Annotated in this window: 48 protein-coding genes and 1 tRNA gene (1 of these 49 only partly in view); 25 read left to right on the forward strand and 24 right to left on the reverse strand. The window is 73.6% G+C overall.

Annotated features, from left to right (window positions below):
* Positions 1-58: 58 nt before the first annotated feature.
* From ACFVGS_RS30110 to ACFVGS_RS30140, 7 genes are all read right to left on the reverse strand, one after another.
* Positions 59-865 (reverse strand): HpcH/HpaI aldolase/citrate lyase family protein, encoded by an 807-nt coding sequence (locus tag ACFVGS_RS30110; protein ID WP_384418992.1) that lies wholly within the window; start codon positions 863-865, stop codon positions 59-61.
* Positions 862-2,094 (reverse strand): CaiB/BaiF CoA transferase family protein, encoded by a 1,233-nt coding sequence (locus tag ACFVGS_RS30115; protein WP_384418989.1) that lies wholly within the window; start codon positions 2,092-2,094, stop codon positions 862-864. The genes ACFVGS_RS30110 and ACFVGS_RS30115 overlap by 4 nt, the downstream gene beginning before the upstream one ends.
* Positions 2,091-2,984, reverse strand: a complete 894-nt coding sequence (gene rbsK / locus ACFVGS_RS30120) for a ribokinase (protein ID WP_384418986.1) — start codon at positions 2,982-2,984, stop codon at positions 2,091-2,093. The genes ACFVGS_RS30115 and rbsK overlap by 4 nt, the downstream gene beginning before the upstream one ends.
* Entirely contained in the window at positions 2,981-4,393 is a 1,413-nt protein-coding gene (locus ACFVGS_RS30125) for an ADP-ribosylglycohydrolase family protein (protein WP_385694830.1), read from the reverse strand. Before ACFVGS_RS30125 ends, rbsK begins: the two co-directional genes overlap by 4 nt.
* Positions 4,390-5,607, reverse strand: coding sequence for an ADP-ribosylglycohydrolase family protein (locus tag ACFVGS_RS30130; protein WP_384418981.1), 1,218 nt, complete (start codon positions 5,605-5,607; stop codon positions 4,390-4,392). The genes ACFVGS_RS30125 and ACFVGS_RS30130 overlap by 4 nt, the downstream gene beginning before the upstream one ends.
* Positions 5,522-6,769 (reverse strand): ADP-ribosylglycohydrolase family protein, encoded by a 1,248-nt coding sequence (locus tag ACFVGS_RS30135; RefSeq protein ID WP_385694921.1) that lies wholly within the window; start codon positions 6,767-6,769, stop codon positions 5,522-5,524. Before ACFVGS_RS30135 ends, ACFVGS_RS30130 begins: the two co-directional genes overlap by 86 nt.
* Positions 6,770-7,134: 365 nt before the next feature.
* Positions 7,135-8,142, reverse strand: coding sequence for an ADP-ribosylglycohydrolase family protein (locus tag ACFVGS_RS30140; protein ID WP_384418978.1), 1,008 nt, complete (start codon positions 8,140-8,142; stop codon positions 7,135-7,137).
* 341 nt (positions 8,143-8,483) lie between these two features.
* On the opposite strand from ACFVGS_RS30140, the gene ACFVGS_RS30145 reads away from it, so the two are divergent.
* The 3 genes from ACFVGS_RS30145 (at position 8,484) to ACFVGS_RS30155 (ending at position 15,766) form a co-directional block, all read left to right on the forward strand.
* Entirely contained in the window at positions 8,484-9,212 is a 729-nt protein-coding gene (locus tag ACFVGS_RS30145) for a VIT1/CCC1 transporter family protein (RefSeq protein ID WP_385694833.1), read from the forward strand.
* Between the two features lie 523 nt (positions 9,213-9,735).
* Entirely contained in the window at positions 9,736-14,313 is a 4,578-nt protein-coding gene (gene gltB, locus ACFVGS_RS30150; protein WP_385694836.1) for a glutamate synthase large subunit, read from the forward strand.
* Complete coding sequence (locus ACFVGS_RS30155; RefSeq protein WP_385694838.1) at positions 14,306-15,766, forward strand: glutamate synthase subunit beta; 1,461 nt, start codon at positions 14,306-14,308, stop codon at positions 15,764-15,766. Before gltB ends, ACFVGS_RS30155 begins: the two co-directional genes overlap by 8 nt.
* 16 nt (positions 15,767-15,782) lie before the next feature.
* Here ACFVGS_RS30155 and ACFVGS_RS30160 read toward each other — a convergent pair whose 3' ends face one another.
* The 3 genes from ACFVGS_RS30160 to ACFVGS_RS30170 are packed head-to-tail and all read right to left on the reverse strand — an operon-like array spanning position 15,783 to position 18,597.
* On the reverse strand, positions 15,783-16,745 hold the full coding sequence (locus ACFVGS_RS30160; RefSeq protein WP_385694841.1) for an alpha/beta hydrolase: 963 nt from the start codon (positions 16,743-16,745) through the stop codon (positions 15,783-15,785).
* Positions 16,742-17,473 (reverse strand): SDR family NAD(P)-dependent oxidoreductase, encoded by a 732-nt coding sequence (locus ACFVGS_RS30165; RefSeq protein ID WP_385694844.1) that lies wholly within the window; start codon positions 17,471-17,473, stop codon positions 16,742-16,744. Before ACFVGS_RS30165 ends, ACFVGS_RS30160 begins: the two co-directional genes overlap by 4 nt.
* Entirely contained in the window at positions 17,470-18,597 is a 1,128-nt protein-coding gene (locus ACFVGS_RS30170; protein ID WP_385694846.1) for an LLM class flavin-dependent oxidoreductase, read from the reverse strand. The genes ACFVGS_RS30165 and ACFVGS_RS30170 overlap by 4 nt, the downstream gene beginning before the upstream one ends.
* Before the next feature lie 116 nt (positions 18,598-18,713).
* On the opposite strand from ACFVGS_RS30170, the gene ACFVGS_RS30175 reads away from it, so the two are divergent.
* The 4 genes from ACFVGS_RS30175 to ACFVGS_RS30190 all read left to right on the forward strand — a co-directional run bounded on the left by ACFVGS_RS30175 (position 18,714) and on the right by ACFVGS_RS30190 (position 21,152).
* Complete coding sequence (locus tag ACFVGS_RS30175) at positions 18,714-19,340, forward strand: PadR family transcriptional regulator (protein WP_385694849.1); 627 nt, start codon at positions 18,714-18,716, stop codon at positions 19,338-19,340.
* Positions 19,331-20,047, forward strand: a complete 717-nt coding sequence (locus ACFVGS_RS30180) for a VWA domain-containing protein (RefSeq protein WP_384418954.1) — start codon at positions 19,331-19,333, stop codon at positions 20,045-20,047. The genes ACFVGS_RS30175 and ACFVGS_RS30180 overlap by 10 nt, the downstream gene beginning before the upstream one ends.
* A gap of 111 nt (positions 20,048-20,158) precedes the next feature.
* Positions 20,159-20,551, forward strand: coding sequence for a VOC family protein (locus ACFVGS_RS30185; protein ID WP_385694852.1), 393 nt, complete (start codon positions 20,159-20,161; stop codon positions 20,549-20,551).
* Positions 20,552-20,618: 67 nt separating this feature from the next.
* On the forward strand, positions 20,619-21,152 hold the full coding sequence (locus ACFVGS_RS30190) for a pyridoxamine 5'-phosphate oxidase family protein (RefSeq protein WP_385694854.1): 534 nt from the start codon (positions 20,619-20,621) through the stop codon (positions 21,150-21,152).
* Here the strand turns inward: ACFVGS_RS30190 and ACFVGS_RS30195 are convergent.
* Entirely contained in the window at positions 21,143-22,189 is a 1,047-nt protein-coding gene (locus tag ACFVGS_RS30195; protein ID WP_385694857.1) for an acyl-CoA dehydrogenase family protein, read from the reverse strand. The genes ACFVGS_RS30190 and ACFVGS_RS30195 overlap by 10 nt on opposite strands.
* A complete protein-coding gene (locus tag ACFVGS_RS30200; RefSeq protein WP_385694860.1) occupies positions 22,189-23,397 on the reverse strand; it encodes an acyl-CoA dehydrogenase family protein in 1,209 nt (402 codons plus the stop codon). Before ACFVGS_RS30200 ends, ACFVGS_RS30195 begins: the two co-directional genes overlap by 1 nt.
* Before the next feature lie 113 nt (positions 23,398-23,510).
* Between ACFVGS_RS30200 and ACFVGS_RS30205 the strand changes: the two genes are divergently transcribed.
* Genes ACFVGS_RS30205 through ACFVGS_RS30220 form a run of 4 tightly spaced genes read left to right on the forward strand, consistent with a single transcriptional unit; the run spans position 23,511 to position 27,270 of the window.
* Positions 23,511-24,680 (forward strand): acyl-CoA dehydrogenase family protein, encoded by a 1,170-nt coding sequence (locus tag ACFVGS_RS30205; protein WP_385694862.1) that lies wholly within the window; start codon positions 23,511-23,513, stop codon positions 24,678-24,680.
* A complete protein-coding gene (locus tag ACFVGS_RS30210; RefSeq protein WP_385694865.1) occupies positions 24,677-25,462 on the forward strand; it encodes an SDR family oxidoreductase in 786 nt (261 codons plus the stop codon). The genes ACFVGS_RS30205 and ACFVGS_RS30210 overlap by 4 nt, the downstream gene beginning before the upstream one ends.
* Positions 25,463-25,477: 15 nt before the next feature.
* Positions 25,478-26,095: a TetR/AcrR family transcriptional regulator gene (locus ACFVGS_RS30215; protein WP_384418935.1), complete on the forward strand. Its 618-nt coding sequence runs from the start codon at positions 25,478-25,480 to the stop codon at positions 26,093-26,095.
* 17 nt (positions 26,096-26,112) lie between these two features.
* Complete coding sequence (locus ACFVGS_RS30220; RefSeq protein WP_385694868.1) at positions 26,113-27,270, forward strand: acetyl-CoA C-acetyltransferase; 1,158 nt, start codon at positions 26,113-26,115, stop codon at positions 27,268-27,270.
* Positions 27,271-27,355: 85 nt separating this feature from the next.
* Here ACFVGS_RS30220 and ACFVGS_RS30225 read toward each other — a convergent pair whose 3' ends face one another.
* From ACFVGS_RS30225 to ACFVGS_RS30245, 5 genes are read right to left on the reverse strand one after another with little or no spacing between them, the layout of a single operon-like run.
* A complete protein-coding gene (locus tag ACFVGS_RS30225) occupies positions 27,356-28,261 on the reverse strand; it encodes a tyrosine-protein phosphatase (protein ID WP_385694871.1) in 906 nt (301 codons plus the stop codon).
* A gap of 11 nt (positions 28,262-28,272) precedes the next feature.
* Complete coding sequence (locus ACFVGS_RS30230; RefSeq protein WP_384418998.1) at positions 28,273-29,319, reverse strand: NAD(P)H-dependent flavin oxidoreductase; 1,047 nt, start codon at positions 29,317-29,319, stop codon at positions 28,273-28,275.
* Positions 29,320-29,330: 11 nt separating this feature from the next.
* Positions 29,331-30,044, reverse strand: coding sequence for a CoA-transferase subunit beta (locus ACFVGS_RS30235; RefSeq protein ID WP_384418927.1), 714 nt, complete (start codon positions 30,042-30,044; stop codon positions 29,331-29,333).
* Positions 30,041-30,889 carry a CoA transferase subunit A gene (locus tag ACFVGS_RS30240; RefSeq protein WP_384418924.1) on the reverse strand — a complete coding sequence of 283 codons (849 nt, stop codon included), beginning with the start codon at positions 30,887-30,889 and terminating at the stop codon, positions 30,041-30,043. Before ACFVGS_RS30240 ends, ACFVGS_RS30235 begins: the two co-directional genes overlap by 4 nt.
* The gene (locus ACFVGS_RS30245; protein WP_385694875.1) at positions 30,886-31,638 is read right to left on the reverse strand and encodes an enoyl-CoA hydratase family protein; all 753 of its coding nucleotides are present in this window, start codon (positions 31,636-31,638) and stop codon (positions 30,886-30,888) included. Before ACFVGS_RS30245 ends, ACFVGS_RS30240 begins: the two co-directional genes overlap by 4 nt.
* A gap of 63 nt (positions 31,639-31,701) precedes the next feature.
* Here ACFVGS_RS30245 and ACFVGS_RS30250 point away from each other — a divergent pair, with 63 nt between their 5' ends.
* The 4 genes from ACFVGS_RS30250 to ACFVGS_RS30265 all read left to right on the forward strand — a co-directional run bounded on the left by ACFVGS_RS30250 (position 31,702) and on the right by ACFVGS_RS30265 (position 35,887).
* The gene (locus tag ACFVGS_RS30250) at positions 31,702-32,484 is read left to right on the forward strand and encodes an SDR family oxidoreductase (protein WP_384418918.1); all 783 of its coding nucleotides are present in this window, start codon (positions 31,702-31,704) and stop codon (positions 32,482-32,484) included.
* Positions 32,471-33,346 carry an SDR family oxidoreductase gene (locus ACFVGS_RS30255; protein WP_385694878.1) on the forward strand — a complete coding sequence of 292 codons (876 nt, stop codon included), beginning with the start codon at positions 32,471-32,473 and terminating at the stop codon, positions 33,344-33,346. The genes ACFVGS_RS30250 and ACFVGS_RS30255 overlap by 14 nt, the downstream gene beginning before the upstream one ends.
* A gap of 30 nt (positions 33,347-33,376) precedes the next feature.
* Positions 33,377-33,943, forward strand: a complete 567-nt coding sequence (locus ACFVGS_RS30260) for a GNAT family N-acetyltransferase (protein WP_384418913.1) — start codon at positions 33,377-33,379, stop codon at positions 33,941-33,943.
* 162 nt (positions 33,944-34,105) lie between these two features.
* Positions 34,106-35,887, forward strand: coding sequence for a serine/threonine-protein kinase (locus tag ACFVGS_RS30265; RefSeq protein ID WP_385694881.1), 1,782 nt, complete (start codon positions 34,106-34,108; stop codon positions 35,885-35,887).
* A gap of 54 nt (positions 35,888-35,941) precedes the next feature.
* Here the strand turns inward: ACFVGS_RS30265 and ACFVGS_RS30270 are convergent, their stop codons facing one another.
* A complete protein-coding gene (locus ACFVGS_RS30270) occupies positions 35,942-37,528 on the reverse strand; it encodes an ankyrin repeat domain-containing protein (RefSeq protein ID WP_385694884.1) in 1,587 nt (528 codons plus the stop codon).
* 66 nt (positions 37,529-37,594) lie between these two features.
* A complete protein-coding gene (locus tag ACFVGS_RS30275) occupies positions 37,595-38,434 on the reverse strand; it encodes a hypothetical protein (RefSeq protein ID WP_385694887.1) in 840 nt (279 codons plus the stop codon).
* Between the two features lie 221 nt (positions 38,435-38,655).
* On the opposite strand from ACFVGS_RS30275, the gene ACFVGS_RS30280 reads away from it, so the two are divergent.
* Positions 38,656-39,441 (forward strand): S1 family peptidase, encoded by a 786-nt coding sequence (locus ACFVGS_RS30280; RefSeq protein ID WP_384418902.1) that lies wholly within the window; start codon positions 38,656-38,658, stop codon positions 39,439-39,441.
* 188 nt (positions 39,442-39,629) lie between these two features.
* On the opposite strand, the gene ACFVGS_RS30285 is transcribed toward ACFVGS_RS30280, so the two are convergent.
* Positions 39,630-41,378: a beta-galactosidase family protein gene (locus ACFVGS_RS30285; protein ID WP_384418900.1), complete on the reverse strand. Its 1,749-nt coding sequence runs from the start codon at positions 41,376-41,378 to the stop codon at positions 39,630-39,632.
* 95 nt (positions 41,379-41,473) lie between these two features.
* On the opposite strand from ACFVGS_RS30285, the gene ACFVGS_RS30290 reads away from it, so the two are divergent.
* From ACFVGS_RS30290 to pepN, 4 genes are all read left to right on the forward strand, one after another.
* On the forward strand, positions 41,474-42,361 hold the full coding sequence (locus tag ACFVGS_RS30290) for a helix-turn-helix domain-containing protein (protein ID WP_384418897.1): 888 nt from the start codon (positions 41,474-41,476) through the stop codon (positions 42,359-42,361).
* Between the two features lie 11 nt (positions 42,362-42,372).
* Positions 42,373-42,807 (forward strand): chorismate mutase, encoded by a 435-nt coding sequence (locus ACFVGS_RS30295; RefSeq protein ID WP_384418894.1) that lies wholly within the window; start codon positions 42,373-42,375, stop codon positions 42,805-42,807.
* The gene (locus ACFVGS_RS30300; RefSeq protein WP_385694891.1) at positions 42,807-43,802 is read left to right on the forward strand and encodes an asparaginase; all 996 of its coding nucleotides are present in this window, start codon (positions 42,807-42,809) and stop codon (positions 43,800-43,802) included. Before ACFVGS_RS30295 ends, ACFVGS_RS30300 begins: the two co-directional genes overlap by 1 nt.
* Before the next feature lie 147 nt (positions 43,803-43,949).
* A complete protein-coding gene (gene pepN, locus ACFVGS_RS30305; RefSeq protein ID WP_385694894.1) occupies positions 43,950-46,433 on the forward strand; it encodes an aminopeptidase N in 2,484 nt (827 codons plus the stop codon).
* 223 nt (positions 46,434-46,656) lie between these two features.
* On the opposite strand, the gene ACFVGS_RS30310 is transcribed toward pepN, so the two are convergent.
* Positions 46,657-47,544 carry a LysR family transcriptional regulator gene (locus tag ACFVGS_RS30310; protein WP_385694897.1) on the reverse strand — a complete coding sequence of 296 codons (888 nt, stop codon included), beginning with the start codon at positions 47,542-47,544 and terminating at the stop codon, positions 46,657-46,659.
* A 236-nt stretch (positions 47,545-47,780) separates the two neighbouring features.
* On the opposite strand from ACFVGS_RS30310, the gene ACFVGS_RS30315 reads away from it, so the two are divergent.
* Positions 47,781-49,157, forward strand: a complete 1,377-nt coding sequence (locus ACFVGS_RS30315) for a pyridoxal phosphate-dependent decarboxylase family protein (protein WP_385694899.1) — start codon at positions 47,781-47,783, stop codon at positions 49,155-49,157.
* Complete coding sequence (locus ACFVGS_RS30320; protein ID WP_384418881.1) at positions 49,154-50,566, forward strand: lysine N(6)-hydroxylase/L-ornithine N(5)-oxygenase family protein; 1,413 nt, start codon at positions 49,154-49,156, stop codon at positions 50,564-50,566. Before ACFVGS_RS30315 ends, ACFVGS_RS30320 begins: the two co-directional genes overlap by 4 nt.
* Before the next feature lie 30 nt (positions 50,567-50,596).
* On the opposite strand, the gene ACFVGS_RS30325 is transcribed toward ACFVGS_RS30320, so the two are convergent.
* Positions 50,597-52,393 (reverse strand): bifunctional metallophosphatase/5'-nucleotidase, encoded by a 1,797-nt coding sequence (locus ACFVGS_RS30325; protein WP_385694902.1) that lies wholly within the window; start codon positions 52,391-52,393, stop codon positions 50,597-50,599.
* A 125-nt stretch (positions 52,394-52,518) separates the two neighbouring features.
* Between ACFVGS_RS30325 and ACFVGS_RS30330 the strand changes: the two genes are divergently transcribed.
* Both ACFVGS_RS30330 and pyk read left to right on the forward strand, forming a co-directional pair.
* On the forward strand, positions 52,519-53,193 hold the full coding sequence (locus ACFVGS_RS30330) for an SIMPL domain-containing protein (RefSeq protein ID WP_385694904.1): 675 nt from the start codon (positions 52,519-52,521) through the stop codon (positions 53,191-53,193).
* Between the two features lie 146 nt (positions 53,194-53,339).
* Complete coding sequence (pyk, locus tag ACFVGS_RS30335) at positions 53,340-54,770, forward strand: pyruvate kinase (protein ID WP_385694907.1); 1,431 nt, start codon at positions 53,340-53,342, stop codon at positions 54,768-54,770.
* A gap of 3 nt (positions 54,771-54,773) precedes the next feature.
* Here pyk and ACFVGS_RS30340 read toward each other — a convergent pair whose 3' ends face one another.
* On the reverse strand, positions 54,774-55,556 hold the full coding sequence (locus tag ACFVGS_RS30340; protein ID WP_385694910.1) for a transcriptional regulator: 783 nt from the start codon (positions 55,554-55,556) through the stop codon (positions 54,774-54,776).
* Positions 55,557-55,666: 110 nt separating this feature from the next.
* Positions 55,667-55,739: transfer RNA gene (locus ACFVGS_RS30345), tRNA-Leu, on the reverse strand.
* 99 nt (positions 55,740-55,838) lie between these two features.
* On the opposite strand from ACFVGS_RS30345, the gene ACFVGS_RS30350 reads away from it, so the two are divergent.
* Positions 55,839-56,262 carry the 5' portion of an ANTAR domain-containing response regulator gene (locus tag ACFVGS_RS30350; protein ID WP_385694913.1) on the forward strand. The gene runs 245 nt beyond the window's last position, so 424 of the gene's 669 nt are visible here — the first part of the coding sequence; it begins with the start codon at positions 55,839-55,841; its stop codon lies beyond the right edge, outside the window.

Raw genomic sequence — 56,262 nt, forward strand, 5'->3', positions numbered from 1 at the left:
CGGGACCGACAGGTCCCGGCGGCCCTCCGCCGTTTCCGCCTTCGGACGGCCCTGCTGCCTAGGCCCGGCGGGCCGCCAGGGCCAGGACGCGGCGGGCGCCGGTGACGACGGCCGCGTCGACGAAGCGGCCGTCGGGCAGCGCGAGGGCGCCGTCCTGGACCTCCGCCGCCTTGACGACCTCCTCGGCGGCGGCGATCTCGTCGGAGGTGGGCAGATAGGCCCGCTCGATCACCGGGAGCTGGCGGGGATGGATCGCGGCCCGGCCGAGGAATCCCGTCGCCCGGCCCCGCGCGCAGCTTGCGGCGAGGGCGTCGAGGTCGCGGACGTCGGGGTGGACGGACTGGGCGGGCGGCGGCAGGCCGGCGGCCCGGGCGGCGACCACGATCCGGCTGCGCGGCCAGTCGAGCCCCCGGTCCTCGCGTACGCCCAGGTCGGCGGCGAGATCGGTCTCGCCGAGCGCGATGCCGTGGACCGAGGGGTGGGCGGAGGCGATGGCGTAGGCGTGCTCCACCGCGAGGGCGTTCTCCAGGAGCGGGTAGAGCGGGAGGCCCGCGGAGAGCTCGGCGATCCGGGCGATGTCAGTGGCGTGTGTCACCTTGGGAACACGGAGAGCGACGAGTCCGGGGAGGGAGACCAGGGATGGGATGTCGCGGAGTGCGTGGACGCGGACGTGGACCGGTACGGGCTGGGGATCGGCGAGCAGCTCGCGGGTGGCCGCCAGGGCGTAGGCCCTGCGGTCCGGGGCCACCGCGTCCTCCAGGTCGACGATGACGACGTCGGCGCCGGAGGCCAGGGCCTTGTGGACCACGTCGGGGCGGTCACCCGGGGCGTAGAGCCAGGTGAGGGGAGGGGCGCCCGGGTTCATACGGCTCCTTCGGCGCGGAGGGTGTCGATCTCTTCGGGGCCGAGGCCGAGCTCCGCGAGGATTTCGGCGGTGTCGGCGCCGTGCGGCCGGCCGGCCCAGCGGATGGCGCCCGGGGTGTCGGAGAGCCGGAAGAGCACGTTCTGCATCCGGATCGGGCCGAGCTCCGGGTCCGGGACCTCCGTGACGGTGCCGAGGGCCCGGAACTGGGGGTCGTCGAGGACGTCGCGGACGTCGTACACGGGGGCGATCGCGGCCTCCGCCTTCTCGAACGCGGCCAGGGCCTCGTCGCGGGTATGACGGGCGATCCACGAGCCGACCGCCCCGTCGAGGACCTCCGCGTGCGCGGCGCGGCCGGTGCCGGTGGCGAACCAGGGCTCGTCGATCAGCTCCGGGCGGCCGACGAGGCGCAGCACGCGTTCGGCGATCGACTGGGCGGAGGTGGAGACGGCGACCCAGGAGCCGTCGGCGGTCCGGTAGGTGTTGCGGGGGGCGTTGTTGCGGGAGCGGTTGCCGGTGCGCGGCTGGACGTAGCCGAGCTGGTCGTACCAGAGGGGGTGGGGTCCGATGACGGAGAGCATCGGTTCGATGATGGCCATGTCGACGACCTGGCCGTGGCCGGTGGTGTGCCTCGCGGCGAGCGCGGTCATCACGGCGTACGCGGTGGCGAGGGCGGCGATCGAGTCGGCGAGTCCGAAGGGCGGCAGGGTCGGGGGTCCGTCGGGTTCGCCGGTGATGGCGGCGAAGCCGCTCATCGCCTCGGCGAGGGTGCCGAACCCCGGCCGGTGGGCGTACGGGCCGAACTGGCCGAAGCCGGTGACCCGGGCGAGCACGAGCCGCGGGTTGACCGTGGACAGCTCCTCCCAGCCGAGACCCCAGCGTTCGAGGGTGCCGGGGCGGAAGTTCTCCACGACCACGTCGGCGCCGGCGGCGAGCCGGAGCAGGGTGTCGCGCCCGCCGGGCGCGGACAGGTCGAGCGTCATCGTCCGCTTGTTGCGGCCGAGGACCTTCCACCACAGGCCGACGCCGTCCTTGGCGGGGCCGTGGCCGCGGGAGGGATCGGGCTTGCGCGGGTGCTCGATCTTGACCACGTCGGCGCCGAAGTCGCCGAGCAGGGTCGCGGCGAGCGGCCCGGCGAAGAGGGTGGCGAGGTCGAGGACGCGCAGTCCGTCGAGCGGCCGGGCGGGGCCGACGCGGCCGGCGGCGGGAGCCGGGGGGTGCGGGTGGCTCATGCGAGGGCCGCCTCGATCGCGACGCGGTACGGCATCGAGGTGGACGCGCCCGCGTGCTGGACGGAGAGCGCCGCGGCCGCCGCCGCCCAGGTGAGGGCCTCCGGCATGGGCCGGCCCTCGGTGAGGGCCACGGCCAGGACGCCCACGAAGGTGTCGCCGGCGGCGGTGGTGTCCACGGCACGGACGCTGGGCGCGGGGACGGTCAGCGGTTCGGCGCCGCGTGCGGCGTAGAGGCAGCCGGCGGAGCCGAGCGTGACCACCACCTCGGGCACCTGCTCAAGGAGGGCCTGCGCGGCGGCCTGCGGGTCGGTGCGGCCGGTGAGGGCGACGGCCTCGTGCTCGTTCGGCACCAACAGGTCGGTGGCGGCGAGGAGTTCCGGAGGGAGGGCGCGGACGGGGGAGGGCGTGAGGACGGTGCGGACACCGCGCTCACGGGCGGCGCGGGCGCCCTCGACGACGACGGAGAGGGGGAGTTCGAGCTGGAGGAGCAGGGCGTCGGCGGTGCCGATCAGCGCCTCGTCGCCGTGGTCGAGGGAGGTGACGGTGCCGTTGGCGCCGGGGACGACGACGATCGCGTTGCCCCCCTCGTCGTCGACGACGATGTGCGCGGTGCCGGACGGGCCTTCGACGGTGCGCAGCAGGTCGGTGTCGACACCGCTGTGCTCCAGGGCGGCCCGCATCCGCACGCCGAAGTCGTCGGCGCCGACCGCGCCGATCATCGAGACCTCGGCGCCGGCGCGGGCGGCGGCGACGGCCTGGTTGGCGCCCTTGCCGCCGGGCACGGTGAGGAACTCGCGGCCGGTGACGGTCTCGCCGCGGGCGGGGGCCTTGGCCACGTAGGCCACGAGGTCCATGTTCGTGCTGCCGAGCACGACGATGCTGCTGGTCATGGGCGTACTGCCTCCGAGTGCGTCAGTGCGGCCAGGGTGTCGAAGCCGATGCCGTCGAAGGACGGCACCGAGGTCGAGAGGCGGTTCTTGAGGGGGGAGGTCCAGGATTCGGGAAGGCGGTCGGGGTGCCCGGCCAGCAGCCCCGCGACCGAGCCGGCGGTGGCGCCGTTGGAGTCGGTGTCCCAGCCGCCGGAGACCGCCGCGCAGACGGAGCGCGTGAAGTCGCCGTCGGCGTGGGTGAGCGCGGCGGCGAGCAGGGCGGCGTTGGGCACGGCATGGACCCAGTGATACCCGCCGAGTGCGGAGTGGAGCCGGTCCACGACGGCGTCGAAGTCGTGGTGCCCCGGGTGCGCGCGGGCGGTGGCGATGCCGAGCCGGACCGCCTTGGCGAGCCGGGACTCCGGCGGCACGACCGCGAGCCCCGTGGCCAGGGCCTCGTGGACGTCGGCGGTGCCGTCGGCGGCGGTGGCGATGGTCGCGGCGACGAACATGGCGCCGTACACGCCGTTGGCGGTGTGGGTGAGCACCGCGTCCCGGTGGGCCTGCCGGGCGGCGGCGGCCGGGTCGCCGGGATTGGTCCAGCCGTGCATGTCGGCGCGGATCTGCGCGCCGATCCACTCACGGAACGGGTTGCGGCGGGAGGCGGTGAGCGGCGGCTCGACGCCGTCGAGGAGGTTGCGGTAGGCGATCCGCTCGGCGGTGAAGGTCCGCCCGGCGGGCAGCTCGTCGAGCCAGAGCCGGGCGACGTCGGCGGTGGTGAAGCCGCGGCCGTGGCGCTGGAGGAGGAGCAGGTTGAGGAGGGGGTAGTTGAGGTCGTCGTCCTCGGGCATCCCGTCGATGTTCTCGGCGAGGGAGGTGCCGGCGGAACGGCGGTTCCAGGGGTGCGCGGCGAGCAGCTCCGGCGGCACGCCGCGCGCCGTGAACCAGTCGCCGAGCGGCCAGTTGCCGGTGGCCCGGGCCAGTGCCCGGATGGCGTGCAGCGGCAGCTTCTCCACGGGCTTGCCGAGCAGGCACCCGGCGGCCCGGCCGAGCCAGGCGGCGTGCAGGCGCTGGAGCAGGGCGTCCTCCCGCACCCCGCCGCCGCCCGGAACGGGTCGGCGGGGCGTGGGCCAGTGGGGGCAGGCGGTGGTGACGTCGGCGAGGTGGGTGGGTTCCTGAGGGGCAAGGGAGGAGGGGAGGGCGGCCAGGGAGTCGAGGAGGTCCTCGGCCAGGGGGCGCAGCGCGGGGCGCGGGGTGGGGGAGGCGCCCGCCGTGGGCGGCGCCTCGGGGCCGCCGGCGGCGTGCCAGCGGGCGGCGAGGGCGCGGGCGTCGCGGCCGTCCTCCGCCGCCTGGCGCAGTTCGTGGCCCACCAGGTCCTCGGGCTGGACCCAGGTGAGCCGGACGGCGTCCGTCGTCGCGCCGGGCGTCATCGCGCGCTGTCCGTCAGCGCCGCGTAGGCCGACTCGTGGGCGCGGCGGCGTGCCGTGTCGCGGGCGAAGACCTCGTGGGCCACCGCCGCCAGTGCGGCGGCCGGGCCGTGCAGGTCGAGCCGGCTGGCCTCGGAGACCTGCTTCGCCCATTCCGCAGGGACAGCGGACTCGCCGTGCAGCGCACCGGCGAGCGCGCCCGCCATGGTGGCGATCGAGTCGCAGTCGCGGCCGTAGTTGACGGCGCCGAGGACCGTGCGCCGGTAGTCGCCCTCGCCGACCAGCAGCATGCCGAGGGCGACGGGCAGTTCCTCGATCGCGTGGACGCGGGACGGACGGCGGGCGTCGAGCGAGGGGGCGCGGTAGTCCGGGCCGACCGAGTCGTACGGCGCGACGGCCGCGCGCAGCGGGGCCGGCGCCGTCTCGAAGTCGCGGTGCCCGTCGGCCACTTCGGCGACCGCCTCGATCGCCGCCCGGGTGCCGTCCTTCGCCAGGGCGAGTGCCGTGTCGACGACCGAGCGCGGCGTGGCGCCGGGCGCGCACGCCGCCGCCACCGCGGCCGCGAAGACGCCCGCGGCCTCCCGCCCGTACGAGGACTGGTGGGCGCCCGCGATGTCGAGGGCCTCGGCGTAGGCGCCCGCCGGGTTGGCGGCGTTGACCAGGCCGACCGGCGCCATGTACATGGCCGCACCGCAGTTGACGATGTTTCCGCTGCCGGCCTCGCGCGGGTCGGCGTGCCCGTAGTGGAGCCGGGTGACGATCCACTTCTCGGCGAGGAAGACCCGCTGGAGCGGCAGCGCCTCGGCCTCCAGCTCCGGGATCCAGACCGTACGGCCCATGAGTTCGGGCACCAGGTGCTCGGCGACCGCGTACGCGTCGAGGTGGTCGCGGACCTTCTCGTACACCCTGATGAGGGCGTGCGTCATGAGGGTGTCGTCGGTGACGTGCCCGTCGCCCTTGTGGTACGGCGCGATGGGGCGCGCGGTGCGCCAGGCCTCGCCGTTCCACGGGCCGACGATGCCGGTGACGCGGCCGCCGTGGCGTTCCAGGATCTGCTCGGGGCTGTAGCCCTCGACGGGACCGCCGAGGGCGTCGCCGACGGCGGCCCCGAGCAGGCTGCCGGTGATCCGGTCATCCAGAGAGGGGAGGGACCGAGGGATCGGGCGGGTCTGAGGGTTTTGAGATGTTGGAGAGGTTTGGTGCAGTTGAGGGCTCATGGCGGAATTGTCCACCCGGGGTGGCCGGTTCCGTGGCTGCGAGGAGACCGGCGAGTTCGACCAGGTCCGTGCCCGCGAGCCGGGGCAGCGCACAGCCCGCGAGCCTGCGGCACGCCTCCCGCCAGGTCGCCGGGACCGCACCTCCGCCGCCCAGCGCGCCGGTGAGCGCACCCACGAGCGCCGGGGCCGAGTCGGCGACGCGGGACAGGCAGGCGGCGGCGGGCACCGCTGCCGCCGCCTCGCCGCGGGCGGCCAGAGCGAGGGCGAGGGCGACCGGTACGGTCTCGGCGGCGGCGATGCCGTAGCTGTAGACGTGGTCCACGATCTGGTGCTCGAGAAGCGGAACCAGCTCGAAGGCGGTGGTGGCGGTACGGGCGAGCCGCACCGCGTACCGGCCGTTGCGGCCGATCTCCGTCGTGGGCGGCAGCTGCGCGAGCGCCGCCTGCACCGCCTCGTCGGCCGAGGCCCCGCCGAGGGCGGCCGCGACGGCCGCCGCCATCGCGCGGGCACCGTGGACTCCGTCGCCGTCCTGGGTGTAGCGGGCGTCGAACTCGGCGAGTTCGGCGGCGGGGAGCGGTTCGCCCGGGTGGGCGAGCGCGAGGACGGCGGCGCGGACGCACGCCGCGTCGTCGAAGTAGTGCGGGTTGTCGTGGCCGGTGGCGGGCGGGCGCAGGCCGGTCGCGAGGTTGCCGAGCCCGGCCCGGACGGAGATCCGGGCGCGCAGGGGAAGGACGGCGGACTCGACCTCGGGCGCGCGGTCGGCGGCTGCGGCGACCTGGCTCGCGAGGGAGTTCCAGGCGAGGTCGACGGCGGCGCGGAGACGGCGTTCGGGGGCGAGGGTGCGGAAGAGGGGGCCGGTCGCGGCGAGCAGCGACTCGGCGGTGAACACCGCCCACTCGGCGTCGTCGGAGGGGCCGAGACGGAGCGGCTCGGGCGGCTGGTTGAGGGCGATGGGGACGGGGAGGGTGGTCGTCGCGTTGTCCTCGGCGAAGGCGTCGAGCTCCCGGGTGAGGCGGCGCGTCCACTCGGGCATCCGGGCGGCCCGGTGCCGTGCGGCGGGCCACCCGGCGGCGTCCCCGGCGGCGAGCCCGAGCAACAGCCCCTCGACCCGCCCGCGGTACGACCCGCCCGAGCGCCCCTTACGCAGCCCGGCTCCGAGCACGGGCGCCCGACGCCGACCGCTGGGCGCGTCGGTGTGCGACGGGTTGCCGGCGGGGGCGCCCGGCGCGCGGAGTGAGCCGTCCGGCGCCCCGACCGCCGGCCGGGCGCCGCCCTCCGCGGGCGGCCACGCCGGGTGGGCCGGCTGCCGCTGCTCGTCCCGCGGGACGCGGTGACCCGTCAGGGCCGCGCCGCGTGCCGCGGCGGCGTCACCGTCGGCCGACGGCCACGGTGGGCACTCTCGCGCCCCGCCCGGCGAGCCGTGAGCGTCGGTGGTGTCGGCAGCGTCGGTTCCGGAGTCCGGCTTCCGCGGCGAGGTCCGGTGCGCCAGGGCCTCCGGCGGGGCTGTGGTCGTCAGGTCGGCGCTCATCAGGAGTCCTCCTCCGGGGTCAGAAGGTCCGCGATGTCCAGGACGTGGTAACCGCGCATCGAGGGAAGGCAGCTGCCGGCGACCGGCGGGATGACGGAGGACCACTCCTCCGGGATCGCCGCGGCGCCGCCCAGCGCCCCGGCGAGGGCGCCCGCGACCGCTGCCGTCGTGTCGGCGTCGCGGCCCATGTTGACGGCGGTCAGCACCGAGGTGCGGAAGTCCCCGCGGGCCGCCGCGAACGCTCCGAAGGCGAGGGCCACCGCCTCGGGGGCCAGGTCCGTCCACGGGTAGCCGCCGATGACGACCGCCGAGCGGACCGCGCGTTCGCGCGTCAGCGGATCCGGCTCGACCCGCTGCGCCGCCACCACCGCGCGGCGCATCGAACGCGCCGTCCAGGAGTCCATCGGCACCACCGACAGGGCCGCCGCGATCACCGACGTCACCGAGGCGCCGTCCATCGCCGCCGCGACGCCCGCCGCGACCGCCTGGCCGCCGTAGATGCCCTCGCCCTCGTGGCTGACGCTGCCGTCGATGGCGACGAGCCTCGCCGCCTCCGCGGGCCGCCCGGCGGCGAAGACGCCGAACGGCGCCGCCCGCATGGCGAGGCCGTCGCTCCACGCGTGCCGGTGCTGCGCCGAGATGGGCGCGGCCAGGCCCCGGCGGAGGTTCTCCAGGGTGCCGCGCTCGGAGAAGCCGGCGCCCCGGAACGGGCCCTCGTCCAGGTCGGCGATCCAGTGGTGCCAGGCCCGTTCGACATGGGCGACGGTGAGGGCCGAGCCGTGCCGGGCGAGCAGCAGCCCGGAGAAGATGGCGTACTCGGTGTCGTCCGTTCCCGCTGGCCGGTCCGTCAGGAAGCCCTCGATCCGGCCCCAGCGGCGGCGGATCTCCGAGGGCCGCAGGTTCTCGGCGGGCGCGCCGAGCGCGTCGCCCACCGCGAGCCCGAGCAGCGCACCCCGCGCCCGCTCCCGCAGTCCGCCGGTCGTCCCGGCAGTCGTCACCCCGGTCATCTCGTCCTCGTTCCCCTTCTTCGCCCGCCTCTTCACCCCGCCGTTCCTCCGCCTCCCGCCCCCTCCGCCCTCTCCGTCTCTCCGCCTCTTCACCTCCCTCCCGCGCTCCCCCTTCGCGCTCCCCTTCCGCGCTCCCTCCCCATCCCTGCCACGCGCGTGCCTCCCACGCTCACGGAAACGTTTCTGTCACCCCGTTGACACCTCGTCAGTCGGCGTTCCCACCAAGGCGAGCCTTACTAAGTACGGCCTGCCTTGCTGGCGCGCCCCTTACATCGGGCGTATTTTCGATCGTGTCGAAGGGGGGCGGGCAGCCGAACCCGCAGAAAGACAAGGGGAGAAGCATGTCCATCATCGAAGCCGTCGCACCGCTCCACGAGGCCCACCGCGACAACCACACCCACCGTGACGTCAACGGCGGCTGGCTGCGTCCCGCGGTCTTCGGCGCGATGGACGGGCTCGTCTCCAACCTCGCGCTCATGACCGGTGTGGCGGGCGGCGCGGTGTCCTCCCAGACCGTCGTCATCACCGGTCTCGCCGGACTCGCCGCGGGTGCCTTCTCGATGGCCGCCGGCGAATACACCTCCGTCGCCTCGCAGCGCGAGCTCGTCCAGGCCGAACTCGACGTCGAGCGCCGCCAGTTGCGCAAGCACCCCGTCGACGAGATGGAGGAGCTCGCCGCGCTCTACGTCTCCCGCGGCGTCGAGCCCGCGCTCGCCCGCGAGGTCGCCATGCAGCTGTCCCGCGACCCGGAGCAGGCGCTGGAGATCCACGCCCGAGAGGAGCTGGGCATCGACCCCGACGACCTGCCGTCGCCGACCGTCGCCGCGGTGTCCTCGTTCGGCTCGTTCGCGCTCGGCGCGCTCCTGCCCGTCCTGCCGTACCTGCTCGGCGCGACCGCCCTGTGGCCGGCCGTCCTGCTCGCGCTGGTCGGCCTCTTCGCCTGCGGCGCGCTCGTCGCCCGGGTCACGGCCCGCAGCTGGTGGTTCAGCGGTCTGCGCCAGCTCGTCCTCGGCGGTGCCGCCGCGGCCGTCACGTACGGCCTCGGCATGGCGTTCGGAGCCGCGTTGTAGTCCGTTCCGCGTCGCCGTACCCGCGGCGCAGGCCGTGCCCGCCGCAGGCCGTTCCCGCGGCACCTCCGCAAGGCCCCTGGTCGTCCCGACCGGGGGCCTTTCGCGGTCCCGCGCGCGGTTCGTCCGGCCCTGTCCCTGTGACGTATCTCCCTGGGCGGATCGGCCCTACCGGTGGGACACTATGCACAGCGCCACATAACTAGCCGGTTACCTGCCGGTTTCGAAACCTCGGCCGCCGGGCATGAGGGACAAGCGCCGCGGGCAATGAGGCCCGCTCTGCGACGGGTCGCCGGAGAACCCGGAATCACCCCGGAATCCCGAGCCCGTCCCCTGCGGGAACGCCGAAGTTCCCGTGTCTCACAGCTGAACCACCCGCCACCGCCCGTATCGGCGGTGTCCGCATGCTGGAATGAGCTATCCGCTTCCCGAGAAGCCAGCCATCATGTAACCTGCACGAAATTTCGCGGAGGGCCAACGTCGTCCCTCGGCTGCTGCATATGCCACGACGACGACGGGAGAGCCGATGCGTTCCGACGCCTGGTCGCCCATGGACGGTCGCCCCGCCCCGCAGGGGCTGTACGACCCCCGTAACGAACACGACGCCTGCGGTGTCGGGTTCGTGGCCACCCTCACCGGTGTTGCCAGCCACGCGCTGGTCGAGCAGGCGCTGACCGTACTGCGCAACCTCGAGCACCGCGGCGCCACCGGCTCCGAGCCGGACTCCGGTGACGGCGCCGGCATCCTGCTTCAGGTCCCGGACGCCTTCCTGCGCGAGGTCACCGACTTCGAGCTCCCCGAGGCCGGCTCCTACGCCGTCGGCATCGCCTTCCTCCCCGCAGACGGCTCCGCACAGGCCGTCTCGCGGATCGAGACGATCGCGTCCGAGGAGGGCCTGAACGTCCTCGGCTGGCGCGAGGTCCCCGTCGCCCCCGAGCTGCTCGGCGCCTCCGCCCGCGCCACCATGCCGGTCTTCAGCCAGCTCTTCGTCGCGGACGCCGACGGCCGGGCCACCGGCATCGCCCTCGACCGCAAGGCCTTCGTCCTGCGCAAGCGCGCCGAGCGCGAGGCGGGCACCTACTTCCCGTCGCTCTCCGCCCGCACCATCGTCTACAAGGGCATGCTGACCACCGGCCAGCTCGAGCCCTTCTTCCCGGACCTGTCGGACCGCCGCTGCGCCACCGCCGTGGCCCTGGTCCACTCCCGGTTCTCCACCAACACCTTCCCGAGCTGGCCGCTCGCCCACCCGTACCGCTTCGTCGCCCACAACGGCGAGATCAACACGGTCAAGGGCAACCGCAACTGGATGACCGCCCGTGAGGCCCAGCTCGCCGGCGACGTCTTCGGTACCACCGCCGACGGCCGCGGCATCGAGCGGATCTTCCCGGTCTGCACGCCGGACGCCTCGGACTCCGCGTCCTTCGACGAGGTGCTCGAACTGCTCCACCTCGGCGGCCGTTCCCTGCCGCACGCGGTCCTGATGATGGTCCCCGAGGCGTGGGAGAACCACGACTCCATGGACCCGGCCCGCCGCGCCTTCTACCAGTACCACTCCACCCTGATGGAGCCCTGGGACGGGCCCGCCTGCGTCACCTTCACCGACGGCGTCCAGGTCGGCGCGGTCCTCGACCGCAACGGTCTGCGCCCCGGCCGCTACTGGGTCACCGACGAGGGCCTCGTCGTCCTCTCCTCCGAGGTCGGCGTCCTCGACATCGACCCCGCCAAGGTCGTCCGCAAGGGCCGCCTGCAGCCCGGCAAGATGTTCCTCGTCGACACCGCCGAGCACCGCATCATCGAGGACGACGAGATCAAGGCCGCCCTCGCCGCCGAGCAGCCGTACGCGGAGTGGCTGGAGACCGGCGAGATCGAGCTCTCCGACCTGCCCGAGCGCGAGCACATCGTGCACACCCACGCCTCGGTCACCCGCCGCCAGCAGACCTTCGGCTACACCGAGGAAGAGCTCCGCGTCATCCTCGCCCCGATGGCCCGCACCGGCGCCGAGCCGATCGGCTCCATGGGCACGGACTCGCCGATCGCGGCCCTGTCCGAGCGCCCGCGGCTGCTCTTCGACTACTTCACCCAGCTGTTCGCGCAGGTCACCAACCCGCCGCTGGACGCCATCCGCGAGGAGCTCGTCACCTCCCTGCGGTCCTCGCTCGGCCCGGGCAGCAACCTGCTCGACCCGACGGCCGCCTCCTGTCGCTCGGTCACCCTGCCCTTCCCGGTGATCGACAACGACGAGCTGGCCAAGCTCATCCACATCAACGCCGACGGCGACATGCCCGGCATGAAGGCCGTGACCCTGTCCGGTCTCTACCGGGTCTCCGGCGCCGGCGAGGCGCTCGCCGCCCGCATCGAGGAGATCTGCGCCGAGGCCGACGCGGCGATCGAGGGCGGCGCCCGCCTGATCGTCCTGTCCGACCGGCACTCCGACGCCGAGCACGCGCCGATCCCGTCGCTGCTGCTCACCGCGGCCGTCCACCACCACCTCATCCGCACCAAGCAGCGCACCGAGGTGGGTCTGCTGGTCGAGGCCGGTGACGTCCGCGAGGTCCACCACGTCGCCCTGCTCATCGGCTACGGCGCCGCCGCGGTCAACCCGTACCTGGCCATGGAGACCGTCGAGGACCTGGTCCGGGCCGGCACCTTCATCACGGACATCGAGCCCGAGCAGGCCATCCGGAACCTGATCTACGCCCTCGGCAAGGGCGTCCTCAAGGTCATGTCCAAGATGGGCATCTCCACCGTCGCCTCCTACCGCGGCGCCCAGGTCTTCGAGGCCGTCGGCCTCGACAGCGCCTTCGTCGAGAAGTACTTCAACGGCACCGCCACCAAGATCGGCGGCGCCGGCCTCGACGTCGTCGCCAAGGAGGTCGCCGCCCGGCACGCCAAGGCGTACCCGGCCACCGGCGTCGCCTCGGCGCACCGCGCCCTGGACATCGGCGGCGAGTACCAGTGGCGCCGCGAGGGCGAGCCGCACCTCTTCGACCCGGAGACCGTCTTCCGCCTCCAGCACGCCACGCGCTCCAAGCGGTACGACATCTTCAAGAAGTACACGGAGCGGGTGAACGAGCAGTCCGAGCGCCTCATGACGCTCCGCGGCCTGTTCGGCTTCACCTCCGACCGCCCGTCGATCCCGGTCGACGAGGTCGAGCCGGTCTCCGAGATCGTCAAGCGCTTCTCCACCGGCGCCATGTCGTACGGCTCCATCTCGCGCGAGGCCCACGAGACCCTCGCCATCGCCATGAACCAGCTGGGCGGCAAGTCCAACACCGGTGAGGGCGGCGAGGACCCGGAGCGCCTGTACGACCCGGCGCGCCGCTCCGCGATCAAGCAGGTCGCCTCCGGCCGCTTCGGCGTCACGAGCGAGTACCTGGTCAACGCCGACGACATCCAGATCAAGATGGCCCAGGGCGCCAAGCCCGGCGAGGGCGGCCAGCTGCCCGGCCACAAGGTCTACCCGTGGGTCGCCAAGACGCGTCACTCGACGCCGGGCGTCGGCCTGATCTCCCCGCCGCCGCACCACGACATCTACTCCATCGAGGACCTGGCGCAGCTGATCCACGACCTCAAGAACGCCAACCCGGCCGCCCGCATCCACGTGAAGCTGGTGTCCGAGGTCGGCGTCGGCACGGTCGCCGCCGGTGTCTCCAAGGCCCACGCGGACGTCGTCCTCATCTCCGGCCACGACGGCGGCACGGGCGCCTCGCCGCTCACCTCGCTGAAGCACGCGGGCGGTCCCTGGGAGCTCGGCCTCGCCGAGACCCAGCAGACCCTGCTGCTCAACGGGCTGCGCGACCGGATCGTCGTCCAGACCGACGGCCAGCTGAAGACCGGCCGCGACGTCGTCATCGCCGCGCTGCTCGGCGCCGAGGAGTTCGGTTTCGCGACCGCGCCGCTCGTCGTCTCCGGCTGCGTCATGATGCGCGTCTGCCACCTCGACACCTGCCCCGTCGGCATCGCCACCCAGAACCCGGTCCTGCGCGACCGCTTCTCCGGCAAGGCCGAGTACGTCGTGAACTTCTTCGAGTTCATCGCCGAAGAGGTCCGCGAGCTCCTCGCCGAGCTGGGCTTCCGCACCCTGGAGGAGGCGGTCGGTCACGCCGAGCTGCTCGACACCAGCCGCGCCGTCTCCCACTGGAAGGCGCAGGGCCTGGACCTGGAGCCGCTCTTCCACGTGCCCGAGCTGCCCGAGGGCGCGGTCCGCCACGCCCTGGTCGAGCAGGACCACGGCCTGGAGAAGGCCCTCGACAACGAGCTGATCGAGCTCGCCGCCGAGGCGCTGGGCGCCGAGTCCGCCGAGGCCGCCCAGCCGGTGCGCGCGCAGGTCCCGATCCGGAACATCAACCGGACCGTCGGCACCATGCTCGGCCACGAGGTGACGAAGAAGTTCGGTGGCGCGGGCCTGCCCGCCGACACCATCGACATCACCTTCACGGGCTCCGCGGGCCAGTCCTTCGGCGCCTTCCTGCCGGCCGGTGTCACGCTCCGCCTGGAGGGCGACGCCAACGACTACGTCGGCAAGGGCCTCTCCGGCGGCCGGGTGATCGTCCGCCCGGACCGCGGAGCCGACCACCTGGCCGAGTACTCCACCATCGCGGGCAACACCATCGCGTACGGCGCGACCGGCGGCGAGCTGTTCCTGCGCGGCCGCACCGGCGAGCGCTTCTGCGTCCGCAACTCCGGCGCCCTGGTCGTCTCGGAGGGCGTGGGCGACCACGGCTGCGAGTACATGACCGGCGGTACGGCGGTCGTCCTCGGCGAGACCGGACGCAACTTCGCGGCCGGCATGTCCGGAGGCGTCGCCTACGTGATCGACCTCGACCGGGACAACGTCAACTCCGGCAACCTGGGGGCCGTCGAGGCCCTGTCGGAGACCGACGCGGCGTGGCTGCACGACGTCGTGCGCCGCCACCACGAGGAGACCGGCTCCACCGTGGCCGAGAAGCTCCTCGCCGACTGGGACGCGGCGGTGAGCCGCTTCAGCAAGATCATCCCCACCACGTACAAGGCAGTGCTCGCCGCCAAGGACGCCGCTGAGCTCGCCGGTCTCTCCGAGGCCGAGACCACCGAGAAGATGATGGAGGCGGCGACCCATGGCTGACCCGAAGGGCTTCCTGACCACCGGGCGTGAGGTCGCCAAGACCCGGCCCGTGGGCGAGCGCGTCAAGGACTGGAACGAGGTCTACGTCCCCGGCTCCCTGCTGCCGATCATCAGCAAGCAGGCCGGCCGCTGCATGGACTGCGGCATCCCGTTCTGCCACAACGGCTGCCCGCTGGGGAACCTCATCCCCGAGTGGAACGACTACGCCTACCGCGAGGACTGGTCGGCCGCGTCCGAGCGCCTGCACGCCACGAACAACTTCCCGGAGTTCACCGGCCGTCTGTGCCCGGCTCCGTGCGAGGCCGCGTGCGTGCTCGGCATCAACCAGCCGGCCGTCACCATCAAGAACGTCGAGGTCTCGATCATCGACAAGGCCTGGGACGCGAACGACGTCAGGCCGCAGGCGCCCGAGCGCCTGTCCGGCAAGACCGTCGCCGTGATCGGCTCAGGCCCGGCGGGTCTCGCCGCCGCCCAGCAGCTGACCCGGGCCGGCCACACCGTGGTCGTGTACGAGCGGGCCGACCGCATCGGCGGTCTGCTGCGCTACGGCATCCCCGAGTTCAAGATGGAGAAGCGGCACATCAACCGCCGCATCGAGCAGATGCGCGCAGAGGGCACCAAGTTCCGCACCGGCATCGAGGTCGGCCGCGACATCACCGCGACCGACCTGCGCAAGCGGTTCGACGCGGTCGTCATCGCCGCCGGCGCCACCACCGCCCGCGACCTGCCCGTCCCGGGCCGGGAGCTCAAGGGCATCCACCAGGCGATGGAGTACCTGCCGCTCGCCAACAAGGTCGTCGAGGGCGACTTCGTCACCTCGCCGATCACCGCCGAGGGCAAGCACGTCGTGGTCATCGGCGGCGGCGACACCGGAGCGGACTGCGTCGGTACGGCGCACCGCCAGGGCGCGGCCTCGGTCACGCAGCTGGAGATCATGCCCCGGCCGGGCGAGGAGCGGAACGCCAACCAGCCCTGGCCGACCTTCCCGATGCTCTACAAGGTCACCTCGGCGCACGAGGAGGGCGGTGAGCGGGTCTACTCCGTCTCCACCACCCACTTCGAGGGCGACGAGGACGGCAACGTCCAGTTCCTGCACCTGGTCGAGGTCGAGTTCGTCGACGGCAAGCTGACCCAGAAGCCGGGCACCGAGCGGAAGATCCCCGCCCAGCTGGTCACGCTCGCGATGGGCTTCACCGGCACGGACGTGGAGAACGGCCTGGTCGCCCAGTTTGGTCTGGACCTCGACGAGCGGGGTAACATCGCGCGTGACGCGGACTTCGCCACCAACGTCGATGGCGTCTTCGTCGCCGGTGACGCCGGCCGCGGTCAGTCGCTGATCGTGTGGGCCATCGCGGAGGGCCGTTCGGCCGCCCGCGGCGTGGACCGCCACCTGACGGGCGCCAGCTCCCTGCCGGCCCCGATCCGCCCGACGGACCGTGCACTGACGGTCTGATCCGCCGGATCACCCCTCATCCGTCCCGTACAACGACGTGCGGAACTGAGCGCGGCGCTTGCCCCACTGTCCCCGACCGGACGACTGGGTGGGCGCCGCGGCGCGTTCGGACGAGGGACCTGAGCCAGCCGGCCGCCGCACCCAGGGCTTTGTCGGCCTCCGGCAGCAGGCCCAGGCCCCCCAGGAAGCCGTGGAACATGCCCGTGTGCAGCTGTACGTGGGCGGGCACGCCGGCCGAGGACAGCCGGCGGGCGTAGGCGAGGCCCTCGTCGCGGAGGGGGTCGCAGTCGGCGAGGACGACCAGGGTCGGGGGGAGGCCGGTGAGGTCGGGAGCCAGGCCGGGGGAGGCCGCGACCGGGTCGCCGTCCGGGCCCAGGTACTGCTCCCAGTACCAGCGCATATGGGCGGTGGTGTGGAAGAAGCCCTCCGCGTATGTCCGTGCCGACTCGCCGCCCAGGCTGTGGTCCAGGACCGGGTAGACGAGGACTTGGCCCGCCAGGGGCGGGCCGTCGTGGTCGCGGGCGCGCAGGGCGGCCGCCGCGGCGAGGTTGCCGCCGGCGGAGTCGCCGGCCACGACCAGCGGGCGCCCGGGACACTTCGCGGCCGCCCACTCCAGGGCCGCGTACACGTCGTCCTCGGCCGCCGGGAAACGGTGCTCGGGGGCGCGGCGGTAGTCGACCGAGACGACCGTCGCGCCGGTACGGGCGGCCAGCGCGCGGCACAGGCGGTCGTGGGTGTCCAGGTCGCACAGGACCCAGCCGCCGCCGTGCGCGAAGACGACGACCAGGTCGGCCGCCCCTTCGTACACGCGGACCGGGACGCCGTTCGCCTCCGTGCCCGTGGCGCCCGGCGGGAGGGCGCCGACGTGCGCCCGGGCCGCGGCCCGGAAGGCCGCCGGGTCCGCCCCGGGCATCGGGAACGCGGCCGCCGTCGCGTCGCACAGGGCGCGGGCGGCCGGAGTCAGGGGGTCCGGCGTCATGCGGTGAGACCTCCGTCCACGGTGAACTCGGCGCCCGTCACGTACGAGGCCGCGTCCGAGAGCAGGAAGGCGACCAGTTCGCCGACCTCTCGCGGCCGGCCCATCCGGCCGAGCGGCAGGTGCGACCAGTCCCGGTCCGCCACCGCGGCCGTCATGGGCGTGTCGACGGCGCCGGGGTGGACCGTGTTGACGCGGATGCCGTACGGGGCCAGGTCGCGGGCCGCCGAGCGGCTGAGGCCGCGCAGGCCGAACTTGGCCGCGCCGTAGGCCGCGTGCCCGGGGACGCCGACCAGGCCGGCCGTCGACGAGACGTTCACGATCGAGGCCCCGGCCGACTCCCTCAGCGCCGGCAGCGTCGCCTGCATGCCGAAGAAGGGCCCCAGCAGGTTGACCCTGAGGAGGAGGTGGAAGTTCTCGTACGTCTCCGACTCCACCGGCGCGGTCCGCCACAGGGCCGCGTTGTTGACCAGGCCGTCCAGCCGTCCGTGGACGGCGAGGGCGCTCTCGACGACCGTCTTCCAGTCCTCGGCCGAGGTCACGTCGTGCCGGACGAACACGGCCGTCCCCGCTCCCAGCTCCGCCGCGACCGCCCGGCCCTCCTCCTCCCGTACGTCGGTGAGGACCACCCGCGCCCCGGCCTCCGCCAGGAGCCGTGCCTCGGCGGCGCCCTGGCCGCGGGCCGCGCCGGTGACGATCACGGCCTTGCCGGCCAGCCCCCGCCCGCTCACGACGCCGCCTCCGTCGCGCGGAAGCGCGGGATGACGTGCTCGCCCCACTGCCGGATGGTCTCCAGGCAGACCTCCTGCGGCACCGTGCCCATCTGGATCAGGCACATCACCTCGTCGACCCCGATCTGCCGCAGCCGCTCGACGTAGGCGACGGCGGTCTCGGCGTCCCCGTAGGCGTGGTCGGTGTTGTACGTGCCGGTGTCGACCGGCCGGGCGGGGATGTCCGCCTCGTGGAGGCGGGCCACCAGCGCGTCGCGCTCCCGGGCCAGGGCGCCCGCGTGGTCCTCGTCCTCCGCGTATCCGGTGGGCGCGGGCGCGCCGCCGTACCAGTGGGCGATCGACTCGGCGAAGAAGCGCTGACCGCGGGTGCCGAGCCGCAGCGCGCGGGCCCGGTCGTCCAGGACGATCGTCGGACAGAGCGACGAGAAGTGGTCGTTGACCTCGGTGGAGACGAACCGCGAGCCGTCGCGGCCCGCGATGGCCTCGTCGTACACCGTGCGCATCGCGCGCACGTCGTCGGCGCCGGCGAAGCCCATCACCAGGGCTCCGATGCCGAGTTCGGCGGCGAGCCTGAGGGTCTCGTGCCGGGAGCAGGCCATGAAGAGCGGCGGGTGCGGGTCCTGCACGGGGCGGGGCAGGACCGCGCCGGGGCCGATGTCGAGCGAGCCGTGCCACTCGAACTCCTCCTCGCGCCACGCCGAGGCGAAGATCCGCAGCGCCTCCTCCGTCTGCGGGGAGGTGTCGTCGGGGCTGACCCCGAACATCCGCATCTCCTGCCTGGTCGCGCCGCGTCCGGCGCCGACGTCGACCCGGCCGCCGGAGAGGACGTCGAGCATGGCGGCGCGCTCGGCCACCCGCACCGGGTGCTGGTAGCCGAAGGGCATCGTGACGACGCCGTGGCCGATCCGGATGGTGCTGGTCCGGGCGGCGACCCAGGTCAGGAAGATCTCGGACGCGCTCATGTGGGCGTACTGGGTGAGGGAGTGGTGCTCGACCGCCCAGATCCGGTCGAAGCCCGTCTCCTCGGCGAGGACGGCCTGTTCGACGCAGTCGTGGAGGACCTGGCGTTCGCGTTCGCGGGTCGGGTCGACGAGCTGGGCTTCGAAGATCATCGAGAACTTCACGGGGAGCTCCTCCCGGTGCCGATCGGCCTGCTGCCGACGGCTGCCGACGTGTATGCCTAATCGAAATACTTCTAGCAGGCATAGTGAGGGGAGGGAAGAGCCGTACACTGCCACCCGTGGCGGACGAAGAGGGCGTGCCGGGGCTTCCCCCGACCAGCTGGGCGGTGCTCGGACTGCTGTCCTTCGGGCGGGAGTTGTCCGGCTACGACCTGAAGAAGTGGTCGGACCGGTCGCTGGGCCTCTTCTACTGGAGCCCGTCGTTCAGCCAGATCTACGGCGAGCTCAAGCGCCTGGAGAAGGCCGGCTACGCGACCTCGCGCCTGGTCGCTCCGGAGGCGGGCACCCGGGACAAGCGGGTCTACCGCATCACCGACGAGGGTCTGGCCGCCGTGCGCGCCTGGGCCCGCACCGCACCGGTCGACCCGCCGGTCCTCAAGCACGGGCCGATGCTCCGGCTGTGGCTCGGCCACCTCCTCGAACCCGAGCGGATACGGGAGGTCCTGGCCGGCCACCGGGAGTTCGCCGAGGCCATGCGGCAGCGGGCCGAGGAGGACGTCGAGGGCGCCAGGGCCGACGAGGCCTGGGCCTATCCGACGCTCACCCTGAAGTGGGCCGAGCGGTACTACGCCTCCGAGCGCGACCTCGCCGACGCCATGCTCGCCGACATCGAGGAGCTGGAGGCGGAGCGCGAGCGGCGGCGGGGCGCCGACGGCACGAAAAAGGGGGACCGTCCGTGGCTCTGAGTCTGCGCAAGGTGGAGGAGACCGCGCCCGCGCTGGTCGACCTGTACAAGAAGGCGGGGGATTCCCTCCGGCGGCACGGGATCGACGGGCAGCGGGTCGCCGTCTACCTCGTCGTCGACTACTCCGGCTCCATGAAGCCGTACTACGCGGACGGCACCGTCCAGGCCCTCGCCGACCGCGTGCTCGGGCTCTCGGCCCAGCTCGACGACGACGGCCGCGTGCCGGTGGTGTTCTTCTCCACCGACGTGGACGCGGAGACCGACATCGTCCTCGGCGAGCACGAGGGGCGGATCGACCGGATCGTGGCCGGCCTCGGCCACATGGGGAAGACCAGCTACCACCTGGCCATGGACGCGGTCATCGACCACTACCTCGACAGCGGGTCGACCGCGCCCGCCCTCGTCGTCTTCCAGACCGACGGCGGACCGATCAACAAGCTCGCCGCCGAGCGGTACGTCTGCAAGGCGGCCCGGCTGCCCCTCTTCTGGCAGTTCGTCGGCTTCGGCGACCCGGGCAGCCGGCAGTTCGAGTTCCTGCGCCGGCTCGACGAACTGGCGGTGCCGGCGAAGCGGCCGGTCGACAACTCCGGGTTCTTCCACGCCGGGAAGGACCCGCGCCGGGTCGGGGACGAGGAGCTGTACGACCGGCTGGTCGCCGACCTGCCCGCCTGGCTCGCCGCCGCCCGCGCCCAGGGCATCGTCCGCTGAGCCGGACGGCCACGGCTCCGGCCACGGCTCCGGCCACGGAGGAGCGCGGTCCGGCCGCGGTGCGGGAGTAAAGCGTTCGTCAGGGAGGCCGGCACCGGCGATAGTGACCGCATGACCACTCTCGTGCGACACGTCACCATCGACTGCTCCGACGCCTACGCCCTGGCCTCCTTCTGGGCCCGGGCCCTGGACTCCAAGCTCTCCGACGACGACAACCCCGGCGACCCCGAGGCGCTGGTCGAGACGCCCGGCGCCGACCTGCTCTTCATCCAGGTCCCGGAGAAGAAGTCCCTGAAGAACCGGGTCCACCTGGACCTCCAGCCGCAGGACCGCACCCGCGACGAGGAGGTCGAGCGGCTGATCGCGCTCGGCGCCACGCTCTTCGACGACCAGCGCCGGCCCGACGGCACGGGCTGGGTCGTCCTCCAGGACCCGGAGGGCAACGAGTTCTGCGTCGAGCGCAGCAAGGCCGAGCGCGCCGCCACCGAGGCCGCGCAGGCGTAGGGCGGACAGGGCCTGGTCCGGAGTAATCCGGACAGAAGATGTCGGGTTTCCGGTGTTCCCTGGAACCATGGGAACCACCGGAACCACCCCGACCGCCGTCTCCTGGTCCGCCTTCGAGTCCGCCGAGCCCGAGCTCGCCGCCACCGTGCGCGAGCGTTTCGGCATGTACACCCACCACGCCCTCGCCACCCTGCGCAAGGACGGCTCACCGCGGCTCAGCGGCATCGAGGCCGACTTCCGGGCCGGTGAACTGTGGCTCGGCATGATGCCCCGGTCGCGCAAGGCCCGCGACGTGCAGCGCGACCCGCGCTTCTCGCTGCTCGCCAATCCGGGCGAGGGCACGAGTATGGGCGGCGGCGACGTCCGCCTCTCCGGGCGGGCGGTCGAGATCACCGACCCGCGGAAGCTGGACTGGTACGCGGCCGAGGTCGGCATGCCGATGCCGTTCCACGTCTTCCGGGCCGAGCTCACGGAGGTCGTCCGGACGTACGTCGACGGCGAGGAGATCGTCCTGCGCACCTGGTCCCCGGGACGCGGGACGCGGACGCTCCGGCGGGGCAACGACGACAGCCCGCCGCGCGAGGACGCCCCTCAGGTCTGACCGCTCGTCAATCCCCGGTCGGCCGCCAGACTCTGACCATCCGTCATACCATGTCCGGGTGCCGCGAGCACCTGTGCCCGGCACCAGGACGGCGTGCCCCAGGCGTCGCGCAGCGGACGGGCCTTGCGCAGCCAGAGGGAGAGGTCCAGCTCCTCGGTGTAGCCGACGGCGCCGTGGATCTGGAGGGCGGTGGCGGCCGCCGCGTGCGCCGCCTCACCGGCCGCCACCTTGGCCGCCGCGAGATCGCCGCTCTCGAAGGTGAGCGCCGCTCCGAACAGCAGCGGCCTGGCGAACTCCAGGCCGATCAGGGTGTCCGCGAGTCGGTGCTTCACCGCCTGGAACGAGCCGATCACCGTGCCGAACTGGGTGCGCTGCTTCGCGTACGCCACCGTCCGGTCCAGGAGCGCGAGGCCGACGCCGAGGGACTGGGCGGCCGTCGCGAGCAGCGCCCAGTCCCGGGCGTGCCGGGCCGCGGCGGCGACGGCGGGCCCGGCCGCGAGCAGCTCGCCGCCCGGCGCCGGCCGCGCCAGTCGCCGTACCGGGTCGGCGGAGACCCGTATCTCCTCGTGCCCGGGAGCGAGCCGCAGCTCCTCGCCGTCGACGGCGAACACCAGGCCGGCGGTGTCGGGGTCGAGCGCGTACGGCGAGACGTCGGCCATCGCGAGCGTCGCCACCGTGTCCCCGGACACGAGTCCCGGCAGCAGCCGCTTCGCGGGGGCCGGCTCGCCACGCGCCGCCAGACCGGCGAGCAGCGCGGTCGCCGCGACCGTCTCCGTCAGCGGGCCGGGGACGGCGTGTCGGCCCGACTCCACGAGGGCGTGGGCGAGTTCGACGGGCAGCGGGCCCACTCCCTCGTACGCCTCGGGCGCCGCGAGCGCGAAGACGCCGGCCGTGCCGAGCCGCGCCCACAGGGCGCGCCCGGGTGCCGGGTCGCCGGCCGCCCAGGCCCGTGCCGCCGCGGGCGTCTTGGCCGCGGTCAGCATCGCGTCGAGGGAGCGCGCGAAGTCGCGCTGTTCGTCGGTCGGCAGGAAACGCATCAGCGGCGGCCCTTCGGGAGGCCGAGCAGGCGCTCGGCGATGATGTCGCGCTGGATCTCGTTGGTGCCCGCGTAGATCGGCCCCGCGAGCGAGAAGACATGGCCCTCGGCCCACTCGGTGTCCGCCCGCTCGCCGTCCGGGCCGAGCAGGTCGAGCGCGGTCTCGTGGAGGGCGATGTCGTACGTCGACCAGAACACCTTGTTGAGGCTGGACTCGGCACCGGCGGCACCGGCGGCCCTGCCTTCCCCGGCAGCCCCGCCGGCCCCGGAAGCCCCGCCGGCGTCGCCGGCCGCGAGGCGGGAGGCGCCGGCCGCCGTGAACAGCTGGTAGGCGCGCGCCCCGATCACCGCGTCCGCGACCCGGTCGCGCAGCGCGGTGTCCCGCTCGTCCGCCCGCTCCCGCCACAGCCGTACGAGCCGGTCGGCGGCGGCCAGGAACCGGCCGGGCGAGCGGAGGGTGAGCCCGCGCTCGTTGCCGGTGGTGGACATGGCGATCCGCCAGCCCTGGCCGGGCTCGCCGATGACGTCCTCGTCCGGTACGAACACCTCGTCCAGGAACAGCTCGGCGAAGGCCGGCCTGCCGTCGAGCCGCCCGATGGGCCGCACGGTCACCCCGGGGGCGCGGAGGTCGAACATCAGGTACGTCAGGCCCCGGTGCGGGCGGCCCTCCGCCGCCGGCGCCGGGTCGGTGCGGAAGATGCCGAAGGCCCGGTCGGCGAACGCGGCCCGCGAGGACCAGGTCTTCTGCCCGGACAGCAGCCAGCCGCCCTCGGTGCGCACCGCGCGCGAGGTGAGCGAGGCGAGGTCGGAGCCCGCCTCGGGCTCGGACCAGGCCTGGGCCCAGATCGTCGCGCCGGTCGCCATGGACGGCAGGACGCGGGCCCGCTGGTCCTCGGTGGCGTGCTCGAAGAGGGTGGGCGCGAGCAGGCTGATGCCGTTCTGGGAGACCCGGCCGGGCGCGCCCGCCGCGTAGTACTCCTCCTCGAAGACCAGCCAGCGGAAGACGTCGGCGCCGCGGCCGCCGTAGCGCTCGGGCCAGGAGACCACCGACCAGCGGCCGGCGGCGAGTTCCGCCTCCCAGGCGCGGTGGGCGGCGAAGCCCTCCTCGGTCTCCAGGGAGGGCAGCGGCTCGGCGGGCACGTGGGCGCGCAGCCAGGCGCGCGCCTCGGCCCGGAACTCCTCCGTCTCCGCGTCATGGGTGAGGTCCATCAGACGTTTCGCCTCCTTGGCGGAAGAGATCGGCGGGCGGGATCGGCGGACGGGATCGGCGGACGAAGGCCTCAACCTTCCCTAACAAGTGTTTGGTAGGTTAACGTACGGCCATGAGCAGCGCCATGAGGAGCGCCACGGGCGGCGTCGAGGAGTTCCGCACCGAGATACGCGACTGGCTCAAGCTCCAACTGAGCGGCGAGTTCGCCGCGTTGAAGGGCCTGGGCGGACCCGGCCGGGAACACGAGGCGTTCCCCGAACGGCTCGCCTGGGAGCGGCACATGGCCGCCCACGGCTGGACCTGCGTCGGCTGGCCGGAGGAGTACGGCGGCCGCGGCGCGAGCGTCGCGGAGCAGATCGCCTTCCACGAGGAGTACGCCCTCGCCGACGCCCCCGCCCGCGTCAACCACATCGGCGAACAGCTCCTCGGCCCCACCCTGATCGACCACGGCACGGAGGAGCAGAGGGCCCGCTTCCTGCCGTCGATCCGCGCCGTCGAGGAACTCTGGTGCCAGGGCTACAGCGAGCCCGACGCCGGCTCCGACCTCGCCGCCGTCCGCACCCGTGCCGTCCGCGACGGCGACGAATGGGTGGTGCACGGCCAGAAGACCTGGACCTCGCTCGCCCACGAGTCCCAGTGGTGCTTCGTCATCGCCCGCACCGAGGCCCGCGCACCCGGCGCCCGCCCGCACGCCGGGCTCTCCTACCTCCTCGTCCCGCTCGACCAGCCCGGCGTCGAGATCCGGCCCATCACCCAGCTCACCGGCACCAGCGAGTTCAACGAGGTCTTCTTCGACGGCGCCCGGACGCCCGCGAGCCACGTGGTCGGCGCGCCCGGCGACGGCTGGCGCATCGCCATGGCCACCCTCGGCTACGAGCGCGGCGTCTCCACCCTCGGCCAGCAGGTCGGCTTCCGCCGCGAGCTCGAAGCCCTGATCGGCCTCGCCCGCGCCAACGGCGCCGCCGCCGACCCGCTGATCCGCGAGCGGCTCGTCCGCGCCTGGACCGGACTGCGCACCATGCGCGCCCACGCCCTGTGCGGCACCGACCCCTCCACGGCCAAGCTCTACTGGTCCCACTGGCACCGCGACCTCGGCGAGCTCGCCATGGACGTGCGCGGCGCCGCCGCGACCCTCGCCGCCGGCGAGCCGTACGAACTCGACGACTGGCAGCGGCTGTTCCTCTTCTCCCGCGCCGACACCATCTACGCCGGATCCAGCGAGATCCAGCGGAACATCATCGCCGAGCGGGTGCTCGGCCTGCCGAAGGAGCCGCGCCCATGAGCACCGCACCGGAGTACGTGCCCGGGCACGGGCTGCTCGCCGGCCGCACCGCCGTCGTCACCGCCGCCGCGGGCGCCGGGATCGGCGGCGCCACCGCCCGCCGCCTCCTGGAGGAAGGCGCCCGCGTCCTCGTCAGCGACGCCCACGCCCGCCGCCTCAAGGAGACCGAGACCGCCCTCGCCGCCGAGTTCGGCGCCGGCCGGGTCGCCGCCCAGCCCTGCGACGTCACCGACGAGGGCCAGGTCCAGGCCCTCTACGACACGGCCGTACGGCTCCACGGCGGCCTCGACGTCCTCGTCAACAACGCGGGCCTCGGCGGCACCGCCGTACTCGCCGACATGACCGACGAGCAGTGGAACCGCGTCCTCGACGTCACCCTCACCGGCACCATGCGCTGCACCCGCGCCGCCCTGCGCCGCTTCCGCGACAGCGGGACCACGGGAGTGATCGTCAACAACGCCTCCGTCGTCGGCTGGCGCGCCCAGACCGGCCAGGCCCACTACGCCGCCGCCAAGGCCGGCGTCATGGCCCTCACCCGCTGCGCCGCCGTCGAGGCCGCCGCCCTCGGCGTCCGCGTCAACGCCGTCGCGCCCTCGCTCGCCATGCACCCGCACCTGGTCAAGGTCACCTCCGCCGGGCTGCTCGCCGAACTGACCGAACGCGAGGCCTTCGGCCGGTACGCCGAACCCTGGGAGGTCGCCAACGTCATCGTCTTCCTGGCCAGCGGCTACTCCTCGTACATGACCGGGGAGACGGTCTCCGTCAGCAGTCAGCGCGCCTAGGACCAGAATGGACGGGTGCCAACGACGAAGAAGAAGACGCAGGTGACCGCCTCGCCCGAGCGGCGCAGGGAACTCCTCGACACGGCGGCCGAGGTGTTCGCCGCCCAGGGCTACAACGCCACCACCGTCCGCAAGATCGCGGACGAGGCGGGCATGCTCGCCGGCAGCCTCTACTACCACTTCGATTCCAAGGAATCGATGCTCGACGAGATCCTCTCCACCTTCCTGGACGAGCTGTGGGACGGCTACGACGCCGTGCTCGCCGCCGGGCTCGGCCCCCGGGAGACCATCGAGGCCCTCGTCACCGAGTCCTTCCGGGAGATCGACCGGCACCGCGCCGCCGTCGCGATCTACCAGAAGGAGGCCCGTCACCTCGTCGACCAGCCCCGCTTCCACTACCTCGCCGACTCGCAGGTCAGGTTCGAGAAGGCCTGGCTCGGCACCCTGGAGCGCGGCGTCGGATCCGGCGCCTTCCGCGCCGACCTCGACGTCCGGCTCACCTACCGGTTCGTGCGCGACACCGTCTGGGTCGCCGCGTCCTGGTACCGCCCCGGCGGACAGCACAGCCCCGAGGAGATCGCCCGTCAGTACCTGTCGATGGTGCTCGACGGCATCGCCGTACGCACCCCCTAGCCACAGGAGGAACAGCCATGGCCGAGGCCTACATCGTCGAAGCGGTCCGCACCCCGGTGGGCCGGCGCAAGGGCGGACTCGGCGCCGTCCACCCGGCGGACCTCGGCGCCCACGTCCTGAAGGCGCTCGTCGACCGGAGCGGTGTCGACCCGGCCGCCGTCGAGGACGTCGTCTTCGGCTGCCTCGACACCGTCGGGCCGCAGGCCGGCGACATCGCCCGCACCTGCTGGCTCGCCGCCGGACTGCCCGAGGAGATCCCCGGCGTCACCGTCGACCGCCAGTGCGGCTCCTCCCAGCAGGCGATCCACTTCGCCGCCCAGGGCGTGCTCTCCGGCACCCAGGACCTGGTCGTCGCGGGCGGCACCCAGAACATGACCATGATCCCGATCGCCTTCGCCTCCCGGCAGGCCGCGGAACCGCTCGGCCTCACCCAGGGCCCGTACGCCGGTTCCGAGGGCTGGCGCGCCCGGTACGGGGACGCGCCGGTCAACCAGTTCCACGGCGCCGAACTCATCGCCGCCAAGTGGGGCATCACCCGCCGCGACCAGGAGGAGTTCGCCCTGCGCTCGCACCGACGGGCGGTCCGCGCGATCGACGAGGGCCGCTTCGCCCGCGAGACCGTCGCCTACGGGGACGTCACGGTCGACGAGGGGCCGCGCCGCGACACCAGCCTGGAGAAGATGGCCGGACTCGACCCGGTCGTCGAGGGCGGCACGATCACCGCCGCCTGCTCCTCGCAGGTCTCCGACGGCGCCGCGGCGATGCTGATCGCGAGCGAACGCGCCGTACGCGAGCACGGGCTCACCCCGCGGGCCCGCATCCACCACCTGTCGGTGCGCGGCGAGGATCCCATCCGCATGCTGTCGGCGCCCATACCGGCCACCGCCCACGCCCTGAAGAAGACCGGGATGACCATCGACGACATGGACCTCGTCGAGATCAACGAGGCCTTCGCCCCGGTCGTCCTCGCCTGGCTGAAGGAGACCGGCGCCGACCCGGAGCGCGTCAACGTCAACGGCGGCGCGATCGCCCTCGGCCACCCGCTCGGCGCGACCGGCGTGAAGCTGATGACGACCCTCCTGCACGAACTGGAACGCACGGGCGGCCGCTACGGACTGCAGACCATGTGCGAGGGCGGGGGACAGGCGAACGTGACGATCGTCGAGCGGCTGTGACTCGGGAGAGGCGAACGTGACGATCGTCGAGCGGCTGTAGTACGGGACGGAGCGCGGCTTTCGGGCCGCGCTCCGTCCCGTCCGGTCAGCCGACCAGCCGCTCCCGCAGCCCCGCCAGGGTGCGCAGGTCCACGCCCAGGCCCTGCGTCACGTACTGGTAGAGGCTGCCGTAGCCGGTCCGGACCTCGGCGAGGGCCGCGTCCAGGTACTCCTGGCGCACCTCCTGGAGCGGGATGATCAGGTCCGGGTTCTGCATCAGCCCGGCCTGCTTCAGGCCCTCGCGCACCCGGGCGTCGTACGCGGCGCGGAAGGTGTTGGAGGCCAGGTAGTCCTCGGTGGCCGAGCGCTCCGGGACTCCCACCAGCGTGAGCACCAGCCAGCTCGCCCAGCCCGTGCGGTCCTTGCCCGAGGTGCAGTGGTACAGCTGCGGGCCCGCGCCCGGCGCGGCGAGCTGGCGCAGGGTCGCGCCGAACTGCTGCCGGTTGGCGGCGCTGGTGACGAAGGTGCGGTACACCTCGGTCATGAAGGCCGCCGCCCGGCCGCCGCCCAGCATCTGCTCCTGCCGGACCGGGTCGCGCGAGCCGATCGCGGTGAGCAGCTGTCCGAACAGGCCGTTGTCCGTGACGGACCGGGACACCCCGGCGACCCCGGCCGGCAGCCGGTCCGCGCCGTCGTACTGCACCTCCAGCGGGATCCGGAAGTCGATCACCCGGGTGAGTCCCAGGGCACCGAGCGCCGCCACGTCGGCGTCGGTCAGCTTGCCGAGGTGGTCGCCGCGGTAGACCAGGCCGTGACGCACCCTTGCCCCGTCGTACGTGAGGTATCCGCCCAGGTCGCGGACGTTGACCGCGCCCTGGAGCGGGATCTGCCGGATGGCGTCCGCGGTGAGTCCGGGCCGCGGCCGGGGCCGGGCGGGTGAGGGCGGGGCGGCGACCGCGAGGAGGGCGGTGGCACCGGCGGTGCTCAGCAGTGCGCGTCTCGACAGAGACATGGCTGACTCCCTTACGAGGGGGGAAGGGTACGGAGCACGTGCGCGGCCTCGGACATGACGCGGTTCACGAGTTCCGCGCAGCTCGGCAGGTCCTCGATCACCCCCGCGACCTGTCCGGAGGCCATGACGCCGAGGTCGGTGCGGCCCTCGACCATGGAAGCCTTCAGGAGCATCGGGGTGTTCGCGGCGAGCAGGACCTGGCTCCAGGACAGGTCCTTGCCGTGGCGCATCGCGAGCCCGTCGCGGACCATCGCGGTCCAGGACAGGCCGGAGATCTTCCGGAAACCGGACGCGCGGCGCACGGCCTGCGCCAGCGCCCGTACCCTCCCCGCCCGTTCGAGCGCGGCGACCATCTCGGTGCGCAGCATCCGGTGCGGCAGCCCGTCCACCGCGTTGGTGACGGTCACGTCCCTGACCGTCGCCGCCAGGTACCGCGCCTTGACGGCATCGGGCACGGTCGAGTCGGAGGTGAGCAGGAAACGGGTGCCCATCGCGATGCCCGCCGCCCCGTAGGCGAGCGCGGCGACCAGGCCGCGGCCGTCGTGGAAGCCGCCGGCCGCGATCACCGGGATGCCGACGGCGTCGACCACCTGCGGCAGCAGCACCGTCGTCGCCACCTCGCCGGTGTGCCCGCCGCCCTCGCCGCCCTGGACGACGACCGCGTCCGCGCCCCAGGCGGCGACCTTCTCGGCGTGCCGGCGCGCCCCGACGGACGGGATGACGACGACTCCGGCGTCCTTCAGCTCGGCGATCAGCTCGCGGGAGGGCGCGAGGGCGAAGGACGCGACCCGGACCCCCTCGTCGACGACGATCCGGACGCGTTCGCGGGCGTCGCCCGCGTCGGCGCGCAGGTTCACCCCGAAGGGCCGGTCGGTGCGGGACTTCACCTCCCGTACGGCGGAGCGCAGTTCGCCCACGGTCATGGTGGCGGAGGCGAGGATGCCGAGGGCGCCCGCGTTCGCGGTGGCGGAGACCAGCCGGGGCCCGGCGACCCAGCCCATGCCGGTCTGCACGATCGGGTGCTCGACGCCGACGAGCTCGGTGAGCGCGGTCTTCAGGACGGGGACCGTCATCGGGGCGCGACCTCCCGGTCGCGCAGCCCGCCCGGGTCGACGACCTCCCGGATCAGGCGCAGCTCCTCGGCGCTCGGCTCGCGGGTGTACGGCACCTCGCCGTCGGTCACGAGCTCGAAGCCGGTCGCGGCCCTGACCTCGTCGACGGTCACTCCCGGGTGCACGGACGCGAGCCGCATGCGGTGGTCGGGCGTCGCGAAGTCGAGCACGGCGAGGTCGGTGACCACCCGGGGCAGTCGGTGGTACGGGCCGACGGCATGGTCGTAACCCACTCCGCTGATCATGTCGACGCGTTCGACGAAGACGCGCGGCGAGTGCCGGGGGATCCAGTAACTCACCGGATTGTTGAGGGTGTTGACGGGTGCGCCGCGCACGCCGAGCAGCTGGCGGGCGGGCCGGTCCCAGTCGCCGACGCAGGAGATGTTCTGGTTGCCGTACCGGTCGATCTGGCTCGCGCCCATCATCACGTGCCGTCTGCCGCCGGTGACCATGGTGAGGTGGCGGCGGTACGGCAGCCAGCCCTCCGGCCGGCCGTCGAGGCCGACGAGCAGCGCCTCGCCGTCGGTGAGGAGGAGGTCGGGGGAGAAGGTCCGCTTGGCGAGCCGGGCGCCGAGGGAGGGCACGAGGCCCATGGGGCTGGCGAGCACCTCGCCGTTGTCGCGCCAGGCCTCGGCGCAGGCGACGACGCAGTACTCGGCACGGGTGATCACTTCTGGTCCTCCTCGCGCCAGACGCGGACGGCGGCCTGGTAGTCGTCCTCGGTCCCGCCGGACAGGAAGCGTGCGGCGAACTCGGGCCAGGGGGTGGTCGCGTAGAGCTTCTGGAAGGCCTCGTCGCGGTCGTGGTCGGGGACGCAGGAGGTGAAGTGCGCCCCGTTCGGGGTCTCGACGACGCCGGTCACGCTGTGCCGGCTGACCAGCAGGGTCTGCGGGGCGGTGTCGGCCGGGAAGGCGTCGACGAGCCGTTCGCAGGAGACGTACGCGGTGTCGGCGGCCTCGCAGAACAGGTCGTCGAAGTACGGGTCGGGGCCCAGGTACTGGCCGTTGCCGAGCCGGTCGGCGCGGTTGAGGTGGACGAGGGCGGCGTCCATCCGCAGCGCGGGCACGGCGACGAACTCCTCACCGTCCGCGTAGGGCGAGGTGACCGTGCGCAGCTCGGGGTTGACCCGCATGACGTCGGAGCCGAGACCGGCCCGTACGGGCAGGAAGGGCAGCCGGTTGGCGGCGGCGTGCAGCCCCCACATGAACATGGCCTCGTCGTACTCGGTCATCGCGATCCGGCCCTGCTCGCGGGCGGCCCGGAAGTGCGGTTCGAGCGGGATGGAGTCGAGGGTCGCGAAGGGGGCGACGAGCCGGCGGATCCGGCCGGCGGCGGCGAGCAGACCGACGTCGGGGCCACCGTAGGAGACGACGGTGAGATCGGTGATCTCGGACCGGAGCAGCGCTCTGACCAGGGCCATCGGCTTGCGCCGCGAGCCCCAGCCGCCGATCCCGACCGTCATGCCGGAGCGGAGCCGTCCGGCCACCTCGTCCGGGGTCATGGTCTTGTCGGTCACCGCTCCCCGCCGTCCTTCCCGAAGGTGTCGCGGACCCGGTCGGCGACTCCGGCGAGAGCGGCCTCGAAGGTGAAGCCCTGCTCGAAGCGGTAGCTGCGCCGTACGTCGACCGGGTCGATGCCGTTGAGGGCGGCCTTGGCGAGCCGGATGAGGGTGCCGTCCTTCGCGGCGATCTCGCCCGCGAGTTCCAGGGCGGAGGCGAGGAGTTCCGCGCGCGGCACCACCTTCCAGACCGAGCCGTGGGCGTGCAGCTCCCGGGCGGTGGCGGTGCGCGAGGTGTAGTAGAGGGCGCGCATCAGGTGCTGCGGCACGAGCCGGGCCAGGTGGGTGGCGGCGCCGAGCGCGCCCCGGTCGAGCTCGGGCAGCCCGAAGACGGCGTCGTCGGCGGCGACGATCGCGTCCGCGTTGCCGACGAGGCCGATGCCGCCGCCCAGGCAGAAGCCGCCGACCGCCGCGACCACCGGCACCTCGCAGTCGTAGACGGCGGCGAAGGCCTCGGCGCAGCCGTGGTTGACGCCGACCAGCGCGCCGTGGCCCGGGTCGCGCTGGAGCTCCTTGATGTCGACGCCCGCGTTGAATCCGCGGCCTTCGGCGGCGAGGACGACACAGCGGATCTCCGGGTCGCGCCCGGCGGTGCGCAGGGCGTCGGCGAGCTCGTACCAGCCCCGCACGGGGAGGGCGTTGACAGGTGGGAAGTCGACGGTGACGAGTGCGACGCCCTTGTCCGGGCGGGAGGTGGAGACACCCATGAGCGGATCAGCTACCTTTCCACCAAACGTTTGTTAGGTGCGCTGGGAGGAAGGTAGCAGCCGATGGAGCTGGACGGGAGAGTCGCCGTCGTCACCGGCGGAACCCGGGGAGTCGGCGCGGGCATCGCCCGGGCCTTCCTGCGGGCCGGCGCGCAGGTCGTGGTCTGCGCCCGCCGGCCACCGGACGAACCGGTCGAAGACGCGGGCCGCACGGCCGTGTTCGAGCCTGCCGACCTGCGCAGACCCGCCGACGTGACGGCCTTCCTCGCCCGCGTCGCCGAGCGGTACGGACGGCTCGACACGCTCGTGAACAACGCGGGCGGGACGCCGTACCGGCCCCTGACGGCAACCGAGGACCCCGGACGGCACGCGCGCGTCCTGGAGCTGAACCTGACCGTCCCGCTGGCCGTCTCGCTCGCCGCGTACGAGCGACTGCGCGCCGCCCGCGGCTCCGTCGTCATGATCGGCAGCGTTAGCGGCACCCGGCCCTCACCCGGCACCGCCGCGTACGGCGCCGCCAAGGCCGGACTCGAGAACCTGGCCCGCAGCATGGCCGTCGAGTGGGCCCCCGAGGTACGGGTCAACACGCTCGTCCTCGGCATGGTGCGCACCGAACTGTCCCACCTGCACTACGGAGACGCCGAGGGCGTCGCCGCCGTGGGCCGCACCGTCCCGCTCGGGCGGCTCGCGGAGCCGACCGAGATCGGGGAGGCGGCGGTCTTCCTCGCCTCCGACCGGGCCGCGTACGTGTCGGGGGCGTCGCTGCTCGTGCACGGCGGCGGGGAGCGCCCCGCCTTCCTGGACGCCGCAACAGCCGACAAGGAGGACGGACATGGCTCTGTGTGACGGACGCGTGGTGGCCGTGACGGGCGCGGGACGCGGGCTCGGGCGGGCGCACGCGCTGGCCTTCGCCGCGGAGGGCGCCCGGGTGGTCGTCAACGACCTCGGCGTCGGGCTCGACGGGCGGCCGGACGCCGACAGCCCGGCCGGACGGGTCGTCGAGGAGATCCGCGCGGCGGGCGGCGAGGCCGTCGCCCACGGCGGCGACATCGCGACGGAGGAGGGCGCGGCGGCCCTGGTGCGGACCGCCCTCGCATCCTTCGGCAGGCTCGACACCCTCGTCAACAACGCGGGCTTCCTGCGCGACCGGATGCTCGTCAACCTGGCCGAGGACGACTTCGACGCGGTGGTCCGGGTCCACCTGAAGGGCCACTTCCTGCCGCTGCGGCACGCCGCCGCGCACTGGCGGGCCGAGTCCAAGGCGGGCCGTCCGGTGGCCGCCCGCGTGATCAACACGACCTCGGGCGCCGGCCTCCTCGGCAGCGTCGGCCAGGGCAACTACGCCGCGGCCAAGGCCGGGATCGTCGGCCTCACGCTGGTCGCGGCGGCGGAGACGGCCCGCTACGGCGTCCAGGTCAACGCGATCGCCCCGGCGGCCCGCACCCGCATGACCGAGCAGACCTTCGCGGACCTCGCCGCACTCCCCGAGGACGTCTCCCCCCTCGTGGTCTGGCTCGGCTCCACCGCCTCCGCCGGCGTCACCGGTCGCGTCTTCGAGGCGGAAGGCGGCCGCCTGACCGTCATGGAAGGCTGGCGCCCGGGCCCCACGGCGACCAGCCCCAGCCGCTGGACCCCCAGGGAAGCGGGCGAGGCCACCCGGAAACTCCTGGCCGCGTCGGAACCCCCGCACCCCGTCTACGGCACCTGAAGTCGCCCCGCCCGCACCTAGGATGACCGGGTGAACGACACCCTGTTACTCCGTGCGGCCCCGACGCCGTCCGCTCCTGCCCTCGTTCTCCGCCCGTGGGGCACGGAGGACGTCGCCGCTCTCGTCGACGTGTGCCGGGATCCCGCGCTGCGCCGCTGGACCAGCCTCGCCGTGGAGAACGAGGCCGACGCGACGCGGTGGGTGCGGGACCAGGAGCGGGGACGGGCGGCGGGGGACCGGTTCGGCTTCGCGGTCCTGGAGGTGCCGCCCGGTGCGGACCACGGGCGGCTGGCCGGCGGCGTGGTGCTCAAGGGAGCGACGCCGGGCGCCTCGTCGGCCGAGGTCGGCTACTGGACCGCGGCGCACGCGCGCGGGCGGGGCGTCGCGCCCCGTGCGCTGGAGGTCCTGACCGGCTGGGCCTTCGGCACGTTCGGGGCCGGCGGACTCGGCCGGCTCGACCTCCTGCACCAGGTGGACAACCTCGCCTCGTGCCGGGTGGCGGAGAAGAGCCGCTACGCCTTCGACCGGGTCCTGCCCGCGTCGCCGCCCGACTTCCCGCTCGACGGCCATCTGCACACCCGACACCGGGACGCCTAGGGCCTGTCCGGCCCTGATCCGCCCGGAAGGCCCTGGACCCCGTCCGGCGACGCGTGCGGCCGGCGCCCGCGACCCGGCCTCTGTCGGGCCGTCGGATCCGCTCGCCTAGGCTGCTGCCCTGGTCGACGCGCCGGTCGGCCGGGGAACGGGGGGACGAGGCGGATGAAGAGCGCGACCGAGGTGTTCCGGCCCTTGCAGGCGGACGACCCGGTGGAAGCGGGCGGATACCGGCTCGCCGCGCGGCTGGGGGCCGGCGGCATGGGGCGGGTCTATCTGTCGCACACGCGGGGCGGCCGGCCGGTGGCGATCAAGGTGGTGCGGCCCGAGCTGGCCGACGACCCGGACTTCCGGCGGCGCTTCCGCCGAGAGATGGAGGCCGCCCGCCGCGTCCGCGGCGCGTACACCGCCGAGCTGATCGACGGCGACGCCGACGGCACACCGCCCTGGCTCGCCACCCTGTACGTGCCCGGACCCTCCCTCTCCGAAGCCGTCGCCCGGCGCGGGCCGCTCCCGGTCCCGGCGGTGCTGTGGCTGATGGCCGGCGTGGCCGAGGCGCTGCAGGCGATCCACGGAGTGGGCGTGGTGCACCGGGACCTCAAGCCCGGGAACGTGCTGCTCGCCGCCGACGGGCCCCGCGTGATCGACTTCGGGATCTCGCTGGCCTCCGGCGTCTCCTCGCACACCGCCACCGGCGCCGCCGTCGGCACGCCCTCCTTCATGGCGCCCGAGCAGGCCTCCGCCGGCGAGGTCACCCCGGCCACCGACATCTTCGCGCTCGGCCAGACCGCGGCGTTCGCGGCTCTCGGCCGGCCGCTGTACGGGGACGGCCCCGGGGTCAGCGTCCTGTACCGGATCGTCCACTCGGACCCCGATCTGTCGCTCCTGCCGGAGCAGCTCCGACCGCTGATCGCCCGCTGCCTGGCCGCCGAGCCGGCGGAGCGGGTGACCGCGAAGGAGGTCGTGGAGTGGTGCCGCCGGCACCTCGGCGGGGACCTCGACGCGGGCGTCGGCCCGGCCGTCTGGCGGGAGGTGAAGGGCCCCGACCCGGAGATCCCGCCGCCGGTCCCCGAGCCCACGCCCGTGGCGCCGGTGGCGATGCCGACGCCCGTGCTCACTCCCGGCGCGATGCCCGCGTCCCCGGGCGTGCCCGCACCGGTCCTCCCGTCCGCGCCGGCCCCGCTTCCGCCCTCGGCTCCCTGGCCGCGGCCGCACGCGCCGTCGGGGCGCGCGGACGAGCCGGCCGAGGAGCGCCGGGCGCGCAGGCGGCGCACCGCGCTGGTCGCGACCGGGGCCGTCGCGGCCGCGGCGCTGCTGCTGACCGGGGTGACGCTGCTGGTCGGCGACGCCCTGGACCGGCTGGCCGACCGCGGCGCGAAGGGCCCTTCGTCGGCCTCGTCGCACCCGACGGGCGCCACGGGTTCCACCGCATCGCCGGGCCCGACCGCGTCGACGGCCTCACAGGGCTCGACGGGAACGGAGGGAACGGCGGGCGGGACGGGCGTCCCGGCGGCCCCGTCCGCCGGGCCGTCCGCCTCGCCGCGGCCCGTGGGCTACCCGGGACGGTTCCTGGACGAGAAGAACTCGCTGGGCATCAGGAAGCCGGTCGACCGCAAGGACCGCTCCGGTGACCTGCGCCTGGAGTGCGACCGGACCGGCTGCGAGCTGAAGAGCGACAGCAGTTCCGTCATCCTCATGTACGGCGAGCCGGGGACCGGTCTCGACGAGTGCCGGCTCATGGCCACCGCGAGCAAGAGTCACAGCCTGCCGCTGGCCGCGGTGTCGGCGGGCAGCGAGATCTGCGTCCGGCATCCTTCCGGGGACATCGCGCTGCTCGTGGTCCAGGTGAAGGCGACCGCCATGCCCGGGCGCCTGCCGGCCTTCATGACCGTCGACCTGACGGTCTGGCCGAACGCGACCGAGCGGGGCGCCACCGCCGGGCGCTGAACCGCGGCCGGCGGCCGGGCCCGGCGACGGCTCCCTCCCGCCGCGGCCGGAGGGTCAGCGGCAGCGCGGCGCCGTCCACTCGAGGCGGGTCCTGACGCGCGGGTCCGTCACGTGCTCCAGCGCGGACAGGGCCGTCTCGCGGGCCGGGCCCTCCGGGTCGCCGTCCGCCAGGACGCGGGCCAGCGCCTCGACGGCGCGCGGGTCCTGACGGATGGCCAGGCCGCGGGCCGCCTCGGCGGCCGTCTCCGGGTCCGGGTCGGCGAGCCGGGCGGCCAGCGCCTCCCGGACGACGGGCGTGTCGTCGGGCAGCTCGGCGAGCGCGAGCGTCGCCCAGTCCCGTACCCGCGCGTCGGGGTCCCGGCTCAGCGCCACGATCGTCCCGACCGCCTCGGCGTGCCCGGCCGGCACGATGCCCGTGAGCGCGGCGGCCACCTGCCGCCGTACTTCGGCGTCCGGATGCCCGGCGAAGGCGAGCAGTTCGGGCACGGCGCTCCCGTCCCCGCACCGCCCGAGCGCGACGACCACGGAAGCGACGGGCTCCCGCCCGGCCTCTCTCGCGCCGGCCCCGGCTCCGGGCCCCTCCAGGGACCCGGAGCCCGCCCCGGCCCCGGCTCCGGCCCCCGCCCCGCACCCCTCCCCGGGCCCTTCCCCGGCCCCCGCCTCCGTCGCCGCCAGGCGGCGCAGGACCGGTACGGCGCTCGCCGTGAAGCCGGGCAGGGCCGCGAGAACGCGGGCGCCCAGTGCGCGGCGGAGGGGGTCCGGGCTCGCGCACCAGCCCGTGGCGGTGACGAACACCGTCTCGTCGGCGCGGGCGGCCAGCGCGTCGACCGCCGTCGTCCAGTCGTCCTGCTCGGGATCGCCGCAGGCCAGCGCGCGCCCGGCGAGTTCCTCGAGCGGCACGGGCGCGCCGAGGGCGCCCTCCAGGAGAGTGGCGACGGCCGCGTGGCCGGTCTGCCGCTCGTCGCCGCGGCTCGGCGCGCCGTCCTCGCGCAGCAGCTCGACGACCACGGTGATCCCGCCGTCCTCCGGCACGCGCCGCACCACCGCCTCGTACGTGTCCGCCGCGCCGCCGCTTCCGACCAGCCCGCGCCGCAGCACCGCCGCCATGTCGGCACCGATCCAGCGCCGGGCCTCGGCCAGCGCCTCCGCGAGCGCCGCGCGATCGCGTCCGGCGCCGTGCTCCAGGAGCAGGCGGACGAGCGAGGGCGAGCCGCGCCGGGCGGCGGCGGTCAGCGGGACGAGCCCGTCGGGGCCGGGCCGGGCGGGATCCGCGCCGGCCGCGAGCAGCGCCCCGGCCGCCTCGGTGTGCCCGAGCCGTACCGCCCAGGCCAGGGCGGTGAAGCCGTAGCCCTCCTCCTGGTCCGGGTCCGCGCCGGCCGCGAGCAGCGCTCGTACGACCTCGGTGTGGCCGCCGCAGGCCGCCCCGCACAGCGGCAGGTCCCCGTCGTCCTCGCCGCTCGCCCGCCCCGGGTCGGCGCCGGCGGCGAGCAGCAGGCGCACGGCGACCGGCTGGTTCCCGACGGCCGCGCGGTAGAGCGGCGTCTCGCCGTCGTCCCGGGCCTCGGCGTCGGCACCCTCGCGCAGGGCCCGGACCAGCCCGTCGTCGTCCCCGGTCCACAGTGCGTCCCACAACCTGCTCATGGGCCCGACCCTCACCCGAAGCACCCGAACGGCGCAAACGCATTGCGGTGCGCGGGGCCCGCACGGTCAGGTCGCGCACTCCAGGACGGTGGCGCACACCCCGCACCTGGCCCTGACCCGCCGCTGCCCGCCGGCGGCCACCCGGAGCCGCTGCCCGCACACCGGGCAGGGGAACACGCCGTCCCCGCCGGCCGCCCTGGCCCGGCGGCGGGCCGCCCAGCCCGCGCCGGCCAGCGGCGGGCGCCGCCAGTCGCGGGCGGCCTCCTCCCGGCCGCGCAGCCACGCCTCGTACGCGACCGCGCTGGTGAACCAGGGCGACGGGTCCTCGTCGAACACCGCGGCCCGCTTGGCGAGCACGTAGCCGAACTCCTCCGGCGTCAGGTAGCCGAGCTTCTGGCTGGACATGCCGTCCCTGCGGAAGGCGTCGAGGAGCAGCCAGCCCGCGCCGAGGTAGGTGGCGGCGACGTCGGTGAGGATCTCGTTCCCGGCGGTCGTGGGCATCGTGAGGCCGAGCCGGTGCAGCAGGACGTGGGTGATCTCGTGGGCGAGCGCGGCGCCGATGTCGCGCCGGTGCTCGCGGCGGGCGAAGCGCTCGTTGAGCTCGACGAAGTACTCCGGGCCCGCGCTCAGTTCGACGCTCGCCGCGTGCTCCATGGCCCGGAAGCTCACGACCATCCGGGCCTCCGGCAGCCGCAGCTGGCGGACGAGCGCGCGGGCCACCCGCTGGGCGCCGAGGTGCAGTCCGTCGCTGTCGTCGACCAGGACGTCCGAGGCCGGGACGCTGACCTCGTAGCGCCGTACGCCGTCCGGGGAGAGCCGCCGATAGAGCGCCGTGATGGACGAGCGGACCGTGTCGAGGTGCGGGAACCCGTGGACCACGGGAGAGACTTCATCGCTGTGCGGCATCCCGGATCACCCCCTGCCGTCCAGGGTACGGGCGCCGGCCGACCTGGAGCCCGTACGGCCGACCACGACCGGGTCCGACCCGGCGGGCCCGGGCCCGGGCCGTCGCCCGTCTGGCCGAAAACGCCTCCTTGTGACGCCCGTTGCGCCCTCTCCATAATCCGGACCACGTCTTGACGGGCACATGCCATCAAGATCAACCCCCCATGAAAGAAGGCAGTCGTATGCAGAAGAAGAACAGGCTGGTCCGCGCGCTGCAGAAACTCGCCGCAGCGGGCGCCGTCGTCCTCGCCGCCGTCAGCCTCCAGCCCACCACCGCCTCCGCCGCGCCCGCGCCCGTCGTCGGCGGCACCCGCGCCGCCCAGGGTGAGTTCCCCTGGATGGTCAGGCTCTCCATGGGCTGTGGCGGCTCCCTGATCACCCCTCAGGTCGTCCTCACCGCCGCGCACTGCGTCAGCGGCTCCGGCAACAACACCGGCATCACCGCCACCGCCGGCGTCGTGGACCTCCAGTCGAGCAGCGCCATCAAGGTCCGCTCGACCAAGGTCTACCAGGCCCCCGGCTACAACGGACAGGGCAAGGACTGGGCCCTCATCAAGCTCGCCTCGCCCATCACCAGCCTGCCGAACCTGAAGATCGCCGAGACCACCGCGTACAACAGCGGCACGTTCACGGTCGCCGGCTGGGGCGCCACCCGTGAGGGCGGCTCGCAGCAGCGGTACCTGCGCAAGGCGACCGTCCCGTTCGTCTCGGACGCCGACTGCCAGTCCGCCTACGGCAGCTCCCTCGTCCCCGGCGAGGAGATCTGCGCCGGCTACAACGAGGGCGGCGTCGACACCTGCCAGGGCGACTCCGGCGGCCCGATGTTCCGCAAGGACAACAACGGTGCCTGGATCCAGGTCGGCATCGTGAGCTGGGGCGAGGGCTGCGCCCGCGCGGGCTACCCCGGCGTCTACACCGAGGTGTCCACCTTCGCCTCCGCGATCAAGTCCGCGGCGGCCACCCTGTAGCACCGCACGACGACCGACCGGCACGCGTACGGAGTGCCCGGGACCGACAGGTCCCGGGCACCACCGCTTTCGGGCGAGCTCCACCGCGCACCGGCGGCACCCGCGACACCAGGGCACGTCCGGGCCGGCCGCGCCGCCCCGCACCGCCCGCGCCGCCCCGCACCGCCCGCGCCGCCGAAGGGCACGCCCTACGCCAGCTCCGCCGGCCCGGCCGCGTCGCCGCCCTCCAGTTCGAGCACCCACACCTCGTTCGGGCCGGCCGTGAGCACCGGGCCCGGCACGTACAGGGAGTCCTGCGGGCCGGCGTTCCAGTAGCGGCCCAGGCAGAAGCCGTTGACCCAGACGAAGCCGCGGGTCCGGCCCGGCAGCCGGAGCCACGCGTCGCCCGGCGAGCCGACCTCCACCGTGGCCCGGTAAAGCCCCGGCCCGGCCCCGGCGGCCACGGGACCGAACGGCACCTTCGCCACCGCCGCCGCCTCGAACGCGTCCAGCCGCAGGCCCCGCGCCCGTACCCCGTGCAGGAACTGCCGCTCGTGCCGGATCCCGCCCGTGATGCCCTTCGGCTCCGCCTGCCGCGGCCCGTAGTTCACCCGGCCCAGCGACTCCACCCACAGGTCCACGACGGCCGGTCCCGCCACCGGCTCGGCGAGCACCGCGTCCTCCGTCTCCAGGACCCCGGCCGGAAGCCCGTCCACGTACACCACGGCCCGGTCCCGCAGGCCCGTCACGGAGAGCGGATACGGCTGCCGCGGCCCCGGCACCGTCACCCGGTAGCGGACCAGGCCCCGGTCCACGCCCAGCTCCTCGAAGGCCGGCGGCACCGGCGACTCCGACTCCTCGTCGCCCAGCACCTCCAGGACCTGCGCGAGCGGCGCCCAGCCGTCCGGGGCGCCGGCCGCCGGCGCCCCGATCCGCACCGGCGGCTCCGGCACCTCCGGCAGCGGCCCCCGCGCGTACTCCGCGAGGACCTCGCGGAACCGCCAGAACTTCTCCGTCGGCAGCCCCGCCTCGTCGACCGGCGCGTCGTAGTCGTACGAGGTCACGGTCGGCCGCAGCGCGCCGTCGTGCAGCCGGCCCGACCGGTTCGCCCCGGCCCAGCCGGCGAAGCTCGTCCCGCCGTGCGCCATGTAGACGTTGACCGAGGCCCCGCACTCCAGGATCTCCCGCAGGGCCGCCGCCGCGTCCGCCGCGTCCCGCCCGACGTGCTCCGTGCCCCAGTGGTCGAACCAGCCGCACCAGAACTCCATGCACATCAGCGGCCCCTTCGGCTGGTGCCGCCGCAGCGTCGCGAAGGCCTCCCGGGCGCCCGAGCCGAAGTTCGCCGTCGCGAGCACGCCCGGCACCGAGCCGCCCGTCAGCATGTGGTCCTCCGGGCCGTCCGAGGTGAACAGCGGCACCTCCACCCCGCACTCCACCAGGAGGTCCGCCAGGTGCCGCAGATACCCGGCGTCCGTGCCGTAACTGCCGTACTCGTTCTCCACCTGCACCAGGATCACCGGGCCGCCCCGCGTCACCTGCCGCTCCACCACCTGCGGAAGCAGCCGCCGGAACCAGCGGTCCACGGGAGCCAGGTACTCCGCGTCGTCCGTGCGCACCCGCCGCCCCAGCGGCCCCGTCAGCCAGTGCGGCAGACCGCCGTTCTCCCACTCCGCGCAGATGTACGGCCCCGGGCGCACGATCGCCCGCATCCCGGCCCGTGCCACCGCGTCCAGGAACCGGCCGAGCGCGTCCACGTCCCCGTACCGGCCCGGCTCGGGCTCGTACAGGTTCCACGGCACGTACGTCTCGACACAGTCGAGGCCCATCGCCCGCAGCATCCCCAGCCGGTGCTCCCACTGCTGCTCGTGCACCCGGAAGTAGTGCAGCGCGCCCGACAGGAGGCGCACCGGCCGCCCGTCGAGCAGAAAGTCCTCGTCACCCACCACGAACTCGCTCATGCGCCTCACCTTCGCCCTCTGGCGGCGGACCGGTCCATGGACAAAGATCGTCGCAGTTTGGACGTTCAGCGGGACGTGAGGAAGGCAGCCGCGCGATGTACCACACCTGGATGCGCTACTTCACGCCGAGCCCCGTCCACCACCGGCTCGGCCTGGTCTGCCTCGGCGTCGGCCTCCAGCACGGCGCCCTGCCCACCGTCGGCCCGCGCACCCTCGACCACCACGTCGCCGTCGTCGTCAGCTCCGGCAGCGGCTGGTACCGCGGCCCCGACGGCCGCCGCACCACCGTCACCGCGCCCGCCCTGATCTGGCTCACCCCCGGCGTGCCCCACCACTACTCCGCCGATCCCGGCACCGGCTGGGACGAGTCCTTCGTCGACTTCACCGGACCCGCCACCGCCACCTACACCGAACTCGGCTACATCGAGCCCGAGCGGCCCGTCGTCCCGCTCGCCGACGCCGCGCCCGCCCGCGCCGCCGTCGGCCGCATCGCCCGCGCCGCCCGCCCCGGGAACCCGCTCCTGGAGGTCGAGACCGCCGCAGCCGTCCACGAACTCCTCGTCGCGCTGCGCCGCGCCCGCGCCGACACCAACGCCGACGGCGACCCGGTCCTGTCCGCCCTCGCCCGCGACGCCTTCAGCCGGATGTCCGTCGCCGAGCACGCCGCACGGCACGGCATGACGGCCGCCGAGCTGCGCACCGCCGTCCGCCGCGCCGCCGGCTGCAGCCCCAAGGACTACCTGCTCACCGTCCGCCTCGGCCGCGCCAAGGAACTCCTCGCCGCCACCGACCTGCCCGTGGCCGCCGTCGCCCGCCGCGTCGGCTACGACGACCCGGCCTACTTCTCCCGGCTCTTCACCCGCAGGGTCGGCACCGCCCCCATCCGCTTCCGCGAGCAGCAGGGCAGGACCGTCCCGGGCGGCTGGAGCAACACCGTTCCGGATCCCGAACACCCGCCCACCATCCTCACCGGATCCGGATAGGCTCGCTGGTCATGAGCGAGATCGACGAGTCCGTACGGGCCGAGCTGACCCGGCTGCGCGAGAGCATCGACAACATCGACGCGGCGGTGGTCCACATGCTCGCCGAGCGCTTCAAGTGCACCCAGCAGGTCGGCGTCCTCAAGGCCAGGCACCAGCTGCCGCCCGCCGACCCGGCCCGCGAGGCCCGTCAGATCGCCCGGCTGCGGGAACTCGCCGAGAGCGCGAAACTGGACCCGGCGTTCGCGGAGAAGCTGCTGAACTTCATCATCGCGGAGGTCATCCGCCACCACGAGACGATCGCGGACGGCACGACCGCGGACGACATGGCCGACGACGACGTGACCGCGGACGACATGGCGGAGGACGACAGGGCCGAGGACCGGCCCGCCGCCCAGGACACGACGACGGCCACGACGGACCGGACGATCGCGGACGGAGCACGCTGATGGCACGCGTCACCGTATTCACCCTCGGCGGCACCATCTCCGCGCGCGGCGGTGACGCGAGCCGCATGTCCGGCGCCGAGGTGCTCGCCGAGCTCGGCGTCGCGCCCGCCGGCGTCGACGTCGAGCTGCGGGACTTCCGGCGCGTCCCCAGCTCCACCCTCTCCTTCGCGGACGTCGCCGCCCTCGCCGACGAGGTCGGCAAGACCGTCGCCGAGGGCTCCGGCGTGGTCGTCGTCCAGGGCACCGACACCCTGGAGGAGACCGCCTTCCTCCTCGACCTGCTCTGCACCACCGAGGAGCCCGTCGTCGTCACCGGCGCCATGCGCCGCCCCGACCTGCCCGGCGCCGACGGCCCCGCCAACCTGGCCGCCGCCCTCGCCGTCGCCGCCGACCCGGGCTGCCGCGGACTCGGCGTCCTCGTCGTCCTCGCCGACGAGATCCACGCGGCCCGCTTCGCCCACAAGGCCCACACCACCTCCGTCGCCACCTTCACCTCGCCCGGCGCAGGCCCGCTCGGCTCCGTCGTCGAGGGCGTGCCGCGGATCCTGCTGCGCCCCACCGTCCCCGCCCGGGTCTGCCCGCTGCGCCTCGACCCGGACGTACGGGTGGCCCTCCTGACGCTCTCCCTCGGCGACCGCGGCGAACTCCTCGAAGCCGTCGCCGACCGCCACGACGGCCTCGTCGTCGCCGCCTTCGGCGCCGGACACGTGCCCGCCTGGTTCGTCGAGCCGCTGGCAGCGCTCGCCGAGCGCATGCCGGTCGTCCTCGCCTCCCGCACCGGAGCCGGCGCGACCCTCTCCGACACCTACCGGAGCCCCGGCTCCGAGTACGACCTGCTCCACCGCGGCCTGATCCCGGCGGGCCCGCTCGCCCCGGCCAAGGCCCGTCTGCTGCTCCACGCCCTGCTCTCCAGCGGCGCCAGGGGACCGGCCGGCTACGACCGGCCCCGGATCTCCGCCGCCTTCGCCCACTTCGACGGCGCCGGACTCGCCTGACCCGCCAGGCCCTTGCGGGCCCGGTCCGGACGACACGCCCGCGGACCCGCCCCGCGCACCACGGCGGGTCCGCCGGACGGGCCCCCGTCCTGAGCTCTCGGTGAACGCCCCTCCCCGGGCCCGGAGGCATCGGGCAGCATGGGGCCCATGTCCGTACTGACGCGCGACGAAGCGCAGACCCGTGCCCAGCTCCTCGACGTCCACCACTACACCGTGGACCTCGACCTCACCACCGGCGACGAGACCTTCGGCTCCACCAGCCTCATCCGGTTCGGCGCCCGCGCCGCAGGGACCACCTTCGTCGAGCTCAAGCCGGACACCCTCCACTCCGCCGTCCTCGACGGCGAGCCGCTCGACGTCACGACCCTCGACGGCAACCGGCTCCCGCTCACCCTGACCGAGGGCGAGCACACCCTGTCCGTCACCGCCACCATGCGCTACTCGCGCACCGGCGAGGGCATGCACCGCTTCACCGACCCCACCGACGGCGAGGCGTACGTCTACACCCAGCTGTTCATGGAGGACGTCCAGCGCGTCTTCGCCGCCTTCGACCAGCCCGACCTCAAGGCCGTCTTCGAGGTCTCCGTCACCGCACCCCAGGGCTGGACCGTCCTGTCCAACGGCATCACCGAGCAGCAGCCCGACGGCCGCTGGAAGGCCGCGCCCACCCCGCTGCTCTCCACCTACCTCGTCTGCGTCGCCGCCGGCCCCTGGCACTCGGTCCGCACCGAGCACGCCGGCCTGCCGTTCGGCATCCACTGCCGCCGCTCGCTCGCGCCCCACCTGGACGCCGACGCCGACGAGATCCTCGACGTCACCAAGGCCTGCTTCGACCGCTACCACGAGAAGTTCGACGAGCCCTACCCCTTCGACTCGTACGACCAGGCCTTCGTCCCCGAGTTCAACGCGGGCGCCATGGAGAACCCCGGACTCGTCACCTTCCGCGACGAGTTCGTCTTCCGCTCCGCCGTCACCGACACCGAGCGCATGACCCGCGCCATGGTCATCGCCCACGAGATGGCCCACATGTGGTTCGGCGACCTCGTCACGCTCCGCTGGTGGGACGACATCTGGCTGAACGAGTCCTTCGCCGAGTACATGGGCTTCCAGACCATCAACGAGGCCTGCGCCGACCGCTTCGCCGACACCTGGATCGACTTCGGCGTCACCCGCAAGTCCTGGGGCTACGAGGCCGACCAGCGGCCCTCCACCCACCCCGTCGCCCCCGACCCGGACGCCGTGCCCGACACCGCCTCCGCCCTGCTCAACTTCGACGGCATCTCCTACGCCAAGGGCGCCTCCGCGCTGCGGCAGCTCGTCGCCTGGATGGGGGAGAAGGACTTCCTCGCCGGCATCAACATCCACTTCAAGCGGCACAAGTTCGGCAACGCCACCCTCGCCGACTTCGTCGACAACCTCGCCGCCGCCACCGACCGCGACGTCCACGCCTGGGCCGAGCAGTGGCTGCGCACGACGGGCGTCGACGTCCTCACCCCCCGCCTGGAAGGCGAGGGCACCAGGTGGCGGCTCACCGTCGACCACCGGGGCAGCCGCCCGCACCGGCTCTCCGTCGGCGTGTACGACCACGACGCGGCCGGCGAGCTCGTGCTGCGCGAGCGCGTCGGGGCCGACGTCCCGCAGGACGCCCCGATCGCACTGGACGGGCCGCGCCCCGCGCTGGTCGTCCTCAACGACGGCGACCTCACCTACGCGAAGATGCGCTTCGACGAGGTGTCCGAGGAGAGCGCCCTGCGCGGCATCTCCCGCATCCCCGACCCGCTCACCCGGGCGGTCGTCTGGAACGCCATGCGCGACATGGTCCGCGACGGCGAGCTCGGCGGCGCCGAGTACCTGGAGTTCGCCGCCGCACACCTCCCCGAGGAGACCGAACTCGCCGTCGTCCAGGGCGTGCTGGGCTTCGCCCGTACCCAGATCGCCGACCGTTACGTCTCCGAGGCCGAGCGCCCGGCCGCCCTCGCCACGATCACGGCGATCACCCGCGACCTGCTGCGCCGCACCGAGGACGGCGAGGCACCGGGCCTGCGCCTGACCGCCGTGCGCGTCCTCGTCGACAGCGCGACCACGCCGGACAAGATCGCCTCCTGGCTGGAGGAGGGCACGGTCCATGGCGGCCCCGAGCTCGACCCGGAGCTGCGCTGGCGCATCCTCGCCCGGCTCGCCGTCCTCGGCGCGACGGACGAGGCCACGATCGCCGCCGAGCTGGAGCGCGACCCCAGCGCCACCGGCCAGGAGGGCGCGGCCCGCTGCCGCGCCGCGCTGCCGACGGCGGAGGCGAAGGCGGCCGCCTGGTCCGCCATGTTCGACTCCGACGACCTGTCGAACTACCTGTTCACGGCCACCGCCCAGGGCTTCTGGCAGCCCGAGCAGGCCGAGCTGCTGCGCGACTACCTGGCCCGCTTCTACCCCGACGCCGTCGCGATGGCCGAGCGCCGCGGCCCCGCCATGGCGGAGGCCGCCGGCCGCCGGGGCTTCCCGGCGTACGCGGTCGACGCGGAGGCCCTGGCCCTCGGCGAGCGGCACCTCGCGGAGGACACGATGATCCCGGCCCTCCGCCGCCAGCTGACCGACCAGCTGGACGACCTGCGCCGGGCCCTGCGGGCCCGCGGCTAGGCCGGCGCCTGCCCGCGCGGCTGGACCGCACGGACGGGCCTGCCCGCCCGGCTGGACCGCACGGACGGGCCCGCCCGCGCGGCTGGACCGGACGGACGGGCCTGCCCGCGCGGCTGGACCGCACGGCCAGGCCCGGTCTGGCCGTGATCCGCCGTGCAGGCCCCGGAGGCCTCGTCGGCCAGGCACCCCCAGGCCTGTCCGGCCCTGATCCGCCGGACAGGCCCTAGACCGGGCCGGCGGCCCAGTCCCAGCCGGTGAGCGCCGCGTGCATCAGGCGCGCGGCGCCCGACGGCCGGCCGTCGGCGTACCGCAGCAGAGTGAGGGTGCGCCGGCAGTCGGGGCTGTCGACGGCCAGCCAGGCGACCGGGGCGCGGGTGGCGCTGCGCCGCGCCATGTCCGGGAGGAGGCCGATGCCGAGCCCCGCCGCGACCAGGATCGCGGTGGCGCTGGGCTCGTCGCCCTCGCAGACGATCTTCGCGGGTGCGAGGCCGTTCCCCGCGAAGAGCCGGTCGAGGAGCCGGCGCTGCCAGTGGCCCGCGCGGGTGGTGACGAAGGGTTCGTCGGCGAGTTCGGCGACGGTCACCGAGGCGCGGCCCGCCAGGGGATGGCCGAGCGGCGTGACCACCCAGACCTGCTCGTCGAGCAGCCGCACCGCTTCCAGGCCCTCGGACGGCACCGGCTGCGAGGCCACGCAGAGGTCCACCTCCTGGGCGCGCAGGCGGCGTTCCATCTCGTCGGCGGCCATCTGGTGGAGTTCCACCTCGACGCCGGGACGGGCCCGTTTGAACGCCCCCAGCGGGCCGGTCAGGGTGAGGAAGGTCTCCGAGGCCAGCCGTACGGTGCCGGACTCCCCGCCCGTGATCGCGGCGACGGCCCGGCGGCCCGCGTCGAGCTCCCCGAGGGAGCGCTCGGCGTGCCGCAGGAACGCCTTCCCGGCCTCGTTGAGCCGGAGCCGGCCGGCCCGGTCGAACAGCGGCGCACCCAGCTCGCTCTCCAGCCGGGCGATGGTACGGCTCAACGAGGGCTGGGCCACGCGGAGTTCCTCCGCCGCGCGGCTGAGGTGTTCCAGGCGTGCGACGACGACGAACTGTCTGAGCGCGTGCAGATCCATCCTGCCCCCCGGGACATAGCTCCCTAGCAATATTGATCTTGGCGAGCATATCGGCCTGGTCATGCCGGGTCACGACGTTCCCGTCCGAGGGACAAAAGGGGAGGGACGCAGGACGCCGGCAGAAACGGCCCTCCGGGCCGGTCACGGGCGCCGGCCCGCAACCGCCCGTCCCCCTTTCGGGTCACACCACCGCACTCTCCGGACAATCCCCGACAACCCCCGGCACCCTGTCGTCCATGCGTGCCGCACCCCTCGCCGGAGGCGTTCACGGGCCGGAGGCCCTGCGCCCGTTGCTCGACGTCGTCCTCGGAGCCCTGCACGACGGCGCGGTCGCGCGGGGCGGGCCCCTGCCCGGCGGAGGCGCGGACGAGGCGGCGTCGCGCGTCCGGAAGGCCGTCGGCGCCGTGCTGCCGCAGCACGGCACGGGCCAGGACGAGGCCCTGCGCACGATCGTGCACGCCCTCGCCGCCGGCGCCGCCGACCCCGCCCACCCGCTGTGCGCGGCGCACCTGCACACCCCGCCGCTCGCCCTCGCCGTCGCCGCCGACCTCGCCGCCTCCGCCCTGAACCCGTCCCTCGACTCGTGGGACCAGGCCCCGGCCGCCTCCGCGCTCGAAACGCTGCTCACCGCCGCCCTCGCGGCCGAGGTCTTCCCCCGCGCCCCGGCGCCCGACGCCCTCGTCACCACCGGCGGCACCGAGTCCAACCAGCTCGCCCTGCTCCTCGCCAGGGAACGGCACGGCACCGTCCGGACCGTGACCGGCGCCAACGCCCACCACTCCTTCCGGCGCGCCGCCTGGCTGCTCGGCCTGCCCGAACCGGTCGTCGTCCCCGCCCCCCACGGCACCCTCGACCCGGCCGCCCTCGACAAGGCCCTCACCGCTCTCGCCGGGACACCCCTCCTCGTCGCCGCGACCGCCGGCACCACCGACGCCGGCCTGATCGACCCGCTTCCCCAAATCGCCGAACTGTGCGCCGCACACGGCGCCGAGCTCCACATCGACGCCGCCTACGGCGGCCCCGCCCTGTTCAGCGACACCCACCGGCACCTCCTCGACGGCCTCGACCGCGCCCGCACGGTCACCGTCGACCTGCACAAACTGGGCTGGCAGCCCGCCGCCGCCGGACTCCTCGCCGTACGCGACACCGCCGACCTCGCCGCACTCGCCCACACCGCCGACTACCTCAACGCCGACGACGACACCGAGGCCGGGCTCCCCGACCTCCTCGGCCGCTCGCTGCGCACCACCCGCCGCCCCGACGTCCTCAAGACCGCCGTCACCCTGCGCGCCCTCGGCCGCACCGGCCTCGGCGCGCTCGTCGACGCCTGCATGGACCGGGCACGCCACCTCGCCGACCTCGTCGAGAAGGCACCGGGCCTGGAACTGTACGCCCGGCCCACCCTCACCACCGTCCTCCTCCGGCCGCACGGCGCCCCCGACGAGGCCGTCGCCAAGATCCGCCGCACCCTGCTCGCCGAAGGCCGCGCCGTCCTCGGCCGGGCCGCCGCCGACGGCCGTCTCTGGCTCAAGGCCACCCTGCTCAACCCCCACGCCACCCCCGGCGACCTCGAAGAGATCCTCACCCTCGTGGAAGGCAGCACCCACCGATGACCGGCAGCACCCCGCAGCACGACCTCGACCGTCCGCTCGACCTGGTGGGCGTCGGCATCGGCCCGTTCAACCTGTCGCTCGCCGCACTCGCCCACGGCGTCCCCGGCGGCCTCGCGACCGCCTTCTACGAGCAGCGGCCCGCGTTCCAGTGGCACCCCGGGCTCCTCATCGAGGGCTCCACCCTCCAGGTCCCCTTCCTCGCCGACCTGGTCACCCTCGCCGACCCGGCCAGCCCCTGGACCTTCCTCAACTACCTCCGCTCCCGCGACCGGCTCTTCCCGTTCTACTTCGCCGAGAAATTCCACATTCACCGCGCCGAATACGACGCCTACTGCCGCTGGGTCAGCGAGAAAGTCCCCGGACTGCACTTCGGCCACCAGGTCGACTCGGTCCGCTGGAACCCCGAACGCCGCCTCTTCGAGGTCGACTTCACCCAGCTCGACACCGACGGCGAGGCCGAAGCCCTGGGCCGCTCGTACACCCGCAACGTCGTCCTCGGCGTCGGCACCGAGCCCTACGTGCCCGAACCCCTCAAGCCCCTCGCCGACGCCCCCGGCGTCCCCGTCATCCACTCCGCCGACTACCTCGCCCACCGCGAGTCCCTCCTCGCCGCCGGCCACGTCACCGTCATCGGCTCCGGCCAGTCCGGCGCGGAGGTCTTCCTCGACCTGCTCCGCGCCCGCCCGGCCGGCGCGGAGAAACTGCACTGGCTGGCCCGCACCGAGGCCTTCGCGCCGATGGAGTACTCCAAGCTGGGACTCGAACACTTCACACCCGACTACACCCGCTACTTCCACGGCCTGCCCGAGCCCGTCCGCGGCGAACTCGTGCCCCGCCAGTGGCAGCTCCACAAGGGCATCGACGCCGAGACCATCGCCGCCATCCACGACGAGCTGTACCGACGCACCCTCCACGGCGGCTGGCCCGACGCCGTCCTCACCCCCGGAGTCCGGGTCCGCACCGCCGGCCGGGTCGCCACCACCCGCGTCGAACTGCACCTGGAACACGTGCAACAGTCCACCCGCTCCCGGCTGACCACCGACGCCGTCGTCCTGGCCACCGGCTACCGCGAACGCCCCGTCGACCGCATGCTCGCCGGCCTCGACCCCTACCTGCGCCACGACTCCGCCGGCCGGGCCCGGATCGACGCCGAATACCGGCTGGTCCTCGACGCTTCGGTCGGCGGCTCCGTCTACGTGCAGAACGCGGAGCGCCACACCCACGGCGTCGGCGCACCCGACCTGGGCCTGGCCGCCTGGCGCAGCGCGGTCATCCTCAACTCGGTGACCGGCAAGGAGCCCTACCCGCTGCCCCGCCGCACCGCCTTCACCACCTTCGGCCTGGACACACGAGAGGCGCCCGGCATTCCGGCCCAGAGCCAGAAGCTGACGCCTCTCGTCCAGCACTGACGTGCCGGAAGTACGCGGTCCGCGCGAGAACTAGAAGACCGGAACGCCGTCCCGGGTCAGCTTCCAGTCCACCGACGCGAAGGCGGCCGGATCGACGCTCCCCTTCGCCTTCACCCACTGGATGATCGTGTTACGGATCTCGTCCGAGTTCGACCACAGCTTCTGCGCGGCGGCGACGTGCGGGAAGGCGCCGCCGCCGTTCGCCCGGTAGTTGTTGACCGCCAGCACGAACTGCGCCGCCGGGTCGAGCGGCCTGCCCTCGAAGGACAGGTTCACGATCCGCGAGCCGGCCGGCTTCGCGATGTCGATCTCGTACGTCAGACCCGACACGACGTCGTAGTTGTAGTCCGGAGTGCCGTTCGCGTTGGTCAGCTTCGCCGTGTCCACCGGCGCGCCCGCCGGAGTCTGCACGTAGTACCGCGCCGAGAACTCCAGATAGTCCCGCAGCTGGGCACCCGTCATCAGACGGGCCTCCATGGTGTTCTCGAAGGGATAGAGCCCGGCGGCGTCCTTGATGGTGATCTGCCCGGACGGAATGCGGGCCGTACGCGAGAAGCACGAGGCCTGCGACAACACCGGCAGGTTCGCGTACGGGCCGCCCGCGAGAGCCGCCTTCACCGTCTCCGCCTGGACGGTGTTGATCAGGTCGATGATCGGCTCGTCCTTCCACGGCGCGTCGGCCGTGGTCATGACGGCCGTGGAGGTGCCGATGACCTGGTTGACGTACTCCACGACCTTCTTGTGCTCGTCGGACAGCAGCGCCGTGATCTCCGGGTCCTCGGCCACCGTGTTGGAGTTGAGGACCTTGGCACCGACCTTCTCGACGACCCAGCGGCCCTTCTGCCACACCAGGTCGAAGTCGAACAGCGTGAGACGCTGACCCCACTTGAGCGGCTCGGACAGGACGACGTCCTTGCCGGTCTCCTTGTTCGTGACCCTGTACTCGGGGATCTCGGTGTGCGCGTGGCCCACGAGGATCGCGTCGATGCCCGGAACCTGCTCGGCGACCAGCCCGGCCGCGTTCTCGATGTACGGCAGCTGGTCGCCGTAGGAAGACGTGCCGCTGGAACCCGAGTGCGCGGAGACGATCACCACGTCGGCACCCATGGAACGCAGCTTCGGCACCCACTTCGCGGCCTGCTCCTCCAGACCCGGAAAGACCATCTGACCGGACACGTTGGCCTTGTCCCAGATGGCGATGCCCGGGTTGGTGAGGCCGAGCACGGCGACCTTGACGTCACGGCCGTGCGGGGTGCGCAGGCAGTGCATGCTGTACGGCGGGAAGGCCGGGCGCAGCGTCTTCGCGTCCAGCGCGTTGGCGCCGAGCAGCGGGAAGTCACACTGGTCCTGGAACTTGCGGAGCACCGGGATGCCGTAGTTGAACTCGTGGTTGCCGAGCGCGGCCGCGTCGTAGCCGATGGCGTTCATGGCCTGGGCCATCGGGTGGACCGGGCCGCCGGCCTGGGTGATCGGGTCGACCTTGGCGTAGTAGTACGACAGCTGCGTGCCCTGGATGGTGTCGCCCGCGTCGATGAGCAGCGTGTTGCCACGGCCCTTCTCCTCGCGGACCTGGTTGACCAGGGTGGAGATCTTCGCCAGGCCGACGTCGTTGTGGGCCTTGTCGTCGAACTCCTTGTCCGTGAAGTAGTCCCAGTTGAAGACATTGCCGTGCAGGTCGGTCGTGCCCATCACGGTGAAGGAGTACCGCTTCGCCGGCCGGGGGCGGGCTTCGTGAGCCTCCGCGGGAGCGGCGGCCCCGGCGGTGAGTGCGACTCCGGCTCCGACGGCGGCGGAGTTCTCCAAGAAGGCCCGGCGGTTCAGCGGCATGTGCGTTTCTCCCCTTGTGATCTGCGGCGTCCGCGCCTTCAGTGGCGCACAACGCGCGTAGATTCTGGCTCAGACCGCACTGTCGCAACAGCCCTTTCGGGTTACGGAGTGGGAAAGTGTTCGGTATGACACAGCCGCACCCCACCCCCGAAGCACCCCAGGTGACGGTCCGCGGCGAGGGCCGTCTCGAAGTGGAACCGGAGCTCGCCCGCATCGGCGTGTCGGTACGCGCCAGAGGCACCGACCGGACCGAGGTCCTGGCCGCCCTGACGGCCCGCAACGCCGAGGCCATCACCCTGATCAAGTCGTACGGCCAGGCCGTCGCCACCCTGGAGACCGGCGCCCTGTCCGTCACCCCCGAGCCGGTCCGGCACGGCCGCGGCGAGCGCGTGCGCGCCTACCAGGGCTGGGTACACCTCACAGCCGAACTCACCGACTTCTCCGCCCTGGGCGAGCTGACCATGCGCCTCGCCGACCTGGAATGGACACGCGTCGACGGCCCGTGGTGGTCCCTGCGCCAGGACTCGCCCGCCCACGCGGAAGCCCGCCGACAGGCGGTACGGGAAGCGGTGCGACGGGCGCGCGAATACGCGGAGGCACTCGGCACCTCGCTCGCGGCACTCCTCGAACTCTCCGACACCGGACTCACGCCCGGCATGCCCGCGCCCGCGGGCGGAATGCGCATGGCCTTCGCCGCGGAAGCAACGGAAACACCCGCTCCACTGGATCTCGAACCGCAGCGGCAGACGGTCACCGCGGAAGTCGCCGCGCGATTCACGATGGCGCCGCCCGAACTCTGAGACGAACGGCTTTTCGGCCCTTCAGCCGCTCATCGGAGCGACCCCCCGCACACATTCAAGACTTGTCAACAACCTTTCACGGAAAGGTTGTTGAGTAGTCATGCCCGGCCCCTTCGCTACCCGCTGGTAAGGCCTAGGCTCGCCTTATGCGCCGAGCAAAAATCGTTTGTACCCTTGGGCCCGCCACCGAAACATACGACCAGATCAAGGCATTGATCGAGGCCGGAATGGACGTGGCCCGCTTCAATCTCAGCCACGGCGGCTACGCCGAACACGAAGAGCGCTACCAACGCGTCCGCAAAGCCGCCGAAGAGACCGGCCGCAACGTCGGCGTCCTCGCCGACCTTCAAGGCCCGAAGATCCGCCTCGGCCGCTTCCGCGAAGGCCCCGTACTCCTTGAACGCGGCGACGCATTCACCATCACCGTCGAACCCCTCCAGGGCGACCGCCACACCTGCGGCACCACCTACGCCGGCCTCGCCGACGACGTCACCCCCGGCGAACGCATCCTCGTCGACGACGGCCGCGTCACCCTCGAAGTCACCTCCGTCGACGGCCCCCGAGTCCACACCCGCGTCATCGAAGGCGGCATGGTCTCCGACAACAAGGGCCTCAACCTCCCCGGAGTCGCCGTCTCCGTCCCCGCCCTCTCCGAAAAAGACGTCGACGACCTCCGCTGGGCCCTGCGCACCGGCGCCGACGTCATCGCCCTCTCCTTCGTCCGCAGCGGCCGCGACATCGAGGACGTCCACCGCATCATGGACGAGGAAGGCCGCCGCGTCCCGGTCATCGCCAAGATCGAGAAGCCACAGGCCGTCGAGAACATCGACGACATCGTGGCCGCCTTCGACGGCATCATGGTGGCCCGCGGCGACCTGGGCGTCGAAATGCCCCTGGAGCAGGTGCCGATCGTCCAGAAGCGGGCGATCAAGCTCGCCAAGCGGAACGCCAAACCCGTCATCGTCGCCACCCAGATGCTCGACTCGATGATCGAGAACTCCCGCCCCACCCGCGCCGAAGCCTCAGACGTCGCCAACGCCGTCATCGACGGCACCGACGCCGTGATGCTCTCCGGCGAGACCAGCGTCGGCAAGTACCCCATCGAGACCGTGCGCACCATGAGCCGGATCGTCGAGGCGGCCGAGGAGGACATCCTCGCCAAGGGCCTGCCGCCGCTGACCGAGCGCAGCAAGCCCCGCACCCAGGGCGGCGCCGTGGCCCGCGCCGCCGCCGAGATCGGCGACTTCCTCGGCGCGAAGTTCCTCGTCGCCTTCACCCAGTCCGGCGACACCGTCAAGCGACTGTCCCGCTACCGCTCCCCGATCCCCCTCCTGGCCTTCACCCCCGACCCGGCGACCCGCTCCCAGCTCAACCTCACCTGGGGCGTGGAGACCTTCCTCGGCCCGCACGTCGACTCGACCGACGCCATGGTCGCCCAGGTCGACGAGGAACTGCTGCGCATCGGCCGCTGCAAGAAGGGGGACATCGTGGTCATCACGGCCGGCTCGCCGCCCGGCGTGGCGGGCTCCACCAACATGGTGCGCGTGCACCACATCGGGGACCCCGTCACGAACTGAGGCTCAGTACTTGGGGCCGACGTGGGCGTCCATGAGGGCGACGGAGGCCCTGCGAGCAACGGAGATGTTGTACGGCCTGCCCGCACGCGTGCAGTGCGTCCACTCGACGCCCAGCTTGTCGAGCGTGTCGGTGTAGAGGCGCCGGATGTCGTCGGAGACATTGGTGAAGAAATAGCGGACGTACTCGTACCGCTTCTTCTCGCCTCGCACGACGCGACTCGCCCAGTTGATCAGCCGACACCCGTCGGAGTGGATCAGCCCCCGCACGAACTCCCACGGGTGCGCGTCGACGATCTCCTGCTGCCAGGGCTCGAGCACGATGCGCCGCTCGTGCTTCTTGCCGGGGCCGTGCTGGGGGAACAGACACTTCCAGTGCCGGCCGTAGCTTGTGACGGCGACGCACCCCTGCTTCTTGAGGATGCAGATGCTTCCTTCCGGCCGTACGGCCAGCATCGCCTCGCGGCACGCCTCGATCAGCCCGGGCCAGGCGTCGGAGCAGGCGATGCGGAGATGGTGGCCGCCTCGGGGGTGGTCGCTGATGCAGCCGTCGCCGAGGTAGAGGCCGAGCAGGTAGGCGTATGCCGCCGTGTCCTGCGGTGCCCCGGGTGCCGGACGGCACCGCGGGCAGGGCCGGGATTGACCGCCGATGGTGGCGAGCGGTTCAAGGCGCGTCCGCCAGGCCTGTAACGCGGCTCGCGAGATTCCGGTCTGCTTGCTCACCGAGTTGAGACTGTGGCCTCGAGCGACGAGAGCGAGCGCCTGTTTGCGCGTTTCGATGTCGTACATGCAGGCGATCGTGGCTCTGATGTGCGCTTCGCGTGGCGCGGATGCAGGAGGACTCACGCGTGTGGGTGACTAACTCCCAACATGGTCCAACCTTGGGATCGAAGGTAAAGTGCCCCGGGTGGGATTCGAACCCACGCTGAATGGTGTTTGAGACCATCGCCTCTTCCGCTGGGCTACCGGGGCCCCTTCGAAACGAAGGTCATTGGCAACCTGCTGTGTCTCAAACATACAGGACCTAGGTAGGCTCAGGTAGCAGTAGCTGCCCCGCAACGAGGAGCCCCCGTGACCGCCCCCGAGTCGCCCCAGCCCGCCGCCGACGACGACGCCGCGACCGCGTCGCACGTCCCGCCGCTGACGACCCGCGTCGTCATCGCCGAGGACGAGGCCCTCATCCGCCTCGACCTCAAAGAGATGCTGGAGGAGGAGGGCTACACCGTCGTCGGCGAGGCCGGTGACGGGGCCCGGGCCGTCGAGCTGGCCCGCGAGCACCGCCCCGACCTCGTCATCCTCGACGTGAAGATGCCGGTCCTCGACGGCATCTCGGCCGCCGAGAAGATCGCGGGCGAGTCCATCGCCCCGGTCCTCATGCTCACCGCCTTCTCCCAGCGCGAGCTCGTCGAGCGCGCCCGGGACGCCGGCGCCATGGCGTACCTGGTGAAGCCGTTCAGCAAGAGCGACGTGGTGCCGGCCATCGAGATGGCCGTCT

The sequence above is a fragment of the Streptomyces sp. NPDC127114 genome (assembly GCF_042677525.1).
GTDB lineage: Bacteria > Actinomycetota > Actinomycetes > Streptomycetales > Streptomycetaceae > Streptomyces.

Excerpts from the sequence above, each read along its gene's own strand:
- ACFVGS_RS30295 (WP_384418894.1), top strand. The coding sequence starts at position 42,373 with ATGAGCGAGATCGACGAGTCCGTACGGGCCGAGCTGACCCGGCTGCGC.
- ACFVGS_RS30130 (WP_384418981.1), bottom strand. The coding sequence starts at position 5,607 with ATGAGCCCTCAACTGCACCAAACCTCTCCAACATCTCAAAACCCTCAG.
- ACFVGS_RS30155 (WP_385694838.1), top strand. The coding sequence starts at position 14,306 with ATGGCTGACCCGAAGGGCTTCCTGACCACCGGGCGTGAGGTCGCCAAG.
- ACFVGS_RS30325 (WP_385694902.1), bottom strand. The coding sequence starts at position 52,393 with ATGCCGCTGAACCGCCGGGCCTTCTTGGAGAACTCCGCCGCCGTCGGA.
- pyk (WP_385694907.1), top strand. The coding sequence starts at position 53,340 with ATGCGCCGAGCAAAAATCGTTTGTACCCTTGGGCCCGCCACCGAAACA.
- ACFVGS_RS30255 (WP_385694878.1), top strand. The coding sequence starts at position 32,471 with ATGGCTCTGTGTGACGGACGCGTGGTGGCCGTGACGGGCGCGGGACGC.
- pepN (WP_385694894.1), top strand. The coding sequence starts at position 43,950 with ATGTCCGTACTGACGCGCGACGAAGCGCAGACCCGTGCCCAGCTCCTC.
- ACFVGS_RS30160 (WP_385694841.1), bottom strand. The coding sequence starts at position 16,745 with ATGACGCCGGACCCCCTGACTCCGGCCGCCCGCGCCCTGTGCGACGCG.
- ACFVGS_RS30225 (WP_385694871.1), bottom strand. The coding sequence starts at position 28,261 with ATGTCTCTGTCGAGACGCGCACTGCTGAGCACCGCCGGTGCCACCGCC.
- ACFVGS_RS30145 (WP_385694833.1), top strand. The coding sequence starts at position 8,484 with ATGTCCATCATCGAAGCCGTCGCACCGCTCCACGAGGCCCACCGCGAC.
- ACFVGS_RS30280 (WP_384418902.1), top strand. The coding sequence starts at position 38,656 with ATGCAGAAGAAGAACAGGCTGGTCCGCGCGCTGCAGAAACTCGCCGCA.
- ACFVGS_RS30185 (WP_385694852.1), top strand. The coding sequence starts at position 20,159 with ATGACCACTCTCGTGCGACACGTCACCATCGACTGCTCCGACGCCTAC.
- ACFVGS_RS30200 (WP_385694860.1), bottom strand. The coding sequence starts at position 23,397 with ATGGACCTCACCCATGACGCGGAGACGGAGGAGTTCCGGGCCGAGGCG.
- ACFVGS_RS30320 (WP_384418881.1), top strand. The coding sequence starts at position 49,154 with ATGACCGGCAGCACCCCGCAGCACGACCTCGACCGTCCGCTCGACCTG.
- ACFVGS_RS30290 (WP_384418897.1), top strand. The coding sequence starts at position 41,474 with ATGTACCACACCTGGATGCGCTACTTCACGCCGAGCCCCGTCCACCAC.
- gltB (WP_385694836.1), top strand. The coding sequence starts at position 9,736 with ATGCGTTCCGACGCCTGGTCGCCCATGGACGGTCGCCCCGCCCCGCAG.
- ACFVGS_RS30340 (WP_385694910.1), bottom strand. The coding sequence starts at position 55,556 with ATGTACGACATCGAAACGCGCAAACAGGCGCTCGCTCTCGTCGCTCGA.
- ACFVGS_RS30115 (WP_384418989.1), bottom strand. The coding sequence starts at position 2,094 with ATGAGCCACCCGCACCCCCCGGCTCCCGCCGCCGGCCGCGTCGGCCCC.
- ACFVGS_RS30275 (WP_385694887.1), bottom strand. The coding sequence starts at position 38,434 with ATGCCGCACAGCGATGAAGTCTCTCCCGTGGTCCACGGGTTCCCGCAC.
- ACFVGS_RS30270 (WP_385694884.1), bottom strand. The coding sequence starts at position 37,528 with ATGAGCAGGTTGTGGGACGCACTGTGGACCGGGGACGACGACGGGCTG.
- ACFVGS_RS30285 (WP_384418900.1), bottom strand. The coding sequence starts at position 41,378 with ATGAGCGAGTTCGTGGTGGGTGACGAGGACTTTCTGCTCGACGGGCGG.
- ACFVGS_RS30220 (WP_385694868.1), top strand. The coding sequence starts at position 26,113 with ATGGCCGAGGCCTACATCGTCGAAGCGGTCCGCACCCCGGTGGGCCGG.
- ACFVGS_RS30265 (WP_385694881.1), top strand. The coding sequence starts at position 34,106 with ATGAAGAGCGCGACCGAGGTGTTCCGGCCCTTGCAGGCGGACGACCCG.
- ACFVGS_RS30190 (WP_385694854.1), top strand. The coding sequence starts at position 20,619 with ATGGGAACCACCGGAACCACCCCGACCGCCGTCTCCTGGTCCGCCTTC.
- ACFVGS_RS30110 (WP_384418992.1), bottom strand. The coding sequence starts at position 865 with ATGAACCCGGGCGCCCCTCCCCTCACCTGGCTCTACGCCCCGGGTGAC.
- ACFVGS_RS30245 (WP_385694875.1), bottom strand. The coding sequence starts at position 31,638 with ATGGGTGTCTCCACCTCCCGCCCGGACAAGGGCGTCGCACTCGTCACC.
- ACFVGS_RS30140 (WP_384418978.1), bottom strand. The coding sequence starts at position 8,142 with ATGACCGGGGTGACGACTGCCGGGACGACCGGCGGACTGCGGGAGCGG.
- ACFVGS_RS30315 (WP_385694899.1), top strand. The coding sequence starts at position 47,781 with ATGCGTGCCGCACCCCTCGCCGGAGGCGTTCACGGGCCGGAGGCCCTG.
- ACFVGS_RS30205 (WP_385694862.1), top strand. The coding sequence starts at position 23,511 with ATGAGCAGCGCCATGAGGAGCGCCACGGGCGGCGTCGAGGAGTTCCGC.
- ACFVGS_RS30195 (WP_385694857.1), bottom strand. The coding sequence starts at position 22,189 with ATGCGTTTCCTGCCGACCGACGAACAGCGCGACTTCGCGCGCTCCCTC.
- ACFVGS_RS30210 (WP_385694865.1), top strand. The coding sequence starts at position 24,677 with ATGAGCACCGCACCGGAGTACGTGCCCGGGCACGGGCTGCTCGCCGGC.
- ACFVGS_RS30330 (WP_385694904.1), top strand. The coding sequence starts at position 52,519 with ATGACACAGCCGCACCCCACCCCCGAAGCACCCCAGGTGACGGTCCGC.
- ACFVGS_RS30300 (WP_385694891.1), top strand. The coding sequence starts at position 42,807 with ATGGCACGCGTCACCGTATTCACCCTCGGCGGCACCATCTCCGCGCGC.
- rbsK (WP_384418986.1), bottom strand. The coding sequence starts at position 2,984 with ATGACCAGCAGCATCGTCGTGCTCGGCAGCACGAACATGGACCTCGTG.
- ACFVGS_RS30125 (WP_385694830.1), bottom strand. The coding sequence starts at position 4,393 with ATGACGCCCGGCGCGACGACGGACGCCGTCCGGCTCACCTGGGTCCAG.
- ACFVGS_RS30250 (WP_384418918.1), top strand. The coding sequence starts at position 31,702 with ATGGAGCTGGACGGGAGAGTCGCCGTCGTCACCGGCGGAACCCGGGGA.
- ACFVGS_RS30310 (WP_385694897.1), bottom strand. The coding sequence starts at position 47,544 with ATGGATCTGCACGCGCTCAGACAGTTCGTCGTCGTCGCACGCCTGGAA.